Origin of the sequence: Erwinia sp. Eh17-17, from assembly GCF_039675725.1 — a bacterium.
GTDB lineage: Bacteria > Pseudomonadota > Gammaproteobacteria > Enterobacterales > Enterobacteriaceae > Erwinia.
On sequence record NZ_JBDFQT010000011.1, the window covers coordinates 1 to 56,277 of the forward strand.

The 56,277-nt window shown below is 55.4% G+C and carries 54 protein-coding genes, 2 pseudogenes and 1 riboswitch (1 of these 57 only partly in view); of the genes and pseudogenes, 24 read left to right on the plus strand and 32 right to left on the minus strand.

Annotation, left to right across the window (positions count from 1 at the left end; all coding sequences use genetic code 11):
- Window positions 1-672 precede the first annotated feature (672 nt).
- Entirely contained in the window at window positions 673-1,572 is a 900-nt protein-coding gene (locus tag ABEH87_RS19610) for a LysR family transcriptional regulator (RefSeq protein WP_346578837.1), read from the minus strand.
- Between the two features lie 112 nt (window positions 1,573-1,684).
- Between ABEH87_RS19610 and ABEH87_RS19615 the strand changes: the two genes are divergently transcribed.
- Window positions 1,685-3,055: an MFS transporter gene (locus ABEH87_RS19615; RefSeq protein WP_346578839.1), complete on the plus strand. Its 1,371-nt coding sequence runs from the start codon at window positions 1,685-1,687 to the stop codon at window positions 3,053-3,055.
- Here ABEH87_RS19615 and msrA read toward each other — a convergent pair whose 3' ends face one another.
- On the minus strand, window positions 3,056-3,592 hold the full coding sequence (msrA, locus tag ABEH87_RS19620) for a peptide-methionine (S)-S-oxide reductase MsrA (protein WP_346578841.1): 537 nt from the start codon (window positions 3,590-3,592) through the stop codon (window positions 3,056-3,058).
- 297 nt (window positions 3,593-3,889) lie between these two features.
- On the opposite strand from msrA, the gene ABEH87_RS19625 reads away from it, so the two are divergent.
- The 5 genes from ABEH87_RS19625 to ABEH87_RS19645 are packed head-to-tail and all read left to right on the plus strand — an operon-like array spanning window position 3,890 to window position 9,134.
- Window positions 3,890-5,212 (plus strand): MmgE/PrpD family protein, encoded by a 1,323-nt coding sequence (locus ABEH87_RS19625; RefSeq protein ID WP_346578843.1) that lies wholly within the window; start codon window positions 3,890-3,892, stop codon window positions 5,210-5,212.
- Window positions 5,213-5,227: 15 nt separating this feature from the next.
- Window positions 5,228-6,577, plus strand: coding sequence for an LLM class flavin-dependent oxidoreductase (locus tag ABEH87_RS19630; RefSeq protein ID WP_346578845.1), 1,350 nt, complete (start codon window positions 5,228-5,230; stop codon window positions 6,575-6,577).
- Between the two features lie 3 nt (window positions 6,578-6,580).
- Window positions 6,581-7,477, plus strand: coding sequence for an ABC transporter substrate-binding protein (locus ABEH87_RS19635; protein WP_346578847.1), 897 nt, complete (start codon window positions 6,581-6,583; stop codon window positions 7,475-7,477).
- On the plus strand, window positions 7,474-8,376 hold the full coding sequence (locus tag ABEH87_RS19640; RefSeq protein ID WP_346578849.1) for an amino acid ABC transporter permease: 903 nt from the start codon (window positions 7,474-7,476) through the stop codon (window positions 8,374-8,376). The genes ABEH87_RS19635 and ABEH87_RS19640 overlap by 4 nt, the downstream gene beginning before the upstream one ends.
- Window positions 8,373-9,134 (plus strand): amino acid ABC transporter ATP-binding protein, encoded by a 762-nt coding sequence (locus tag ABEH87_RS19645; RefSeq protein WP_346578851.1) that lies wholly within the window; start codon window positions 8,373-8,375, stop codon window positions 9,132-9,134. The genes ABEH87_RS19640 and ABEH87_RS19645 overlap by 4 nt, the downstream gene beginning before the upstream one ends.
- A 41-nt stretch (window positions 9,135-9,175) precedes the next feature.
- Here ABEH87_RS19645 and ABEH87_RS19650 read toward each other — a convergent pair whose 3' ends face one another.
- Complete coding sequence (locus ABEH87_RS19650; RefSeq protein WP_346578853.1) at window positions 9,176-9,835, minus strand: DUF1345 domain-containing protein; 660 nt, start codon at window positions 9,833-9,835, stop codon at window positions 9,176-9,178.
- A 228-nt stretch (window positions 9,836-10,063) separates the two neighbouring features.
- Here ABEH87_RS19650 and ABEH87_RS19655 point away from each other — a divergent pair, with 228 nt between their 5' ends.
- The 6 genes from ABEH87_RS19655 (at window position 10,064) to ABEH87_RS19680 (ending at window position 14,951) form a co-directional block, all read left to right on the plus strand.
- Complete coding sequence (locus ABEH87_RS19655; RefSeq protein ID WP_346578854.1) at window positions 10,064-11,089, plus strand: ATP-binding cassette domain-containing protein; 1,026 nt, start codon at window positions 10,064-10,066, stop codon at window positions 11,087-11,089.
- On the plus strand, window positions 11,082-11,750 hold the full coding sequence (locus tag ABEH87_RS19660) for a methionine ABC transporter permease (protein WP_346578856.1): 669 nt from the start codon (window positions 11,082-11,084) through the stop codon (window positions 11,748-11,750). The genes ABEH87_RS19655 and ABEH87_RS19660 overlap by 8 nt, the downstream gene beginning before the upstream one ends.
- A 16-nt stretch (window positions 11,751-11,766) precedes the next feature.
- On the plus strand, window positions 11,767-12,579 hold the full coding sequence (locus ABEH87_RS19665; protein WP_346578858.1) for a MetQ/NlpA family ABC transporter substrate-binding protein: 813 nt from the start codon (window positions 11,767-11,769) through the stop codon (window positions 12,577-12,579).
- Between the two features lie 132 nt (window positions 12,580-12,711).
- Complete coding sequence (locus ABEH87_RS19670; protein ID WP_346578989.1) at window positions 12,712-13,443, plus strand: amino acid ABC transporter ATP-binding protein; 732 nt, start codon at window positions 12,712-12,714, stop codon at window positions 13,441-13,443.
- A 20-nt stretch (window positions 13,444-13,463) separates the two neighbouring features.
- Window positions 13,464-14,132 (plus strand): amino acid ABC transporter permease, encoded by a 669-nt coding sequence (locus ABEH87_RS19675; protein ID WP_346578860.1) that lies wholly within the window; start codon window positions 13,464-13,466, stop codon window positions 14,130-14,132.
- Between the two features lie 18 nt (window positions 14,133-14,150).
- The gene (locus tag ABEH87_RS19680) at window positions 14,151-14,951 is read left to right on the plus strand and encodes an amino acid ABC transporter substrate-binding protein (RefSeq protein ID WP_346578862.1); all 801 of its coding nucleotides are present in this window, start codon (window positions 14,151-14,153) and stop codon (window positions 14,949-14,951) included.
- Window positions 14,952-14,998: 47 nt separating this feature from the next.
- Here ABEH87_RS19680 and ABEH87_RS19685 read toward each other — a convergent pair whose 3' ends face one another.
- Complete coding sequence (locus ABEH87_RS19685; protein WP_346578864.1) at window positions 14,999-15,640, minus strand: TetR/AcrR family transcriptional regulator; 642 nt, start codon at window positions 15,638-15,640, stop codon at window positions 14,999-15,001.
- 280 nt (window positions 15,641-15,920) lie between these two features.
- Between ABEH87_RS19685 and ABEH87_RS19690 the strand changes: the two genes are divergently transcribed.
- The 4 genes from ABEH87_RS19690 (at window position 15,921) to ABEH87_RS19705 (ending at window position 18,309) form a co-directional block, all read left to right on the plus strand.
- On the plus strand, window positions 15,921-16,178 hold the full coding sequence (locus ABEH87_RS19690) for a YdgH/BhsA/McbA-like domain containing protein (protein WP_346578866.1): 258 nt from the start codon (window positions 15,921-15,923) through the stop codon (window positions 16,176-16,178).
- A gap of 35 nt (window positions 16,179-16,213) precedes the next feature.
- Window positions 16,214-16,471 carry a hypothetical protein gene (locus ABEH87_RS19695; protein WP_346578868.1) on the plus strand — a complete coding sequence of 86 codons (258 nt, stop codon included), beginning with the start codon at window positions 16,214-16,216 and terminating at the stop codon, window positions 16,469-16,471.
- A gap of 151 nt (window positions 16,472-16,622) precedes the next feature.
- Entirely contained in the window at window positions 16,623-16,856 is a 234-nt protein-coding gene (locus tag ABEH87_RS19700) for a hypothetical protein (protein ID WP_346578870.1), read from the plus strand.
- A complete protein-coding gene (locus tag ABEH87_RS19705; RefSeq protein WP_346578871.1) occupies window positions 16,825-18,309 on the plus strand; it encodes an aldehyde dehydrogenase family protein in 1,485 nt (494 codons plus the stop codon). The genes ABEH87_RS19700 and ABEH87_RS19705 overlap by 32 nt, the downstream gene beginning before the upstream one ends.
- A gap of 96 nt (window positions 18,310-18,405) precedes the next feature.
- Here ABEH87_RS19705 and ABEH87_RS19710 read toward each other — a convergent pair whose 3' ends face one another.
- Window positions 18,406-19,161, minus strand: a complete 756-nt coding sequence (locus ABEH87_RS19710; protein WP_346578873.1) for a hypothetical protein — start codon at window positions 19,159-19,161, stop codon at window positions 18,406-18,408.
- Between the two features lie 302 nt (window positions 19,162-19,463).
- A complete protein-coding gene (locus ABEH87_RS19715; protein WP_346578875.1) occupies window positions 19,464-20,324 on the minus strand; it encodes a LysR substrate-binding domain-containing protein in 861 nt (286 codons plus the stop codon).
- Window positions 20,325-20,426: 102 nt separating this feature from the next.
- Between ABEH87_RS19715 and ABEH87_RS19720 the strand changes: the two genes are divergently transcribed.
- Window positions 20,427-21,812 (plus strand): NAD-dependent succinate-semialdehyde dehydrogenase, encoded by a 1,386-nt coding sequence (locus ABEH87_RS19720; protein WP_346578877.1) that lies wholly within the window; start codon window positions 20,427-20,429, stop codon window positions 21,810-21,812.
- Between the two features lie 3 nt (window positions 21,813-21,815).
- On the opposite strand, the gene ABEH87_RS19725 is transcribed toward ABEH87_RS19720, so the two are convergent.
- Window positions 21,816-23,594: an EAL domain-containing protein gene (locus ABEH87_RS19725; protein ID WP_346578878.1), complete on the minus strand. Its 1,779-nt coding sequence runs from the start codon at window positions 23,592-23,594 to the stop codon at window positions 21,816-21,818.
- A 680-nt stretch (window positions 23,595-24,274) separates the two neighbouring features.
- Entirely contained in the window at window positions 24,275-24,964 is a 690-nt protein-coding gene (locus tag ABEH87_RS19730) for a DJ-1/PfpI family protein (RefSeq protein ID WP_346578880.1), read from the minus strand.
- A gap of 449 nt (window positions 24,965-25,413) precedes the next feature.
- On the opposite strand from ABEH87_RS19730, the gene ABEH87_RS19735 reads away from it, so the two are divergent.
- A complete protein-coding gene (locus tag ABEH87_RS19735; protein WP_346578881.1) occupies window positions 25,414-26,298 on the plus strand; it encodes a transposase in 885 nt (294 codons plus the stop codon).
- A gap of 305 nt (window positions 26,299-26,603) precedes the next feature.
- Here ABEH87_RS19735 and ABEH87_RS19740 read toward each other — a convergent pair whose 3' ends face one another.
- From ABEH87_RS19740 to ABEH87_RS19775, 8 genes are all read right to left on the minus strand, one after another.
- Window positions 26,604-27,614, minus strand: a complete 1,011-nt coding sequence (locus ABEH87_RS19740; RefSeq protein ID WP_346578883.1) for a taurine catabolism dioxygenase TauD — start codon at window positions 27,612-27,614, stop codon at window positions 26,604-26,606.
- 166 nt (window positions 27,615-27,780) lie between these two features.
- On the minus strand, window positions 27,781-28,332 hold the full coding sequence (locus tag ABEH87_RS19745) for a 3-isopropylmalate dehydratase (RefSeq protein WP_346578884.1): 552 nt from the start codon (window positions 28,330-28,332) through the stop codon (window positions 27,781-27,783).
- The gene (locus tag ABEH87_RS19750) at window positions 28,329-29,627 is read right to left on the minus strand and encodes an aconitase/3-isopropylmalate dehydratase large subunit family protein (protein WP_346578886.1); all 1,299 of its coding nucleotides are present in this window, start codon (window positions 29,625-29,627) and stop codon (window positions 28,329-28,331) included. The genes ABEH87_RS19745 and ABEH87_RS19750 overlap by 4 nt, the downstream gene beginning before the upstream one ends.
- 137 nt (window positions 29,628-29,764) lie before the next feature.
- Complete coding sequence (locus tag ABEH87_RS19755) at window positions 29,765-31,192, minus strand: TolC family protein (protein WP_346578888.1); 1,428 nt, start codon at window positions 31,190-31,192, stop codon at window positions 29,765-29,767.
- Window positions 31,193-31,235: 43 nt separating this feature from the next.
- The gene (locus ABEH87_RS19760; protein ID WP_346578889.1) at window positions 31,236-32,462 is read right to left on the minus strand and encodes an MFS transporter; all 1,227 of its coding nucleotides are present in this window, start codon (window positions 32,460-32,462) and stop codon (window positions 31,236-31,238) included.
- Window positions 32,462-33,061, minus strand: a complete 600-nt coding sequence (locus ABEH87_RS19765; RefSeq protein WP_346578890.1) for an L-threonylcarbamoyladenylate synthase — start codon at window positions 33,059-33,061, stop codon at window positions 32,462-32,464. Before ABEH87_RS19765 ends, ABEH87_RS19760 begins: the two co-directional genes overlap by 1 nt.
- Window positions 33,062-33,078: 17 nt before the next feature.
- A complete protein-coding gene (locus ABEH87_RS19770; RefSeq protein WP_346578891.1) occupies window positions 33,079-34,311 on the minus strand; it encodes an HlyD family efflux transporter periplasmic adaptor subunit in 1,233 nt (410 codons plus the stop codon).
- 15 nt (window positions 34,312-34,326) lie between these two features.
- Window positions 34,327-34,809 (minus strand): YbhB/YbcL family Raf kinase inhibitor-like protein, encoded by a 483-nt coding sequence (locus ABEH87_RS19775; RefSeq protein WP_346578892.1) that lies wholly within the window; start codon window positions 34,807-34,809, stop codon window positions 34,327-34,329.
- 226 nt (window positions 34,810-35,035) lie between these two features.
- On the opposite strand from ABEH87_RS19775, the gene ABEH87_RS19780 reads away from it, so the two are divergent.
- On the plus strand, window positions 35,036-35,938 hold the full coding sequence (locus ABEH87_RS19780) for a LysR family transcriptional regulator (protein WP_346578894.1): 903 nt from the start codon (window positions 35,036-35,038) through the stop codon (window positions 35,936-35,938).
- Here the strand turns inward: ABEH87_RS19780 and ABEH87_RS19785 are convergent.
- Complete coding sequence (locus ABEH87_RS19785; protein ID WP_346578895.1) at window positions 35,935-36,537, minus strand: Sua5/YciO/YrdC/YwlC family protein; 603 nt, start codon at window positions 36,535-36,537, stop codon at window positions 35,935-35,937. The genes ABEH87_RS19780 and ABEH87_RS19785 overlap by 4 nt on opposite strands.
- A gap of 325 nt (window positions 36,538-36,862) precedes the next feature.
- Between ABEH87_RS19785 and ABEH87_RS19790 the strand changes: the two are divergent.
- Together ABEH87_RS19790 and ABEH87_RS19795 are read left to right on the plus strand one after the other, a co-directional pair.
- A pseudogene (locus ABEH87_RS19790) lies at window positions 36,863-37,456 on the plus strand (SMP-30/gluconolactonase/LRE family protein); the annotation flags it as partial.
- Window positions 37,457-37,613: 157 nt separating this feature from the next.
- Window positions 37,614-40,718: an efflux RND transporter permease subunit gene (locus tag ABEH87_RS19795; RefSeq protein WP_346578897.1), complete on the plus strand. Its 3,105-nt coding sequence runs from the start codon at window positions 37,614-37,616 to the stop codon at window positions 40,716-40,718.
- Window positions 40,719-40,752: 34 nt separating this feature from the next.
- Here the strand turns inward: ABEH87_RS19795 and ABEH87_RS19800 are convergent, their stop codons facing one another.
- The 9 genes from ABEH87_RS19800 to ABEH87_RS19840 all read right to left on the minus strand — a co-directional run bounded on the left by ABEH87_RS19800 (window position 40,753) and on the right by ABEH87_RS19840 (window position 48,575).
- Window positions 40,753-41,382, minus strand: coding sequence for a DUF1109 domain-containing protein (locus ABEH87_RS19800; RefSeq protein ID WP_346578991.1), 630 nt, complete (start codon window positions 41,380-41,382; stop codon window positions 40,753-40,755).
- The gene (locus tag ABEH87_RS19805; protein ID WP_346578899.1) at window positions 41,369-41,923 is read right to left on the minus strand and encodes a sigma-70 family RNA polymerase sigma factor; all 555 of its coding nucleotides are present in this window, start codon (window positions 41,921-41,923) and stop codon (window positions 41,369-41,371) included. The genes ABEH87_RS19800 and ABEH87_RS19805 overlap by 14 nt, the downstream gene beginning before the upstream one ends.
- A 73-nt stretch (window positions 41,924-41,996) precedes the next feature.
- Entirely contained in the window at window positions 41,997-43,235 is a 1,239-nt protein-coding gene (locus tag ABEH87_RS19810) for a thioredoxin family protein (protein ID WP_346578901.1), read from the minus strand.
- A 25-nt stretch (window positions 43,236-43,260) separates the two neighbouring features.
- A complete protein-coding gene (locus tag ABEH87_RS19815) occupies window positions 43,261-43,824 on the minus strand; it encodes a peroxiredoxin (protein ID WP_346578903.1) in 564 nt (187 codons plus the stop codon).
- A gap of 113 nt (window positions 43,825-43,937) precedes the next feature.
- Entirely contained in the window at window positions 43,938-45,203 is a 1,266-nt protein-coding gene (locus tag ABEH87_RS19820; protein ID WP_346578904.1) for a type II toxin-antitoxin system HipA family toxin, read from the minus strand.
- Window positions 45,193-45,510 (minus strand): helix-turn-helix transcriptional regulator, encoded by a 318-nt coding sequence (locus ABEH87_RS19825; RefSeq protein ID WP_346578993.1) that lies wholly within the window; start codon window positions 45,508-45,510, stop codon window positions 45,193-45,195. Before ABEH87_RS19825 ends, ABEH87_RS19820 begins: the two co-directional genes overlap by 11 nt.
- A gap of 158 nt (window positions 45,511-45,668) precedes the next feature.
- The gene (locus ABEH87_RS19830) at window positions 45,669-46,292 is read right to left on the minus strand and encodes a pyridoxamine 5'-phosphate oxidase family protein (protein ID WP_346578906.1); all 624 of its coding nucleotides are present in this window, start codon (window positions 46,290-46,292) and stop codon (window positions 45,669-45,671) included.
- A gap of 52 nt (window positions 46,293-46,344) precedes the next feature.
- Window positions 46,345-46,872 (minus strand): hypothetical protein, encoded by a 528-nt coding sequence (locus ABEH87_RS19835; protein ID WP_346578907.1) that lies wholly within the window; start codon window positions 46,870-46,872, stop codon window positions 46,345-46,347.
- Between the two features lie 86 nt (window positions 46,873-46,958).
- Window positions 46,959-48,575 carry an EAL domain-containing protein gene (locus ABEH87_RS19840; RefSeq protein ID WP_346578908.1) on the minus strand — a complete coding sequence of 539 codons (1,617 nt, stop codon included), beginning with the start codon at window positions 48,573-48,575 and terminating at the stop codon, window positions 46,959-46,961.
- A gap of 133 nt (window positions 48,576-48,708) precedes the next feature.
- On the opposite strand from ABEH87_RS19840, the gene ABEH87_RS19845 reads away from it, so the two are divergent.
- On the plus strand, window positions 48,709-49,509 hold the full coding sequence (locus ABEH87_RS19845) for a glucose 1-dehydrogenase (RefSeq protein WP_346578910.1): 801 nt from the start codon (window positions 48,709-48,711) through the stop codon (window positions 49,507-49,509).
- 235 nt (window positions 49,510-49,744) lie between these two features.
- Here the strand turns inward: ABEH87_RS19845 and ABEH87_RS19850 are convergent, their stop codons facing one another.
- On the minus strand, window positions 49,745-50,056 hold the full coding sequence (locus ABEH87_RS19850; protein WP_346578912.1) for an antibiotic biosynthesis monooxygenase: 312 nt from the start codon (window positions 50,054-50,056) through the stop codon (window positions 49,745-49,747).
- Window positions 50,057-50,322: 266 nt separating this feature from the next.
- Here ABEH87_RS19850 and ABEH87_RS19855 point away from each other — a divergent pair.
- A pseudogene (locus ABEH87_RS19855) lies at window positions 50,323-50,901 on the plus strand (LysR family substrate-binding domain-containing protein); the annotation flags it as partial.
- Window positions 50,902-50,926: 25 nt separating this feature from the next.
- On the opposite strand, the gene ABEH87_RS19860 reads toward ABEH87_RS19855, so the two are convergent.
- The 5 genes from ABEH87_RS19860 to ABEH87_RS19880 all read right to left on the minus strand — a co-directional run bounded on the left by ABEH87_RS19860 (window position 50,927) and on the right by ABEH87_RS19880 (window position 54,293).
- The gene (locus ABEH87_RS19860; RefSeq protein WP_346578914.1) at window positions 50,927-51,199 is read right to left on the minus strand and encodes a VF530 family protein; all 273 of its coding nucleotides are present in this window, start codon (window positions 51,197-51,199) and stop codon (window positions 50,927-50,929) included.
- A 224-nt stretch (window positions 51,200-51,423) separates the two neighbouring features.
- The gene (locus ABEH87_RS19865; protein ID WP_346578916.1) at window positions 51,424-52,389 is read right to left on the minus strand and encodes a HesA/MoeB/ThiF family protein; all 966 of its coding nucleotides are present in this window, start codon (window positions 52,387-52,389) and stop codon (window positions 51,424-51,426) included.
- Between the two features lie 3 nt (window positions 52,390-52,392).
- Window positions 52,393-53,163, minus strand: a complete 771-nt coding sequence (locus ABEH87_RS19870) for a thiazole synthase (RefSeq protein ID WP_346578918.1) — start codon at window positions 53,161-53,163, stop codon at window positions 52,393-52,395.
- 3 nt (window positions 53,164-53,166) lie between these two features.
- Window positions 53,167-53,364, minus strand: a complete 198-nt coding sequence (gene thiS / locus ABEH87_RS19875; protein ID WP_346578919.1) for a sulfur carrier protein ThiS — start codon at window positions 53,362-53,364, stop codon at window positions 53,167-53,169.
- Complete coding sequence (locus tag ABEH87_RS19880) at window positions 53,361-54,293, minus strand: FAD-dependent oxidoreductase (protein ID WP_346578921.1); 933 nt, start codon at window positions 54,291-54,293, stop codon at window positions 53,361-53,363. Before ABEH87_RS19880 ends, thiS begins: the two co-directional genes overlap by 4 nt.
- Before the next feature lie 154 nt (window positions 54,294-54,447).
- Window positions 54,448-54,569, minus strand: a riboswitch (TPP riboswitch).
- A gap of 329 nt (window positions 54,570-54,898) precedes the next feature.
- On the opposite strand from ABEH87_RS19880, the gene ABEH87_RS19885 reads away from it, so the two are divergent.
- Window positions 54,899-56,277 carry the 5' portion of a choline transporter gene (locus ABEH87_RS19885; RefSeq protein ID WP_346578923.1) on the plus strand. 661 nt of this gene lie beyond the right edge of the window, so only the first 1,379 of its 2,040 coding nucleotides appear in the window; the start codon lies at window positions 54,899-54,901; the stop codon falls past the right edge of the window.

Sequence of the window (56,277 nt, forward strand, 5' to 3'; positions counted from 1 at the left end):
TGAATCCCTGAATCCCTGAATCCCTGAATCCCTGAATCCCTGAATCCCTGAATCCCTGAATCCCTGAATCCCTGAATCCCTGAATCCCTGAATCCCTGAATCCCTGAATCCCTGAATCCCTGAATCCATGGGTTGACTGATTTAACAATCCAGTTATCAAGATGAATTAAGTAAGGGCTGAATGTGGAGGTAAAAACAGGAGCAGACATGCTGGCAGGGGAGGGGAGAAATCAGCCGGCACTGCCTCTTGTCCCATAACAGGAGGCAGTGTCCGGCTGACTTTGCCGGGGATTTAATCGCACAGTTCATTCCAGTAACTGAAGCGGATATACCGTTTCAGCGTAAAGAAAAAGATCAACTGCATATTGTCCTCCAGGGTTAACGGTGGGGCTCTGTCGTGAAGTGGTGGAACTACCATCTCGGTGATTTATGCTTCCTCAGCAGTGTTCATCACCAGCCTCAGGATGGCAGCAGGCCAGCGGATCGATGGCTAAAAGCCAGTCGGATAACGCAGGTATCACCGGTGACGACAGTAAGGGCACTGCACGGATTGATTCACAAGACGCTCCTTTTTTTGATGGAATCCCGTGACGTTATCATTCGCGCGAAAAGCAGACGAACGAGATAATCTGCTTAGTATTACCGCCGGACGGCATTACCCCTGCCAGACGTTTATCCTGGGAAGGCGGCAAGCAGGGCGTCAATGGCAAACCTGAGCCGCTTTGGCATGGCCGGGGTTTTCAGCCAGATGGCATAGACAGGCATCCCCCCGCTGCGCGAATCCGGCAGCAGCTCAACCAGTTTCTTTTTCCGAACATCTTCACTGACCAGCCAGCGTGGCAGCTGGGCAATGCCATACCCTGCGAGGGTAGCCGTGTAGACAGCGCTCATGGTGCTGAAGCGATAACGCTCATGCGGCTGCCAGTATGTCAGCGCTTGCTGCGGTGTCTTCAGCAGCCATGACTGCGAACGCCCCTGTTCCAGCAGCGTCAGGTGTGGGTAACCTGTCAGGTCAGCGATGCTGTTGGGAAAAGGCTGTGCTGCCAGCAGGGCAGGCGAGGCGCACAGCAGGAGCTGCTGTTCACCCAGTTGACGTGCCGTCAGGTCGGCATGCTGGCCTGGGTCGCCAATGCGTATTGCCAGATCCACTGCTTCTGCAGCAAGATCTATGCGCGTTGTGGAAAACTGCATGTCCAGCGCCAGAGCACTCCAGCGCTGTGTCAGGGGCAGCAGCACCGGCAGTACCCATTTTTCCCCGAACAGGGGAGGGGCGCTGACCCGAAGTCGTCCTGTGGGTTCCCGTGCATGTTGTGCAACACGATTTTCCGCCTCATCCAGACTGGCAAGTATCTGCAGGCAGTCCTGGTAAAAGCGCTGGCCTTCGCTGGTAAGTGACAGTGAGCGCGTGGTGCGCTGAAACAGTGTTACCTTCAGGCGGGTCTCCAGACGGGCAACGGCTTTCCCCACCGTTGAGCGTGACTGGCCCAGCTGCACTGCTGCCGCGCTGAACCCACCTGCCTCTGCTGCCTGAACGAAGGCGCGAATACTGTTGAGTCTGTCGCTGCTGATCATCTTCGCGCTCCATTGGCGATATATATTCGCCAGTATGACGAAGATATGGCGTAAATAAAGACAGTAAATCGTGTCAGGCTGAGGGTATTCAGATTTAGGGAAAACGTAGGACATGCCAAACCCGCCAGCGTTATACAGACTTCAGGCCGGTATCTGTCTGGCCAGCTTTTTAGGTTGTATTGATTTCACCATCGTCAACACCGCCCTGCCCGCACTACAGAGACAGTTTGCCGTAGGGATTGACGCGGTACAGTGGGCTATGACGCTTTTTGTCATGGCTCTCTGCTGCTGCATGGCCGTCACTGCTCGTCTGGCGGAATCTTACGGGCAGCGCCAGGTGCTGTATGCCGGCATGCTCATTTTTGGCCTCGCTTCAATGGGGGCCGGGCTGTCAACGCAGCTGTGGTTGTTAAACTTTTTCCGCCTGCTTCAGGGGACGGGCTGCGCTGTTCTGTATACCGCGACCGCTGCCATTCTGGTGGATGCGATGCCGGAGTCACGCCGGGGCAGGGCGCTTGGTCTGCTGTTCGCGGCTAACGGTATCGGGCTGGCGCTCGGTCCTGTCGCCGGAGGATGGCTGGTGAGTCAGTTTGGCTGGCGATCGATATTCATGCTTAACGTGCCGCTGATATTGCTCAGTTTCATCCTCTGCCGGGGCAATATTCCGGCGGCTGCCCCACGCGGCCGTCAACGGCTGGATTATCCCGGCTGGCTGCTGATGGTCTGCGGGCTGGTGCCGTTGCTGTTGTGGTCAAGCTATGTAGCGCAGTGGGGCTGGCTGAGCCTGTCCTCACTGGGAATGCTGGGGGTCGCCATCCTGTTCCTGCGGTTTTTTGTGCGCGTGGAGCGGCGTACGCGGCTGCCGCTGATTGATTTTAGCGTGCTGGGTGAAAGGGCCTTTCGCCACGCCTGCGGATTATCGGTCCTGCTGGCTGTTTTTTACTGTGCGGCCTTTATGCTGATGCCGTTCCGTCTGACGGAGCTTTATTCGCTGAGCGCTGCGCAGCTCGGAATGATGCTGCTGCCGGTGACGCTGGTGATGGCGGTAGTCTCTCCGCTGGCGGGTCGGCTGAGCGATCGTTCGGGGCCCTGGCGCGTAATGGCCTGCGGATTTATCCTGCTGGCGGTCTCGGCGCTGTTACAGAGTACGCTCAGCAGTTCGTTTTCGCCTGGCCGGATAGTGATGGCTGGCGTGCTGATGGGGGCCGGATGGGGAGCAATTCTCGGACCTTCTGTGGCCGCCGCGCTGGGGGGATTACCGTCGTCGCAGCATGGGCAGGGGATCGGGATAGCCTGGACGCTGCACAACCTGGGCGGCGCGCTGGGACTGGCAGTCGCAACGCGGGTTTATCAGGCTGGAGGTGCGGTAAACGGTTATCAGTGGGTGATGTGGCTACTGGCGCTGTTGTCAGGACTGGGGGTTGTAATAGCGGCAACCTCCGCACGCAGCGCCAGCCAGAAACGGGCTGACGCTGGAGGATAGTTATCCGGTCACCGTTTTTGCGGCAAAACGCTTGCGCAGCTTTTGCAGCTTGGGGGGGATAACGGCCAGGCAGTAACGATTCTCCTGGCCTTCACCGGCCCAGTAGTCCTGATGGTAGTCTTCCGCCGGATACCAGGTGGCGTCAGCTTCAATGGTAGTGACCACCGGGTCGGCATATTCACTCTGTGCACGGGCTATTGCAGCCTGCGCTTCAGCAAGCTGCTGTGGGCTGGCAGGGAAAATAGCAGAGCGGTATTGTGTGCCAACGTCGTTACCCTGGCGGTTAAGCTGGGTTGGATCGTGCGTGGCAAAGCTGATATCCAGCAGGTCGCCGTAGCTGATTATTTGTGGATCGAAGGCAATACGGATCGCTTCCGCGTGCCCGGTGTCACCGTTACACACCTGCTTATAGGTGGGGTTATCCGTATGACCACCGATATAACCGCTCTCCAGTGACTGTACGCCGTTAATCTGTTTGAAAACGGCTTCGGTACACCAGAAGCAGCCTCCGGCGAGGGTTGCATATTCTGTCGCCATCTTTCACTCCTCATGGGATGCCAGCTGTCTGGCCGTTGATAGGGTTAATAACCTTAGCGCGTTACGTCGTCAGGTCAATGCGTTTTTAATCCGCACCGGCCAGTGACTGCTGTTCTGTCACAGGGCCAGACCCGCAGGCTACTTTATAAAAAGATACCTGCGTCTCAATACTTTCTTAGTTTATTTCAGTCTGAGCTATAACCGTTGGTTATTGGCTGGCAGCGTTCTAAGTGAAGAAAATAGGCATAATTTATAACGTATTGATTTACGTCAATACCTTATTAAAAAAGGTGTCTTTTGAACATTTCGCTTACCGCAAAGCTGGCCCGCACCATTCTCAGTATCAACCCCGGTGAGGATGAGCGCCGCCGTGCCCGCGACGGAGTGACGGATTATTTTGCCTGTCTGTTTCCTGTACTTCACGGCAGCGTACTGGACAGCGGGCTGGACGCGGTATTTCGCGTCTATCCGGCTGAACATTTGGTGGAAAACCTCGCCTTACAGCTCGGCTATATGAGCCACTCTCTGGATTTTGATGATTATCATGCAACTTTCCGCGGCCACCCGACAACAGTGGTGCTCTCCACGCTTCTGGCTCTGAGTAAAGATTGCAGCACCGTCAGCGCGGAGTCATTGCTGGATGCCTATATCGTCGGGGTGGAGCTTGCTGGCCGTCTGGGAAAAGCCATCGGTACCCGTCATTACTCTGCCGGTTTTCACAGCACCGCCACGCTGGGCACTATTGCTGCTGCAGGTGCTGCCTGTCGCCTGCTGGGGCTCAGCGCAGCCGAAACACAGATGGCGATTGGGCTGGCGACCACCCAGGCATCCGGATTGCGTAGCCAGTTTGGTTCAGCGGCAAAGCCGTTACATTCGGGCCTGGCTGCCCGCTGTGCCGTTAGCAGCGTGCTGCTGGCACAGGCAGGCTTTCGCGGCCAGAGCAGCGGTGTGCTGGAAAGCTTCCTGCAGGCCTTTGGCTTTGGGGTGGAGCAGCCGCCGTCGCTGCTGATCGGCTGGGGCCAGCCGTGGCGGATCGCTGAGCCTGGCCTGGAATTTAAACGTTATCCGACCTGCGGCGGGACGCACAGTGCGGCAGAAGCGGCATTTTTCCTGCGTGAGCAGATGCTGAGCGCCGGGCATCACGTTATCCAGGACGCGATTGAGCGTATTGACGTCAGTTTCCCTCCGGGAGCTGACACCGCAGCGAATATTGTCGCGCCTGAGAATGGCGTTGAGGCACGCTTCAGTCTGGAGTATGTAATTGCGGATGCCCTGATAAACGGCAGCGTGGCGCTGGAAAACTACAGTGAAGCCGCAGTGAAACCGGTGATTGCCGCCCTGGCCGCACGGGTCACCCGGCAGCCCGATCCGGCTGCCCCGGCTGACGAACTCGACCCGGACAGGCGTTTTCATCGCGTCACGCTGTGGCTGCATGATGGCAACACCCTGAGCCACTGCATCACACGCCGTGAGACCGCGGCCGCCTTCACCGACGTGCAGGCAAAATTGCAGCGCAGTCTGGCGACACTGCCCGCTGCGCAGGCGCAAAATCTCCTCCGCGATGCCCGTCTGCCGGATACCGCCGCGCTGCACCGTCTTATTTTTCTGATTAGCCAATAACAAAAAGGATTATCCATGTCTGTGCAAAAAACGTCGTCACGTCAGCTGCGCCTCGGCCTGTTTGTTCAGGCGCTGGGCCACCACGTCGGCGGCTGGCGCGCTGAGGGCGCGCAGGGTTCTCCCACCGACGTTGACTGGTTCACCTGGATCGCCAGAAAAGGGGAGGAAGGGAAGTTTGACATGTTCTTCGTCGGCGATGCACTGGCAACCAGCGTACACCGTCTGCCATCCACCATGTCGCGCCTGGAGCCGCTGACGCTGCTGTCAGCTCTGGCCGTGCAAACGAAACATATCGGCCTGGCGGCGACCGCCTCCACCACCTTTGACCAGCCTTTCCACCTGGCGCGCGCACTCTCATCCGTGGATCACATCAGCCGTGGTCGTGGGGCCTGGAATGTGGTGACCTCGTTCTCTGCTGACGCGGCACGCAACTTCAGCCGTGAAGATTTGCCGTCACATGCGGAGCGTTACGACGTGGCGCGTGAATTCCTCGATGTCACTTTCAAGCTGTGGAACGGCTGGGAAGAGAACGCTATCGTGCGTGAAAAAGAGACCGGTCGTTACTCTGATGAAGCGAAAATTCACGCCGCGAACCACAAAGGGAAATATTTCCAGGTACAGGGTCCGCTCAACATCGCCCGCTCCCCTCAGGGACGCCCGGTGATTATTGAAGCCGGTTCTTCCCCGGCAGGGCAGAAGCTAGCGGCAGAAACCGCAGAGGTGGTGTTTACCGCCGCCGCGTCGCTGGAAGAGGGCCAGGCGTTTTACCGCAGCCAGAAACAGTTCGTACGCGACGCCGGACGTCATCCCGATCACCTGCTGATCCTGCCGGGAGTGATGCCGATTGTGGGCCGCACCCGCGCCGAGGCAAGGGAAACCTGGAACCAGCTGAATGAGCTGGTGGATATCGATAACGGCATTGAGCAACTGTCGGCGCGCTTTGGCGTCGATATGACCGCGTATCCGCTGGATGGCCCGGTACCAGAAATTGGTGGCACCGAAGGCGGCCAGAGCCGCGTGAAACTGCTGACCGACCTGGCAGCGCGCGAGAATCTGACTCTGCGTCAGCTGGCTGCCGTGGCCGCGGGCTCACGCGGTCACCGCGTCATTGTCGGTACAGCCGACGATATCGCTGACGACTTCCAGCAGTGGCTGGAACAGGAAGCAGCCGATGGTTTCAACATCATGCCTGCCGTTCTGCCCAACCAGTTGGAGCTGTTTGTTGAACTGGTGGTACCTGAACTGCAGCGCCGCGGTCTGTTCCGTACCGACTATCAGTACCGCACCCTGCGTGAAAATCTGGGGCTGCCGTCTGTTGATGAAAATTTTGCCGCCGTCCCTGCACTGGCGACTGAGAAGGAATAATCGATGAAATTCTCTGCCCTGACCGCTGTTATTCTGGCCATGGTGCCGCTTTCTTCTGCCCTGGCTGCCGATCGGGACGTGGCGTTTGCCAGCAGCGTTAAACCGCAGGCGGACGCAACGCTGCACGCTACGCTGCCAGAAGATATCCTGAAAAAAGGTTATATCGTGGCGGGTACTAACCCGAACACGCCGCCAACCACCTTTTATCAGGCGGATAATAAAACCCTGGCCGGACGCGAGATTGATATTGTCAGCGCCGTCGCCGATCGTCTGGGAATTGCGGTACGCTGGCGTGATACCGGCGGCTTTGACAACATCATTCCGGGCCTGAAATCCGGTCGTTACGATCTGGCAGCATCGAATATTGACGCCAATAAAAAACGTCTGCAGCAGGTGGATTTTGTCGGTTACTACAATGCTTCAAAGCTGGCGCTGATTTCTCGTAAAGATTCCGGGCTGGGGCCGTTTAACACCTTTGCCGATCTGTGCGGAAAAACGGTAGGCGCAGGCGCGGGCACCTCGCAGATCACCCGTCTGCAAACCGCCAGCGACGCCTGCATTGCCGCTAAAAAAGCGGCTATTACGATCCCGGTATTCCCGGATCGTCCGGCGGGCGTTCAGGCAGTGATGAGCGGTCGCGTTCCGATGTTCTTCGGGCCGTATGAAGGCCTGCGCTATCAGGCCAGCCAGGTGAAAGCGCTGGCGCTGGCGGGTGAAATCACCATTGAAGACACCATCGTTTCGATTGCCCTGCCGAAAGGTTCGCCGCTGGAAAAACCGGTCCAGGCGGCACTGAACTCTTTGATCCAGGATGGGACGTATCAGCAGATCCTTGATAAATGGGAAATCGGCTTTGGCGCGGTGAAAACTGCCGGTCTGAATGAAGAGATCGCGAAATGAGTATCAGGCCTGACGACCCCAGCGGCGGGCTACGTATTGTCGGGCATCGTCATTACGGGCGCTGGTTCAGCGCTCTGATCGTGCTGTTGCTGTTGGTGCTGATGGGCTCGTCTGTCGTGAGCAATCCGCGCTTCGAATGGGATGTGGTGGCGCAGAATCTGACCGAAGCTTCGATCCTCAACGGCGTGATGATGACGCTTAAACTCACGGCGATCTCCGTGCTGTTCGGCTTTGCTGGTGGGACGCTGCTGGCGCTGATGCGTCTGTCTGCCAATCCGGTGCTGGTGGGGGTGAGCTGGGCTTACACCTGGTTTTTCCGCGCGGTGCCAATGTTGGTGCAGCTGTTTCTCTGGTACAACATTGCCGCGCTGTATCCTAAGCTGTCGCTCTCTTTGCCGTATTGGGGGGAAATATGGAGTGCCAGCACTAACGAAATTATCAGCCCGTTCAGCGCGGCGGTAATTGCGCTGGTGATGCATCAGTCTGCCTATGCGGCGGAAATTATCCGCGCTGGGATCCAGAGTGTAAATCCGGGACAGCTGGAAGCGGCCAAAGCGCTGGGCTATCGTCCCGGTCAGATATTTCGTCAGACCGTGCTGCCGCAGGCGATGCGCACTATTTTGCCGCCGGCCGGGAATGAGGTGATCGGTCAGTTGAAAACTACGGCCGTCGTCTCGGTGATTGCTCTGCAGGACGTGCTTTATTCGGCACAGATTATTTATCAGCGCACTTACGAGGTGATCCCGCTGCTGCTGGTGGCCACCGCCTGGTATCTGCTGATGACGTCGGTACTTTCAGTGGGCCAGCACTATGTGGAAGTATGGTTCAGCCGCGGCAATATGCCGGTGAAAAAACGCTGGTTCCGTCGGGCGGTAGAACAACAGGAGCATCAGTCATGAGTGAGCCGATCAGCCTGCGCGGCATTCGCAAGCAGTTCTCCGGCCGCACGGTGTTGCAGGATATCAATATGGATATCGCCGCCGGATCGGTGACGGTGATCCTCGGCCCTTCAGGGTCGGGGAAGTCCACGCTGCTGCGCTGCATTAACCATCTGGAAAAACTCGATGCCGGTACCATTCACGTCGGGGAGTCGCTGGTGGGTTACCGGCGTAAAGGGCAGCACCTGGTGGAGCTGCCGGAAAAAAGGGTTGCTGAGCAGCGTCAGCGCATAGGCATGGTTTTCCAGCAGTTTAATCTGTTTCCGCACCGCACCGTGCTGCAAAATATTACCGACGCTCCGCTGCGTATTCGCCGTGAAAAACGGGCTGTGGTGGAGGCGCGAGCGCTGAAACTGCTGGAGCAGGTGGGGCTGGCACACCGTGCGCAGGCCTGGCCGCGAGAGCTATCGGGTGGTCAGCAGCAGCGCGTGGCGATTGCCCGTGCACTGGCAATGGAGCCGGAGGTGATGCTGTTTGATGAACCGACCTCTGCGCTGGATCCTGAACTGGTGGGAGAAGTGTTACAGGTGATGAAACAGCTGGCGCATTCGGGGATCACGATGGTGGTAGTGACGCATGAAATCGGCTTTGCCCGCGAAGTGGCCGACAACATCGTGTTCATGGATAACGGTCGGGTAGTGGAGAGCGGCGATGCGCGCACCCTGCTTGATAGTCCGCAGCATCCGCGCCTGCGCGAGTTCCTTGCCAGCGTGCTTTAAGGGAGCCTGCCTCGTGACGGGGCAGGCCTGGTTTAATTTCATCAATTCAATAACCCCGCCCCGACGTTAACCGACAGTCCCAGGATCGCCAGATTAAACACGAAAGAGATCACCGACTGCAGCAGTGCAATCCGGCGCATATCGGTAGTGCCGGTCGCCACGTCGGCGGTTTGCGCAGCCACGGCAATGGTGAAAGAGAAATAAAGAAAATCCCAGTATCCCGGCTCATCAGGCTTTTCGGGGAAGATCATCGGTATCACGTCTTTTGTCCGGTGCAGATAGTGGTGATGCGCATAGTGCATGGCAAAAGAGGTGGGGAGTAGCGCCCATGACACAATCAGCGTGCTGGCCGTGAGCAACATATGCAACACGCGCGGCGTTCCGCTGAGATCCTTCAGTGTGCCCAGCTCCATCAGGATGGCCAGAATACTGATCAGGCAGCTTAACGTAACCAGACTCAGCACCAGCGTAGCACTCTCATCCTGTGTTCTGGCGATGTGTGGAATATCTTTGGCCTCCGTGCGCAGCATCAGAAACCACAGGAATAACAGATACAGCATGGCCAGCACGTTCCAGCCGATGAGCATCCGCTGCAACAGGCCCAGGTGTGCGGGCAGGGCAAAGAAACACAGGAGTCCGGCTGTCACTGACGCCAGCAGCCTGAGGCGGGTACGTAAGTGAACATTGAGCAAAAGGCGCATGGCGTCAGAGGCTTATAGAAAGAAAACGGGTAGTTTAACTGTAGACGCTGCTGGTATAAAAAACGCGATATTCCGTTTAGTTATAAAACATCTCATTTCAGTCGTTTCCAATAATTCCCGGTCTGATTACTATCGTTTGGCAATTAGTGCTACCAATAATCTTCTAACAATAATCAGTTTAATTAATCAGCGGGTTTCGCTGATCTGACGGCAGAAAACAGGCATCAGATGATAGTTTTGCGCAATGTTTCTAAAATTTTTAACGCTAAATCAGGCCCGGTAACCGCCGTTGATAATGTCAGCCTGCGGGTTGAGCAGGGGCAGATTTACGGCATCATCGGCTACAGCGGAGCGGGAAAGAGCACGCTTATCCGTCTTCTGAACGGCCTGGAAAAACCGACGTCCGGCAGCGTGATGGTCGCCGGGCAGGACATAGCCCAGGCCAGCGGTGAAGCTCTGCGCCAGGCGCGACTGAAAATCAGTATGGTATTCCAGCATTTCAATCTGCTCTGGTCGCGCACCGTCAGCGAGAATATTGCCTTTTCCCTGCAGATAGCCGGTGCGCCCAAAGCCGCAATCCAGCGCCGGGTTCAGGAGCTGATAACGCTGGTTGGCCTGAGCGGTAAAGAGCAGGTTTATCCTGCGCAGCTGAGTGGCGGACAGAAGCAGCGTGTGGGTATTGCGCGCGCGCTGGCCAACAGCCCGGATGTGCTGCTGTGCGACGAAGCGACGTCGGCGCTCGACCCACAGACCACCGACGCCATTCTTGATTTGCTGCTGGATATCAACCGTCAGCTCGGACTGACCATCGTGCTGATCACTCATGAAATGCACGTGGTGCGTAAAATCTGTCACCACGTGGCGGTAATGGAAGACGGTAAAATTGTTGAAGAGGGTGAGGTCCTGTCGGTCTTCACTCATCCGCAGCAGCCGATAACCCGTACGTTTGTGAAACAAACCGCCGGGTACACCAGTTCAGAGACGCCATTTAATGCAGATCTGGTCAACGCGGGTCAGGGCGCGGTAGTGAAGCTGACTTTTATCGGTGACAGCACTCAACAGCCAATCGTCGGTGAGCTGACGCTGAAATATGCCCTACCGTTCAATATTCTGCATGGAAAAATGACCCAGACTACGCACGGCACCTTTGGTGAACTGTGGCTGCAGGTGCCGGCTTCGCCCGCCCAGCTGGCGAATATTCTGGATGATTTACACGCGTATGCTGTTACCACTGAGGTCGTAAGCCATGTTTGAAAATCTGTTTCCGCATTTGAAACTGGATCAGCTCTGGGCCGCTACCGGTGAAACGCTGTATATGACCGCTCTGTCCGGCGTGGCGACGTTTGTCTTCGGCATAGTACTCGGACTGGCGCTGTTTCTGACCGCCCGCGGTGGGCTGTTCCAGAACCGCGCCATTTATTCCGTGATTTCCGTGCTGGTGAACGTGTTCCGCTCGATCCCGTTCATCATTTTAATCGTCCTGCTGATCCCGTTCACCAAAACACTGATCGGCACTATTCTCGGCGCTGATGCCGCCCTGCCTGCGTTGATTGTCGGCGCCGCGCCGTTCTATGCGCGGCTGGTAGAAATTGGCCTGCGTGAAGTCGATAAAGGGGTGATTGAAGCCTCCCGTTCGATGGGGGCGCGACTCAGTACCCTTATTTTCCGCGTCCTGCTGCCGGAATCCTCCCCTGCGCTGGTGTCGGGGATCACGGTGACCCTGATCGCACTGGTCAGCTACAGCGCGATGGCCGGAGTCATTGGTGCCGGGGGACTCGGCAATCTGGCCTATTTGGAAGGTTTTCAACGTAACCACGGCGATGTCACGCTGGTGGCGACGATCATGATTCTGGTGATTGTATTTATCATCCAGTTCTTAGGTGATGTGCTCACGGCACGGCTCGATAAACGTTAACTCTTTAGGAATAAAAATGAAAAAAACACTGACGCTGCTGGCTGCGGCTACTCTGGGTGCGCTGAGTCTCAGCGCATGGGCCGGTACTCTGACGGTGGGCGCTTCCAACGTGCCGCACGCTGAAATTCTGGAGCAGGCGAAGCCGATACTGGCGAAGCAGGGTATCGACCTGGAAATCAAACCGTTCCAGGACTATATCCTGCCGAACACTGCGCTGGCCAGCCGCGATATTGATGCCAACTACTTCCAGCACATCCCTTACCTTAACAGCGTGCTGAAAGATCACGCCGGAGATAAAACCTACGATTTCGTCAGCGCGGGCGCGATCCATATTGAACCGATTGGCATTTATTCCAAGAAATACAAATCACTGAAAGACCTGCCGCAGAACGGCAAAGTGATCATGCGTGATGCGGTGGCCGAAGAGGGGCGTATCCTGTCTATTTTTGAGAAAGAGGGCGTGATCAAACTGAAGCCGGGTGTCAGCAAAATTGATGCACGTATCAGTGACATTGTTGAAAACCCAAAGCACCTGAAATTCCTCGCCAATGTTGAAGGTGCGCTGTTGCCGCAGATGTATAACAACGACGAAGGTGATGCCGTGGTGATTAACGCTAACTACGCGATTGACGCAGGTCTTGATCCGGTAAAAGGGCCGATTGCCGTTGAAAGCGGTGAAAATAACCCGTATGCCAACATCATCACCGTACACCGTGGTGATGAGAACAAGCCTGATGTCAAAGCGCTGGTCACCGTGCTGCATTCGAAAGCTATTCAGGACTGGATCCGCACTAAATACAAAGGGGCTGTGATCCCGGTAAACAACTGATTTTCTCAAGGCCGGGGAACCGGCCTTCTCTTCCTCCGCGTATTACCTGCTAACCTTATAATTTTTAGGCATTCGTTTCCCTTATTCTGCAGCGATACACTGTCCGTGTGTAACCTTTCACCCGGAGCGATGATGATATCGGTTAGTGGATTAAATAAGACCTTCCAGAGTTATCAGGCACTTAATGATATTCACTTCAGCGTCAGTCGCGGCGAGGTGGTGTCGATAATTGGACCTTCAGGTTCCGGAAAATCGACGCTGTTACGCAGCCTGAATCTGCTGGTTAAACCCGACAGCGGGCAGCTGACGATTGGCGATATCACCGTGGATACCCGCCGCATAACTCACCGTGAGACCACGCGCTTTCGCCGCCAAAGTGCGATGGTGTTTCAGCATTACAATCTGTTCCGCAACAAGACCGCCCTGGAGAATATTACAGAGGTGCTGATCTACGGCCGTGGAATTTCGCCTCAGGATGCGCGGGAACAGGCAATGGCGTTGCTGACCAGTGTTGGGCTGGCGCACAAGGCGACGGCTTACCCGGTAACGCTCTCCGGGGGCCAGCAGCAGCGCGTCGGCATTGCGCGGGCGTTAAGTCTGGAACCTGAGGTATTACTGCTGGACGAACCTACTTCCTCCCTCGACCCGGAATTACGCCACGATATTCTTAACCTGATTGGCGACCTTGCCGGGCGTGATCTCACCATGCTGATTGTCACCCATGAGATGCATTTCGCGCGTGATATCTCCAGCCGTTTGTTCTTTATGGATCAGGGGCAGATTATTGAACAGGGGCCACCCGCAGAGCTGTTTGATGTGGCGATCGCCAGCCGCGCCGGGCGTTTTCTTCAACATGTTGCCTGAGCCTGGCGGGGGCGTTACTGATGAATTTTGACGTTGGCTACATGCTGGGGATTATTCCCCAGATCCTGCATTACCTGCCGGTGACGCTCGCCATCTCGCTGTGCTCCATTGTGCTGGCCACCCTGCAGGGTCTGGCTGTGGCGCTGTTGCTGCGAACGGCGCGCCCGCTGGCGGCATTTGCTCATCTGTATATCTCCTTTTTTCGCGGTACGCCGGTACTGGTACAGCTGTTGATCATCTACTTTGGTCTGCCGCAGGTGTTTCCGCTGATGAACAATCTCAGCGCCATCCATGCGGTGATTCTGGGTCTGAGCTTCAACAGCGCGGCCTATCTGGCTGAAGTGTTTCGCGCGGCCATTGACTCCGTGGACAACGGGCAGTGGGAGGCCTCGCTGGCGTCTGGACTCGGGCGTTTTCAGGCCACCCGGCGTATCGTCCTGCCACAGGCGTGCCGCAATGCGATACCGGGGGCGGGCAATATCTGGATCGGATTAATTAAAAACTCCTCTCTCGCTTTCACACTCGGCGTCAGCGAGCTGCTGGCGGGTGGTAAGCTTATCGCCACCGAATCGCTGAAGTTTTTCGAAGCCTATTTCGCCGTCGGGCTGGTCTACTGGGTGCTTACCATTGTGCTGAGTGAATTACAGCGGCAGCTTGAACGCCATATCGGCAAACCCTATCGGATCTGAACTCCCGGAAATAATGACATGAAATGGAAAAAAATCGTGCTGCTGGGCTGCGCCGCCGTGATGCTGAGTGCCTGTGATAAACCCTCTGAATCAGCAGCGGAGCCGCCCGTATTACGTGTGGGCGCAACACCTGACGGCTATCCACACTATTTTATACAGAACGGAAAAGTGGAGGGCTTTAGCGCTGAAATTCTGCAGGCAGTGGCCGAAAAAATTCACTACCGGATTGAATGGGTAACGTCAGACTGGGTCGGCGTACTGGGGTCGCTGGAAACCGGTAAGGTGGATACGGTCGGTAACTTTGCGGACACGCCGGAACGGCGGAAAAAATATGATTTCAGCGTACCCTATTACACCTCGTCTGCGGCGCTGGCGGTGAGCGAAAACAACACCACGATTCATGGTCTCAGTGATATGAAAGGTAAAACCGTGGCGGCGGAGCTGGGTTCCAACTATGCGAAGGTCCTGAAAGCATTTGACCCACAGAACCAGATTAAGCTGGTAACGTTTGAAGGTATGGACGTGATTGTCAGCAGCGTGGCACAGGGGAAAGTGGATGCATTTGTCTCTGGCCAGGTGATCCTGCTGGGGCAGATTAAGCATAAGCACCTGCCGCTGAAAGTGGTGGGGGAACCCTTTGGCGAGAAACTGGTGGCGCTGCCGTTCCGCAAAGACGCGCGGGGGGAAGCGCTAAGGATGAAGGTAGACCGTGCTCTCAGCGAACTGCGTACCGATGGCACGCTGAAAAAGATCTCTGAGAAATGGTTCGGACAGGATCTCAGTATCATTCACCCGGTGGTAACCGCAGCGGCACGGTAGCGCGTGAAGTCAGACCGGAGGAAGGGAAGGGGGTCACCCTTCCGTATTTAACAGCCCAGTCGGCTGAGCACCGGCCACTGCAACATCAGCGTATCAATCAGGGCATCCAGCTCAGCGCGCGTGGCGCCTTCGCGAGCGCGTACCGACATTCCCTGCAACAGACAGCAAAGATAGGTTGCCAGCGTATCAATACGGGTGCGGGCGTCTAACTCGCCTGCCGCCTGACGCGCTTCAAGAAATGCCCGTAAATGCTGTTCCTGGTTGCTGTGGCGGTTGCGCAGCATCTCGGCTACCTCAGCGGAGTCTGCTGACAGGGTGCTGGAGGTACAGATTAAGAAACAGCCGCCCGGCTTTTCACCGTCGGTAAAACACGCTGCGGTGGAGCGAAAATAGTTCTCTACGCCGCTGGCGACGCACATTTCCGGACATGCCAGTGCGGCTTCACTCTTGCTGGCAAATTTTTCCGTGTAGCGATCGACCGCGGCGCGGAACATTCCTTCTTTATTGGTAAATTCCGCGTACAGCGTTGGCGCTTTTGCTCCGGTGGCCTCAACCAGATCTGCCAGAGAAGTGCCTTCATAACCGTGACGCCAGAATAACTCCAGCGCTTTATCCAGCGCGGATTCTCGGTCAAAAGTCTTTGGCCTGCCCCGGCTTTTACGGGTGCCTGCGTCCTGCTCAGTATTCATCAATCCTCACTTATGCAATTCCGCCCGGTCATTTAATTATCAATCAGTATAAAAACAATGAACCCGACTGTCGAGCGGCGTTTTCAGGCGTTGTGACGTGGGGCGTAAAAGAAAAAATATAATTTTATTTGAAATAAATTCAATGTGTTAATTAATAAATTATCGATCATTAATAAATCATTGTTGACGTGAATCAATAACAGGATTAGCATTTACCTATCGATCGTTAATTAATAACGACGGCAATATCTGATAACCGAATTCAACTGAGAGTAAAATCATGAAAACCATTAAAATGACCCTGGCCGCTATCGCTCTGACTTCCGTTTCTTTCGCTGGTTTTGCCGCCGAACTGGTGAATGCTGAACCAGCTCAGCAACAGCAGATTGGTGTGATTTCCGCCAGTGGTGCTTCAAACCTGTCTTCACTGGAATCCCAGCTGTCGGCGAAAGCCGAACAGGCGGGTGCAAAATCATTCCGCATCACCTCTGCATTGGGTGACAATAAACTGAACGGCACCGCGGTGATTTACCAGTAATAGCGATGACCAAGCATGAGCATCAAGGGGGAAAAATGAAACTGACTTATACAGCCCTTGTTGCCGTCATCCTGAGCACGATGTCTGGTGCCAGCCTGGCAGCACTTCCCGAAGGGCATACGAATACGGTTCCGCCGTCAGTGACAACCAGCTATGTGACTGGCAGTACCACGCTGGTTTCGCTGGACGTCCAGTTATCGGGAACGCCTGCAGCGCCAGCGGTCAGACCGCTGGCGCTGTCCACGGTCTCCGGTGCTAACAGCCTGTATGGCACCACGATCAGCTATCACTAGAAACGTGTTTCTGAAGAACCGCCGCTCATCCGGCGGTTTTTTTATGCCAAAAATTCAGACCGGGTTACGCATTACCGTCGTTTTTTGTGAGGCATACTTTTGCACATTTGTCGCTGAGCCTCGTCGTTAAAAAATAATTTAAGCATTAAAAATGAAGCAGCTTGTGCCGGAAGTGATGAAGATGAGCGGCGTAGCGAAATCAGCCGCTACGGTTTTGGCAGGCGATCCGCAGGCCGGCATGGCGGTGGTGGGAGGCAGCATTTATCCGTTCACCACCAACTGGGAGATGATCTCCGGTCGGTTCGTCAAACACTACATGACACAGAGAATATCCGTTCTTGACAGGAGTCTTTATGAGCGAGGTCGCAATTCTACCGGCGGTTAACGCGTTTTTACAGCGCGAGCACGGTCACTATATCAACGGTATCAGCCACCCCGGTCAGGGTGAGTTACGCCCGGTGGTTAATCCCGCCACGGCGCAGCAAATTGCCCAGGTGCACGATGGCGGTGATGAAGAGGTGCAGGCGGCGATGGCCGCTGCCCGACAGGCCTTTACCGGCTGGGCGTCAATGCCGACTCTGTCGCGAGGTGCGCTGTTGCTGAAACTGGCTGATGCGCTGGAGCAGCATCGAGAAGAGCTGGCGCAGCTGGAAACGCTGTGTTCAGGCAAGCTTATCACGCTGTCACGAGGTCTGGAGCTGGATCAGTCGGTGGCTTATCTGCGTTACTTTGCCGGATGGGCCGGGAAAATAACGGGGGAGACGCCCGAACTGTCGCTGCCTTCTTTTCATGGGGAAAAATATCGCGGGTTTACGACGCGTGAGCCTTTAGGCGTAGTGGTCGGTATTATTCCATGGAACTTCTCAATCATGATTGCCGTCTGGAAAATGGCGGCGGCACTGGTCTGCGGCTGTACCGTGGTCTTGAAACCGAGCGAGTTTACCCCGTTCACCATGCTGCGGGTCGCGCAGCTGGCGGGTGAGGTCGGCTTCCCACCCGGAGTGATCAACGTGATTAATGGTAATGGCGGCCTGCTCGGACCGCTGCTGATTAATCATCCTGACTGTGCAAAAGTTACCTTTACCGGTTCAGTGCCGACCGGCAGGGCGGTGGGTAGTGCCGCCAGTGCGCTGGCAAAACCCGTCACGCTGGAGCTGGGCGGAAAAAATGCGGCCCTTTTCCTAAACGATATGTCCACAGAGGAGATTGTCGCGGGTATCATCGAGGCTGGTTATGTCAATCAGGGCCAGATTTGCGCTGCGGCTGAGCGCTTTTATCTACCGGCGGAAAAGTTCGATCGTGTGCTGGAGGTTCTGTGCCAGCGGCTGTCATCGCTTCAGCCCGGCTCGCCGCTGGATGAGCAGTGTCAGCTGGGTCCACTCGCCAACAGAGCGCATCTTGAAAAGGTAAGCAAGCTGGTGGACCAAGCACGCAGTGAAGGAGACGAGGTCCTCTGCGGCGGCGGTTCCCCGGATCTGCCGGGTTATTATTATTTGCCCACCGTGCTGAAAGTGCGCAGCGCCGACTCCACGCTGATGCAGCAGGAAACCTTTGGCCCGGTAGGCTCGTTTCTTGCCTATCAGGATGAAGAGCAGGCGTTAAAGCAGGTCAATGATTCCCCGTTTGGTCTTGCTGCCAGCGTCTGGACCCACGATTTATCCAAAGCCCTGCGCTACAGCGAGCAGATTAAGGCAGGGACTGTCTGGGTCAATATGCATACCTTCCTCGATCCGGCGCTTCCGTTCGGCGGCATCAAAGGCTCCGGCAACGGGCGCGAGTTTGGCAGCGCCTTTATTCAGGATTACACGCGCCTGAAGTCGGTTATGGTGCGCTACTGAGTTAACGGGCGAGGGCATCCTCGCCCGCTTCAGTTCCCCCCCCCTCACTGCCGAAAGCAATCAGACCGGCGATCAGTTCCGTCCGGCTTCTGGCGGCTACGGAGCGTCGGTGCGATAGCGCTGTTGTGCAGGATCAAAACCGTAGTCGACCGTGATATCGGCTTTCTGGCTATAACAGTTGAGCATCACGCGCTGACCTGGGGCCAGTGTTTCGATATTCTGGTAGATGGCCGTCATGTAAAAACCGAATTCGCACTGGTGCAACTGTGGGTCAAGGGTTTGATCGACGTGACCGGTTTTTTTGTTCACCACGCTGACGCGGCCAATGGCGATACCGTCCGGGCCGGTCTGATAGTGGCCAATAAAGCTGTGGCTGGCGGTCTGTCCCCAGAACGGGATATCAACGCCGTCACCGCTGATTTTTCCCTCAGCAGTATTGTTCATAGATGCGGTGTGCCGGAGTGTGACCGGGTAACGTCTGGCCCCCTGCTGCCAGTGCCCACGCAAATCCTCTCCTTCACGCGTCAGGCTGAAAGGGCAGGCGCGGGTATCAAACCCTTGCTTTGTCCCCTCGACCAGCGCGCTATCGTACTCGGCCGGGGTGTGGACTTCGCACAGCTCGAAGGAGGTAGCGGTTCGCTTACCGTATAACGGGATAGGGGCGCGATGCTTGTCGTAGTAGTAACTGCCCTTGATATTTAACCCGCTGCCATAGCTGTCATATTCTTGCAGAGAAAGATGTACCGGCAGAGTGCCGAGCGTTCCCGCGTAGTTATCCACCACATACCATCCGGCGTGGGCACGGGTGACAAAAAGTAACGCGGTGAGCGTCAGAATGGATTTTATTTTCATGATTTCAGGGGCCTTCCCGATGGCTGACGCTGAGGTGGTGTTGCGTCCGGGGTGCTTTTACTGCCCCCGGCGACGATAGCACGCAGGCTACTGAAAAGTGCCTGCGATAGCCAGAAACGTCTGTTCCTGAGTCTGCTTTTCCACGCTTAAATAGCAACATAGTTATAGTGATTTGCAGCTAACCGACGCACACCGCTGGCGATGACAGACCGCTTTCTGCTGGAGGGCAGGCCGCAGGGAAAAGGGCTGGTCTACTTTAAACGGCATTTTCACGCCCTGCCTCACCGGGCGGATACCGGCATTTAACATACCTCTTTCAGCAGGCGGGTCATCGCCTGCAAATTATTCGAACCGGTCCCTTTGCGCCACACCAGCCAGATCGCAATCTGCCCCATGCCTTCACTCAGCGGCCAGGCGCGTACGTTGTCGCGTCCGGGCATATTCTCCAGCATGCTGCGGGGGATCAGCGCTAACCCGGCCCCGGCGCTGACACAGGCCAGAATACCGTGATAGGACTCCATCTCAAAAATTTTGCCCGGTGCGGCATTCTCGCGTGAGAACCAGTTTTCGAACAGTCGACGGTAGGAACAGTTAGCGCGGAAAGCATAAATGGTTGAACCGGAGATGCTGGCGGCATCGGGAACGGGAGGATGATTCAGCGCGGAGATCAATACCATCTCTTCGTCAACGACCGGGACGCCCTCCAGCTGCTGATGTTTTGGCGGGCCGTCGATAAACGCGGCGCTGTACTGCCCGCTCAGTACGCCGTCGATCATATCGCCGGAAGGGCCGGTGGACAGGTCCAGCTCAACCTGCGGCCAGCTCTGATGGTAGCGTGCAATCAGCGGCGGCAGGCGGACAGCGGCAAAGCTTTCAATTGCGCCGAGGGTGAACACTCCGCCCGGCTGCTGGCCTGAGACGCTCTGGCGTGCTTCCTCTGCCAGCGCAAGAATACGCCGGGTATAATCGAGAAAAGTTCTGCCGCTGTCGGTGATATGCAGGCGCAGCTTCTCTCGCCGGAACAGCGAACATTCAAGCTCTTCCTCCAGCTGTTTCAGCCGGGTTGAGATATTGGACGGTACACGATGCAGCTTTTCGGCCGCGGCCGTGACGCTACCCTCTTCTGCAATGGCGCGAAAAACTTCCAGCTGAGTGAGATCCATATCATTCTCGTGGTGAGTAAATAATTTTCTTTATTATTCATTTTCAAAGAATAAACCACAAGCCTATGATGGTTTCCATTGTGAACAACTAAGGTGGTCATCATGACAAACATTTCTTCTGCGGTAGCCGTTTCACGTAACCCCACGACGGGCGAGGTCATTGCCCGCTATCCTTTTGCCAGCAGTGCAGACGTCAGTGAGGCGCTGGCACAGACTCATACGGCATTTCAGGCATGGCGCAGCAGCGCCATGAGCCAACGCGTCACGCAGTTACACCACATCGCTGCGGGGTTGCGCCAGCAGGCACAGGCACTGGCAGAGATGATGACCCGCGAGATGGGGAAACCCGTTGACCAGGGGCTGGCTGAAGTCGAGAAAAGTGCCAAACTGTGCGAGTGGTATGGCGAGCATGGGCCGGCCTTTCTTGAGCGTGAACCGACGCTGGTGGAGGGCAACAAAGCTTTTGTCGACTATCTGCCACTGGGACCGGTGCTGTCAGTGATGCCGTGGAACTTCCCGGTCTGGCAGGTACTGCGCGGTGCCATTCCCATCATGCTGGCGGGGAACAGCTATCTGCTGAAACCTGCACCAAACGTCATGGGCTGCGCGCTGTTGCTACAGGAGATCCTTACGGCAGCGGGCGTTCCTCAGGGGCTGTTTGCCGTCGTCAATGCGGATAATGACGGCGTGGCGCAGGCGATTAACGATAAGCGTATTGCCGCCGTTACCGTGACCGGCAGTGTGCGCGCCGGTGGGGCGATTGCGGCGCTGTCCGGAGCCGCGATTAAAAAATGTGTGCTGGAGCTGGGCGGCTCCGATGCGTTTATCGTGCTGGCCGATGCGGATATTGATGCGGCCGTGAAGGGCGCTATTGCCGGGCGTTTTATGAATAACGGCCAGCTCTGCATCTCCGCCAAACGCATTATTGTGGAGGCCGCCGTCTTTGAGCAGTTCAGCGAGAAGTTTGTCAGTGCCGTGAAAGCGATGAAGATCGGCGACCCGCGCGAGTCCGGTACCTGGATTGGCCCGATGGCGCGTTACGACCTGCGCGACGAGCTGGATGCACAGGTGCAGGCCACGCTGAAAGAGGGAGCCACGCTGCTGGTGGGCGGGCATGTTCTGCCGGGAGAGGGTAACTACTACGCGCCAACGGTGCTCAGCGATGTCAAACCTGGCATGACCAGCTTTGTGCAGGAGCTGTTTGGTCCGGTAGCGTCACTGATTGTGGCGGACGATGCTGACCATGCGGTGTCAATGGCCAATGATTCCGAGTTTGGCCTCGGCGGCAGCCTGTGGAGCCGCGATGTCGCCAGAGCCCGGCAGCTGGCATCGCGGATTGAAACCGGCGGTGTGTTTATCAACTCTCCGAGTTTCTCCGACCCACGCGTGCCAATCGGTGGCGTGAAAAAAAGCGGCTTTGGTCGCGAGCTGTCACACTTCGGCCTGCGTGAGTTTACCAACGCGCAGACGGTGTGGACTGAGTCCTGATCGTCAGATGTGTGGGTAGTGACGGCGGAGCCAGCGCTCCAGACCTTCAGGAATAAGCGGCCGTGAGTAATAAAAACCCTGGATTTCATCGCAGCCCAGACGCTGCAGTGACGCCAGGGTTTTTTGATCCTCCACGCCTTCGGCCAGCACCACATAATGCAGTTCTTTAAGCATGGTGATGACATGGCGGGCGATGACTTCACTGGCCGGGTCATGTGAGAGCTGCTGGATCAGTGAACGGTCCAGTTTGATCACATCCACCGGAATGCGGCAAAGGGTATTGATATTGCTGTATCCGGAGCCAAAATCATCCAGCGCAATGCGGAAGCCGCGCAGCTTCAGCTTATCCAGCCCGCGCCGGGCATCGGCATTCTCCAGTACCTGCTCGTTCTCCAGACATTCAATACACAGGTCGCCGGGGTTTAATCCGGCGCTGAGTATTTTCGCTTCCAGCTTATCGGCAAAATCGGTTCGCGAAAAATCGCTGACGCACAGGTTCACCGACGCCGGCAGGTTAAGGCCCCGGCTGCGCCACTGGCGCAGCTGTGCCAGGGTATTATCGATCACCCAGTCGGTCAGCTCTTCCATCAGGCTGGTTTGTGCTACCAGCGGAATAAATTCATCCGGGGGAATATTGCCAAACAGCGGATGATCCCAGCGCAGCAGCGCCTCCAACCCGACGGGCTTACCGTGGCGCAGGGACATCTGTGGCTGATAAACCAGGTACAGGCCCGGTGCACCGCGCACCGCCGCCGCCAGATCGTGCAGCAGCCGGAAATTCTGGCTTCTGCGGCCGTCGCTCTCGGCATTATAGGCCATGTAATTTTGTTTCAGGCTGATGGCCTCATGCAGCGCGCTGACGGCACGCCGTAATACCTCCGTTACCTGAGACTCTGCCGGAATGAAGTTCACCTCCCCAACGTGGGGTTTCGCATCAATGGTAATGTTGTCGAAGAGATGGGCGCGTATCTCACCCAGCCGCTCGCTCAGTTCATGCCCCCCGGCACGATCCTGACTGTTGCTCAGCAGCGCAAAGCGGCCGACGGCGACGGTATACAGGACGTCATCGTCCTGCAGCCGCAGACGCGTGCGCAGAATAGTGGTCAGTTCCTGCAGCAAGGTTTCCACGGCGTTCATGCCGACTGAACGGGCAATCTCATAGGCGCGCGGCATATCGATGCAGTCGATCAGCGTCAGGTGGTGGCATTCCCGGTTACCGGCCTGCTGCAACAGTTCAATATCTTTTAACAGGCGCTGGCGGTTAGGTAACCGGGTGACCACGTCCTGATAACCGGCTATATACCAGGCGTCAAGATAGCCAATAACCAAGCCGGCCAGCAGCTCCAGCAGCAGCACCTGTTCCTGAGAAAATGTCTGAGGCTGGACGTCAGTGACGCACAGGGTGCCGATGGTAATACCGTCGCGGTTGCGTAGCGGCGCACCAACATAAAAACGGATAAAAGGTTCACCGAGTGTCAGTGGATGCTGGCTGAAACGCGCATCCAGATGGGTGTCCTGGCAGACCAGCACTTTTCCCAGCTCCAGCGTGTGGCGGCAAAACGCATGCTGAAGTGACGTCTGTTTCAGATCAAAATTACACGAGGCCTTAATAAACTGATGCTCATCATCGAGAACAGAGACAAAGCTGCCGGGGATGCCCAGCAGTTCGCTGGTCAGTTGGGTAAATTTTTGTAGAATCTCATCACGATCTGCATCATCAGCCTTCAGCATTTCCAGTGCTGCCAGGCGTTTTGCTTCATCGCTACAGAAAGTGCCGCTCATATTCAGTTTCTTATTTTCAGGTTCAACGGCCGTAAAGCGGGGCCAGGCTAGGATCGGTATCGGCGCCGCCCGGCGAAACTTGATTGATTACGTCATGAAATTAGTTCATCAGGAAAAAAGGTAGAAAGGGGGTAGGCGTTCCATTTAACATAACAGTGCTTGCCCGCACCCCCTGAGAGGTCCTCAGCGCGATTCTACCGCGCCCGGGCCGTTTCCGGCACTTTTCCACGACTCAAACCCTGAAAAGCGCCCCTGATGATTTCTGCGCGCCTGCATGGCTATGCACGCAGGTGAATAGCAGAGAGTTTCGGGCGTATGTTGTCACTAAGCGGGGATTTCCGGCACAAAACTCATCGGATAACGGTGAACGGGCGCGCAGTTTACTGTGCGGCCGTGAGGCGTTGGCCAAGCCGCCAGGCGCGGCAGTCTACTTGCTGACGCTGTTCTATCCTGCGTTCGTGGGGTCCGCTTGGAAAAGGGAAAATATCCTACGCCAAGGCTATTTATTAACCAGTAAGGTGTCTGCAACTACGTTAATTGCAGCTGCTGTGGTGTTTCTGCGTCCGAAACCGAACGTTTTCGTACATCATCTAAAAACAGCCATGATAGTCCGCTGTGTGCCAGAAGCGGACGTTGAAAAATGAAGATGGAAATAACCTTCTTCCGCTATGTCCTTATTTCTAAAGTCTGGCTGCTGCTTTCAAAGTAGCCTGCCGCCTCTTTTCAATAAATGGCGCAGCCTGTTCCTGTGCTTTTTTTAGCTGTTCCTCAGATGCTGTACGGGGTGAGCCACAGGTAAAGGGAGGTGCGGGGTCGTATTCCATATGCAGCTGAATATTCTGAGCGATATCACTACCGTACATTTCTGACACGACGTTGAGAGCAAAATCTATACCTGAAGTCACACCTGCGCCAGTTATACGGTTGCGGTCACGAACTACGCGCTCACTTACTGGCTCTGCACCTAACAAAGCTAGCTGATCCAGAGAAGCCCAGTGTGTAGTTGCTTTGTATCCCCTCAGAAGCCCTGCTGCGCCCAAAACAAGCGACCCAGTGCATACCGAAGTCACAAGCTTTGCTTGTTTACTTTGAGTACGGATAAACGAAAGAACTTCTTCGTCCTCCATCAGGTTTATCTGCCCTGGACCACCCGGAACACAAATTACATCCAGTTCGGGACATGCGTTGAATGTGGTTGTTGGCTGTATAGCCATACCACGATCAGAAAACACGAGGTCCAGGTTTTTCCAGATGAGGTGAACCTTGGTGTGTGGTGCTCTTACGAAAACTTCATAAGGGCCGGTAAGATCAAGCTGAGTAAGAGCCGGAAACAGGAGCAGCCCGATGGATGTGCATGAAGAATTGCTCATAAAAAACCCCTTTAACTTAAAAGGATATACTGTCTTTTCCTTCAGCAAAGGCAACCATTTGTTTAGCGAATAGAAGTGCGCCTAATGAAGACCATGCTTGATCCAGCTGTATTTCAGTAGCGTTAAAAAATTTATTACCAGCCCGAACCAAAATGACTAATGGTAAAACGTCCGCTCCTCGCTCAGAGCTGCCTGTCATGTCTGCTTAAGAAACGGCCTTAACGTAGGATATTTTCCGTTTTCCAAGCGGACCCCTTCGTCAAAGGGCGAAAGAAAATTTCGACGCGTCGAAATTTATCAGGGTGTCGGGCGTAGCCTGACCAGGAGGATTTGGCGTGCCGGCGGTACTCCAAAGACACATCTTGTCCCGCTGTTTTGTCATTGGGGTTCGAAGGCCAACCGTGCGAAAAACCACGTTAAGGAACTAACAGTTTGAAATATCGAGACTTATGAGACTGCATATTGCGGGCAAAAAAACGGTACCAAATATCTTTTTTGGTCACTTTGAGACAGGGTTGTTTCAAAATCGATTTCTGAGACCGCTTAGCGTGGTTTTTTACATCACTGGACGTCAAACCCCGCACCCGCATATCCACGTTTCCGTCACCCGCGGTGGGCTTTACGTAAAGCACGGCGTCTGGCGCAGCCTTTTCTTCAAAAAGAAGGCCGTTGAGGAAATCTGGCGGGGAGCCGTTATCCGCCTGCTGCGCGGCAGCTATGAGCGGGTCAGCCCTGGCACCCTGCCGGGACTGGGACACATTCTCGATGAGCACCAGTGGCGGCGTTACCTGAAGGCACAGTATGGCCAGCACTGGAAGGTACACTTCGCGAAGAAAACACGGGGAGCCTGGCACAGCGTGAAATACCTCGGCCGGTACCTGAAGCGCCCGCCGGTGTCGGCTTCCCGCCTGCGACACTACGCCGGTGGAGCGGTGGTACACCATTACCTCGATCACCGCACGGGAAAGCATAAGCGCCAGACGCTGAGCCAGGAAGAGATGATCGGGCGCTATATCAGCCACGTTCCGCCGCGGCATTTTAAGATGGTGCGCTACTCTGGCTTTCTGGCCAACGGCATGCGGGGCTCGCTGCTGCCGAAGGTTTACAAAGCGCTGGAAATGACGGTACGGGAGAAACCGAAACGCCCCGGGTTCGCGGTGCTGATGAAAGGCTTCCTGGGCACGGATCCGTACCAGTGCATCCTCTGCAAAGGTCGACTGCGTTTTGCCGGCGCCATGGCGGGTGAGCACGCCACAAAAATGCTCTCTGACAGGCTGCATCAGATGGCGAAAAAACGATGGTTGCGGATGTCTGAGCTGGATCGGTGCGCCTGAAAAATGGGTTCAGGTTAGAAATACGGCGAAGATGGCATTTTTATCACAAAACTCATGTTGATCCGCACCGTAACAGGTATGGGTCGTGTCGCCTTCCATGGTCAGGTGATCCGAAAAAGAAGCGATTCAGATTCCTAACCATGGAAAATAGCTGAATTTCTTATGTTTATCACGGATTACCAGTTTTACTTAAGATAGGAAAAGTAAATGGCAGGTGCAGGAGTGCCTGCCATTAAAATAGCATACTTTAATTAATTTTTTACCCGGTATAATTAACCGTAGACTACTACCGCATGAATTTTACTTTAAATCTCGGCAACAAACCCCGGTAAAATAGGATCGAAGTATTGTGAATGATTATTCATCGCATCTTCATTACGGAAGCTATAAGTTTTTAAAAGCCATCTTTTTTCTGCCGCATCTTTATCCATGATCTTAACAATATCACGATTATGAAGGGAATCTTGATTAGCAAATGAGAATAAATCGCCTGTGTTAATAGCCACACGTTCTTTTTTAGCTTTAGTCATGGCAGTCTTGAGTTCAAGCAGAGCCTTGATCGCTGACTGTGGTGCATCATGAGCAAACGTGGTACGTGTATCGTAATAGCGGAAAGTATTCTGATTTTCTAAAATAATATGTTTGTCTGAGTCAATTTGATTAGCGTTAGAATCGCGGGAAACTTCATCATAAGGCGTAATATAGTGCGGCTGGCGTAACCAGTATTGCGACTCTTCTGAAAGCCCAGATAGAATGTTTTTACCGTCCAGATAACCAGTGTAGATCAGGTTATGTTCATTGCAACGCATGCCCAGTAGGCTCAGAAAGTCAGCGCGTACAGGATGTGCCGTGCGGTCATTATGGAAGTAGAGTTCTCCGTCAGTTTTCTGGGTTTGCGTGTTGGTGTATTTTTTATCTGCGTACACATCGTGGAAGAAGTCCCCATTATTACGGGTGCGATAAGCTAACAGAGGCGAACCGGTTAATTGTGAGAACAATTCCAGCAAAGTCTCACCGATAAAGGTGGTCTTTTTAAGATATTTATCATTAACAGGATCTAATTGATCAAATTCGGGGATAACTTCATCGATCGGTAGATTCCGTAGTAGCTGCGCATTTATTCCTAGTAGTCGGCGCTCATCTTTGATTTTAGCGCAGACTTCTAAAAATTTTGCTGGGACTTTAGATTCTAAAATAAGAATATTTACCTCTCGTTTAAAACTGGCATATTCCCTGTAGGGGTTAGCATTAACGCTATTCAAAACATCAAAAAGAGACTTCTTCTCTTCATCAGAAAATTCATAAGTGCTGATCATGTTTACTCTCCATTTTAAATACTTCATCTTTGACAGGCGTCATAATACCTGAGCCGAATGACTCAAATAATTCTTATCCCTGAAACAGAAAGAAACTGAAGCTGAGATTAATTAATCTCACAGTTTATTTTATAAAAAAAGCCATCGATTGATGGCTAAAAAATTTTTATCTAATACGTCCGGTTGAACGAGCATAAGAAAATAGTCCGCCAGCAGCGACAATATTGGCCAATTCCCCCACAGGTTCAATGGCGACTCTACGATCGTGTTTCAACACGGTGACGGTTTGCTGTTCGATATCAATAGTGATTTCATCGCCTGTCTGCAGTTCATCGCATAAACGCTCTGCGGTGGCGACCGGCAATACCTGCCCTGTAGACACGCAATTGCGGAAAAAAATGCGTGCATAGGACTGGGCAAGTACCGCTTTTACTCCGGAAGCGCCTAATGCTACAACGGCGTGCTCGCGCGAGGAACCACAGCCGAAATTCTTACCGGCAACAATAATTGGATACTTCGATTTCCCACCCTGCTCGTCAATGAAGGGTAAAGCACCCTCAGGCAATCCGCACATTGCTAGAGTTGCCAATTGTGCATACCCCTCAGGGGTAGAGGGATTGACCTTAAGGTATTCGGCGGTCAGGATCTGATCGGTGTCGATATTATCCTGCAACACGTAAACAATGCCGCTGATGGTGCCTGTTGTTGATGCACTCATAAGTAAACCTCCGGGTGAGTGATATAACCATTCACGGCTGCAGCGGCCACGGAATAAGGCGAGCCCAAGTAAATGCTGGCGCGTTTATGTCCCATACGACCAATAAAATTGCGATTTGTAGTAGAAATAACCGAGATCGGATCATTTATACGGCCAAAGGTATCCGCCGGTCCGCCACAGCAGGCGGCGCAGCCCGCCTCTCCCGACAACTTGACCCCGGCATCACTCAAAATTTGGTAGACAGAAATGCCGTCAATTTTTGTGGTGATAATATTATGAAACACCTCCTTGGTGGCCGGAACAGCATAGGTCGGGATTTTCACCTTATTGCCTTTGATCACCCTTGCCGCCGCAATAAAATCTTCCAGCTTGCCGCCTGTGCAGGAGCCAATATAAGCCTGAGAAATTGCTACGTTGATCACCCGCTCTATGGAGACAACGTTATCAGGCGAATGCGGTCGGGCAATTCTCGGCTGCATTCCGGTGACGTCAATGTTCACTACCCGGCTGTAGACAGCATCTTCATCCGGCCTGACCACGCTAAAAGGTACATCCGTACGCTTTGCCAGATAGTCCAGTGTGGCCTGATTCGGCACCATGATTCCATTTTTAGCACCACACTCGACTACCATATTGCAAAGTGTCATCCGCTCTTCGACAGAGAGCTCATCAGTTGCATTACCGCCAAACTCAATAGTTTCATAAGTGGCACCGTCCACCGTTAACTCGGCCAGCAGCGCCAGAATCATATCTTTGGCTAATAGGCTGGCTGGACGAATGCCGGTGAAATTCACCCGGATACTGGAAGGCACTTTCAGTGGAATTTCCCCGGTGCCGAGCGCATAGGCAGCATCTGTGATTCCCAGACCGATGGCGAAAGCGCCGAATGCGCCAGAGGTCACAGTATGTGAGTCCGTGCCGAGTAATACTTCGCCTGGACGTGCATGGCCGCCTTCGGCCAAGCCAATATGACAGACGCCTTTATATTCCGGCGTGCCAACATCATAGAAGTAGTGAATTTTCTGCTCGGAGGCGAACTCACGCATCACGCGAATATTCTGGTTGGCCTGCGGGTCGGCAGAATAGACAAAATGATCCGGGATCATAATAAAGCGACGTGGGTCCCATACGCGGGCATCAGCACCAAACTCTTTTTTAAATACGCTGGCAACACCGGGGGTGCAGGGATCATGTGACATTAGAATATCTACCTTTGCCCAAACCACTTCACCCGGCGTCACACTTTCACGCCCACAGGCGCGTGCTAGAATTTTTTGTGTAATGGTTTGTCCCATCTTTTCGGCCTCTTACTCATTACTAAAATCAGGGTTGAAGATTAACATGGGCAGATACCTTCCCGACGCCAGGCCGCATTTAATCCCCTATGGCGTCTTATTGTTCCAGAATGGCAACAGTGATCTTTTAGCGCGTGTTAATTCAGTCGGGACAGGACGCCAAACGTCAGCCCCTTTGGCTGGTCTCGCCACTGCGTGTGACTGCTTTCGCCACCATACTGTCCTGCCGTGAAAGCATCAATGGCAGCCAGCTCATGGGCATCAAGCTGACCAGTTAACTGCTTAAGAAGCATCCAGTTAAGCAGATATTTCACTGACTCCTGTTGCAGGCGATTGCGCACCTCATCCTGTTGACGATGTGCAGACAAAACATCAGCATTGATGCGGTCTCCCAATGAGTATCCCAGAGTGACCGAAGCGGAGACGGCTGCCGATGACGCTGCGGCCTGTTGAAGCGCGCGCAAACGTTTTTCCCCAATCAGAAGCGCGCTGTACAGTTGCCGCGTATGCATGTCCGCCTGATTCTGTTCGCTACGCCACTGATATTTCGCCTGTTCTGCCAGCGCAACTGTTTCACGTTCTCGCGCCAAGGTGCCACCGCCGTTGTACAGCGGCACCGTTAACTGCACACCAACCACAGCGGAGTCCCCGGCCCCCTGCGCCGTAGTAATGCCATCAACGCTGGTAAAACCGCGCGCGTGCTGGTAATCCGAAGCCGAATGATTGCTGTGATTCCAACTGGCAACCATGTCCACACGTGGCAGCCATTCGGCTTTAGCCTGCTCTAAACGTCGCGCAGTAATTTCCATACCCAACGCGGCAACGGCAATGCGGTCATTATGCTGTTGCGCCTGCGCCAGCCACCATGCCAGCGGTCGTGCGCGCACTGAAGGCAGCGCCAGTTGCTGCGGTAACGCAGCAACTGGCTGGGCTTCGCTGCCGGTAAACTGGCGTAGCGTCTCCTGTGCCTGAACTGCTTCTGAGCGGGCCTCCGCTGCATCGGCGCTGGCCATATCAAAAGCAGCACGCACCTCGTCCACATCCACTGCCGTGACTTCTCCGGCCTGGAAACGTGCCGTCATCCGCTGAAGATACTCCTGCAACTGGGCGACTCGATGTACAGCAACGCTCTGCTTAACCCCGGCGCTCTGCACTGTGAACCATGCCTGTGCCAGCTGTACCATCAGCTGACGCTGCTGTGCCTGCCAGCGCCAGCTGGCGACCTGCTCCTGTAGTTGCGCAATATCCAGCTGCCGCCAGGCAGCGACATCAATCAATGGCACCGTCAGCGCTATGGCGTAGCCATTACTGCCAATCTGCTGCCCTCCGCGATCGCTGAGCTGCTGACTGGTCCAGCTGCTCCCAACTCCCGCAGTAAGCGACGGGAGCAATGCAGCCTGCGCCTGAGCACCGGCCTGTTGGCTGGCAACATAGCCCATACGGGCGGCATTTAAATCCGGGTTGTCCTGCTGCATTTGCAGCCACAGCGCGTTCAGGCCCGGCGCACTCAATGCCGGGCAACTACAGAGCAGGGTCAGGCTTAATACGAAGATAATTCGTTTCATGATATTCTCAACCAGTAAAAGAGGGATCGGTGCCCGGCGAACCTCAACATGTTAAGGGCGGCCCGGACTGGCGTTGGCGCAGCGCCAGCACTGCAAACATACTGAGCAGATACAACCCACTAAAGGTCAGCATCAGGGCTTCGACTCCCCAGTTCACCAACAGTACCGCTCCCAGCATCAGCAGCAGTCCATTTACCAGCCCGAAATCACGCTCCATGCGGCCGAAAATACGCATTTGTTCACTTGGGGAATTATCAGAAACGTCAAGGTTAGCCATCGTCACCGGCCTGATCGCACCGGAACCTAAACCCAGCAGACCAATCCCCAGCAGCCCGGTGATAAAGTAATCTATACCGCTGACAGCCAGTTCACTGCTGAAGCTAAACAACAGCAGTGCGCTCAGCATCAACGCTACGGTGATCGTCAACAGCAAAACGACGCCGTAGCGTTGAATAATGACGTTGCCAGCTTTGGCGGCGGCAAAGGCCGACAATGTAAAAAAGCTGAGTACCGCCCCGAAAAGCAAAGGCTCCACGTTAACCATAATGAAATAGAAGGGAATAAAGCCGATAAAAGGAGCCAGCGTAAACGCGCGGGATAGCGAATAAAACAGCATCCAGAACTGCTGCTGCGGTCGCAGATGTAACTTCGCATCTGTTCTGGTAGCAGCTGATTTCGGGCGCTGAGCAGGGTCGTGGATCTGCAGAAGCACCCATACAGAGAGCAGGCTGGCGAACAAAGAGGCAAAAAACGGCCATTGCACGTTATAGTCAAACAGCAGGCTCCCGGCTGTTCCGGCCAGCAGCGTGGCAATAAACATCTGGCTTTGCGTGCGCGTCTGCACACGCATAAACAGATGCGGATCATCACCGGAAGCGATTTGGCGCAGCAAACCGGCATCGGTGGACAGAGCGATGCTGAAACCTGCTCCACCCACAACCTGCGCCACCACCAATAGTGCCACGCTCACCTCAGTCTGGCGCGTCCCCCACAGAATCAGCCCCAGTCCCAGTGCCTTCGCCAGCTCCCCAATCGCTACTACCTGTTTTTGACTCAGGGAATGCAACAGCCAGCGACTAAGGTTGGCACAGAACGTACTGCTCAAGCCATAGATTGCCAGCAGAGTGATGATGCGATACATGCCAATCTCAATCACCCAGAAGTAAAACAGCAGAACCGGCAGGTGAAAGTAACAGCGTGAGATCACCCGATATGCGACAAAAATGCGAATATTGTGCTGCGTCGATCCGGTGGCGATTGAGCCGTTCATCAGGCGAAGATTTCTCCGATCTCAATATCTCCCTGCCGAATCACCGACAGTCGGTCATTGATCAGGGAAACAATAGTGCTTGAGGTGGTTGTAGCATTGGCTTCTACTCCAGGCAGCACATAATCTACCTGCTGACCAAATGTGGATGCCGCCAGCTGATGGTCGATCAGCCCCTTATGCTCTACGCCGGAGAGATTGGCGGAGGTCAGCGCTAGAGGCTTGCCCCAGTCGCGTAACAAAGTCTGCAAAGCAGGCTGGCGGTTGCACACCAACGAAATAGAGTCCTCTTTGATATAGCGATGGTTTGGCGCCAAAGTAGATTTTGGTAACACCAGGTTGAGCGGGCCGGGTAAAAATGCCATCAGTTGCTCTAACGTGGTTTGCTGCCATCGGCTCAGCTCGACGTAACGCCATATATCTTCCGGCTCGGCCACAAACAGCGTTAACGGTTTTTTGGCATCACGCTGTTTGATGGCATACACTTTTTCACAGGCGCTGACGCTCCACGGATCTACTGCCAGCGCATAGTTTGTATCGGTCGGGACCAGTAACACGCCTTCTTGTTGTAGCAGAACAACGGCTTTTTCTGTTGGTGACATAACACTCTCTCCTTGGTCTAAAGGGTAACTCTGACGCTACGTCCGGCCAGACAGAACCGATTGGCCTTGATAGCCGCAGGCCATTCAATACGGATACGTGCGGTGACAACTTTGACAGGAAGCTGACGACGGGCAATTTCGGGAGGTGGCATTACGATGGACTCCCCGACGGCTACACGGCCGCTACCGGCCCTTACCGCCTCGATGGAGCCTTGCCATGTGCCGTAACGACTGTCAGTTGGAGAAAGGCTGACCTTTACCAGTGTACCAGGCTGTAACTTTCCAGCTACTGACTCATCAAAAAATGCCTCTACCCAGCTATTCTGACAGTCAATCACCTCTATCAAGCTAGTATTACTGCCGATGCTGTCACCTTCGCGGGCGTTGACCGACCAGATCATGCCGTCGAGCGTGGAACGGATCTCTGCCCGCTGCTGCTGTGCTAACTGCTGATTGATTTCGCTGAGGTTGCGTCGAGCAATAGCAAGCTCGGTCTGCAGCTGTGCCCGCGCCTGTTGCAGATCGTCCAGTGTAAGTTGCAGATCGCGCTGGCTCTGCTCCGGGCCAGTGAGCGTACGTGCACCACTGAGCTGTAACCCCAGACGTGCCGCTTCGCTATCCAGCGTTTTCTGACGGCTTTCTGCCTGGCTGGCCTGAGCCCTAGCCAGCAGCCCTGCGGCCTCGCTGCGCTGCCGCTCAAATCCTGCATCGCTGAGATAACCCTGCCGGTGCAGTTCGGCGGCCCTTTTCAACTGCGCGCGGGCAAAAAATGCCTGTTGAGTGGCCGCCGCTTCCTGCGCTTTCGCCTGTTGATAGCCAGCACGAGTGTAATCGCGTTGCAATTGCTGCTGTTGCTGGCTTTCCTGCTGATATTGTTGCCACTGTTTTAGCCGGACAGCGATTTTTAACTGATTGCTGTTCAGCTGTTGTGACAAGTCGGCAATGTTGTATTCGGTGGTTTGCTGTACGGTTTTCAACTGACTGATTTGTGCGTTAGAAGCGTTACCCGTCACCGTGCCCAGCAGCTGGGATTTGATCACCCCGGCACCGGGATATTGTCCCGGTCGCCAGGCCAGCGTGCCCGGAATTGGGGAGGCAATTTGTGTGACGCTGGCATTAATAAACGCCTCTTTACTAGTCACTTTTCGGGTAAATAACCACAGTAAAACCAGTAACAACACCGCGATTAACAGATATTTTCCGGCTTTACGGTAATTACCTATAGCCCGGCGAGTAAAAAGACGTTTCACAATAGTGTTACCCAATTAGCGCTGATAAAAACCCGTTAAAGATGCACTTGCCAGACTATTAGCGTGAATCAAAAAACGTGCCACGGCATTGGGTATGTCCTTATCAATGCCTAATTTATCCACACCCAGTGCATGAACGGTAAAAATATAGGGGTGGGCCTTATCTCCTTCTGGCGGGCAAGCTCCACCGTAACCCGGCAGACCAAAATCATTATGACTTTGCGTAAATGTAAATGGGGTTTCTTCTGCTGGATTTCCGATGTTTTCAGCAAGTGAATTAACTTCGACAGGAATATCAAATGCTACCCAGTGCCAGAAACCACTACCGGTTGGCGCATCAGGATCGTAAGCAGTAACGGCAAAACTTTTGGTACCTTCCGGAATGTTTTCCCAGCTCAGCTGGGGAGATACATTATCACCACTGCCGCCGAATCCATTAAATTCTTGTTTCTTGTTCAGTGTCTCTTGATGATTAAAATCGCTGGAAATTAACTTCATACTTTAACCTCTTGTTGGGAGAAGACATCCTAACAGAGAGATATTTTCTTCCTAGCTTATCAGACAACCGTTTAGCATTGTTTCAATAATGGAACAATCGGAAGCTATCAGCTAACGATCAAAAGACAGTAAGAAACTCTGTTTACATCTGTAAAAACGCACAGATTGAAGGGACATTTTGTGGTATTGTACCTTTACAATCCCGTAACAATAATTATCGTTTCCGATGAATAATGTTGAAAACCTAGTTTCTATGGCTGCCTTTGCTCACGTCGTCGAGACATTAAGTTTTACAGAAGCAGCCCGCCTTCTACAGGTATCTAAATCATCTGTTAGTCGTGAAATCGCTCAACTGGAGGTACGACTGGGCGCGCAATTGCTTAACCGCACCACACGGAGCATTGAAGTCACTGAATTAGGTATGAGTTATTATCAATATTGCTATCGCATACTTAATGAGCTGAATAGTGCGGAACGGTTTATTCGAAACTTTCATGAAGAGCCGATTGGTAACCTTCATATCATTGCCCCATTTACCTTTGGCTATCAGTACATAGTCCCTGCATTGAATCATTTTATTATCGGCAACATCCATGTCAGTACTGATTTAGATTTAACCGATCGCCCATTAAACATTACTGAAGATCAATATGATATTGGTATTATTATCAGCCGAAAGCCACCCAACCATCCATTTATTAAGTTATTAGTTGATATAAGCTGGGGGTTATATGCCACACCGGAATATATTAGCCAGTATAGTGCAATTGAAAACCCTGAAGATCTTCCACGCTACGACTATATTTTATTTCGGGGGGCGGCGCATACAATTTCGCTTCCTTTTCGCAGAGAAAAACAAAAAATAGATATTGAGGTAAGGAGTCGTTTTCGAGCCAATAATAGTATGGCGCTAATGAGCTGTGCGCTTGCAGGCACCGGGATTGTGTATCTTCCTGACTATATGGCACGTGAGTCGGTCAGCAGCGGCAAATTAGTACGCCTGCTGCCCGGCTGGCGCATGGATAAGTACCAGGCGTGGATGGTTTTCAAATCAGAAAAAACGCTCTCTTCACGGGTAAGACATTTTGCCAACGATTTGCAGTCCCGCCTGCAACGCGAACTGGCTTAAGTCATCGACATTTCAGGTTCGATAATCACATCACCATGGCGTAACAGCTCGACCCAATCGTCGAGCAAGCTGACAAAGGTCGTTGCGTGGGAACATTGGTTGCGATTATTGGACGGTAACACCATATCCACTTGCGTACCAAAATTGTCACGTGCGGCCGTCATGCTGACCAACCCGCCAGAGGCAGTTGCCGCAATTGCGGGAAGCACCATTAGCGGATGTTCCAGCGCAGCGATGGTTGTGTTCAGCAAGCAGTTACGATTGCACAAAACAGCCACAGATTCTCCCGGCATTAGCGGATTCTCAGGCACCTGATCAGACTTTGGTAGCAAGAATTTTAATGGACCAGGCCAGTAGCGCTGAGCGAAAAAGTGTAGCTGTTCGTGTTGCCAGCTACTCAGCGCCACCCACGGCAACAGATTTTGGATGCTGGTTACGCACAGGGTAGCCTGTTCCATCTTTTGTGTCTTCATCTTACTTAAACGCTGTGCAGCTGACTGGCTGAAGGGACTTGCAGCCAGTGCATAATGAGTATCCGTGGGTACGAGGATCACGCCATCCTGCTTCAGGCACTCTACGGCTAAATCAATAAAAGACATAAGTCGAATTTCCTGTTCCCTGGTAATCATCGGCGAAAGCTATAAGTAGAAGGCAGGGAGACCACCGGCCAATACTCTTACACACTATCCTGCAGGATAATCAACGTACTAACAATAGAGTTGATAAGAGTGGGGCTATTGTTCGCCTGCTGCAACAGCTCGCTGCAAAGTCACCAGCGTAATTTTTATGCGTTCTCTTTCCCGGTCAATCCAGACCCTCACCGCGATCCGCTGATGCTACAGGATATAGCTGCTCACAGGCTCACAGGTATGTCGAATTCAGGCGCTGTATCGGCGGTGACCCGCTCCCCACGCGCAGCCAGGTTATCGCCTCAACGATGCCTGTTTTGACGTCGCCGGTCGTCTCTGGGTCGGGCTGATCAACGAAGAGCTGAAAGCAGGTTCCGGCTATCTGTATTGCCTGACGCCGGACGGACGGTGGCAGACAATCGACACCGGTTTTACCCTGATCAACGGCCTTGCATGGCGCGATGACCACAGAATGTTGTATGTCACTGACTCCCTCTCCGGGACGATTTATGCCTTTCCCTGCGATCCACTCAGCGGGCAGATGGGTATCCGCAAGCTGCTGCTCACCCTGGCCCCTCACTACGGCAAACCGGACGGGCTGGTGGTCGATCGCCAGGGTTATCTGCTCAGCGTGCTTTTTGACGGCGCGGCGATCGCCCGTATCTCGCCCGATGGCAAAACCGTTCGTCGGTTTCACCTTCCTGTGCCTCGTCCGACCAGCTGTACCCTTGATGGCAGCGGAACGACCTTATTCATTACTTCAGCCCGGCTGGGCCTGTCAGCACGCCAGCTGGCTGCCGCGCCCTGGTCGGGTTCTTTGCTGAAAGTGGACTACGCTGCAGGGCATTTTCTGGAAAACAACGATGATGTTGTTACCCAAAACCGTTAATTTCACCTACTATATCGTCTTAATTTTTAGCCTTTATTTTCTGTCAGGCGTCACTCCCTGACAGATTTACTCTGGTCAGAACATTCGTTTTTCATCTGCACACGCCGCCGATGCTACGGGCGACGTGTCAGGCTGGAAAACAACGGGGCATACGCTGATGTTTTCTCGCTTTTTTATCTACCGCCCGGTTTTTGCGTGGGTCATTTCCATTCTTATCATGCTGCTCGGTGCCCTGGCCATCTCGCAGCTCCCCGTGGAACAGTATCCTGACGTTGCGCCACCGTCCGTCAGCATCAGCGCCACCTACACCGGTGCCTCCGCCGAAACGCTGGAAAACAGCGTCACCCAGATCCTCGAGCAGCAGCTGACCGGGCTGGATAATCTGCTCTACTTCACGTCCAGCAGCAGCTCACAGGGTAACGTCAGCGTTAACGTCACCTTCAGTCAGGGAACCGACCCGGATACCGCACAGGTGCAGGTGCAGAATAAAGTGCAGCAGGCGCTGTCGCGGCTGCCGACCGAGGTTCAGCAGCTGGGCGTTACCGTCACCAAGTCCCAGTCGAACTTCCTGCTGGTGCTGGGCCTGTATGATACAACCGATAAAAGCAGCAGTTCAGATATTGGCGACTGGCTGGTCAGCAATATGCAGGAACCTCTGGCGCGCGCAGAGGGCGTCGGCGATATTCAGGTGTTTGGCGGCCAGTACGCGATGCGCATCTGGCTGGACCCGGACAAACTCTACTCTTATGCCTTACAGCCCTCGGATGTGGCCGCGGCCATCCGGGCACAGAACGTCCAGATATCGGCGGGCAAGATCGGCGGACTGCCGTCACCGGAAAATCAACAGCTGACGGCCACGGTACGCGCGCAGTCGCGACTGCAGAGCCCGGAGCAGTTCCGCAATATCATCATTAAAAGCGATCGCAGCGGTGCCATCGTGCGCGTGGGCGATGTGGCCCGTGTCGAGCTCGGCAGCGAATCCTACGATATGAGCACCCGCCTGAACGGCCATCCTGCGGCCGGGGTGGGGGTGATGCTGGCGCCGGGTGCGAACGCGCTGGACACGGCGAAACGGGTTAAAGCTACCATCGCGGAGTACCGTCACTCGATGCCTGACGGTTATGAAGTTTCCTACGCGCTCGACAGTACGGACTTTATCAAAATTTCGATTGAGGATGTGGTGATCACCCTGATCGAGGCGATTGCGCTGGTCGTGGTGGTGATGTACCTCTTTTTGCAGAATATACGCGCCACGATCATCCCGGCGCTGGCGGTACCCGTGGTGCTGCTGGGCACCTTCGGGGTGCTGGCGGTGATGGGCTATACCATCAACACGCTGACGCTGTTTGCCATGGTGCTGGCCATCGGCCTGCTGGTGGATGATGCCATCGTCGTCGTGGAAAACGTTGAACGCATCATGCACGACGAGGGTTTGCCTGCCCGTGAAGCCACAGAGAAATCCATGAAGGAAATTTCCGGTGCCTTAGTGGCCATTGCCCTCGTACTGTCAGCGGTGTTCCTGCCGATGGCCTTCTTTGCCGGGTCAACGGGCGTCATTTACCGCCAGTTCTCCGTCACCATCATCGCCGCCATGACCTTTTCCGTGGTGGTGGCGCTGACCCTGACGCCCGCACTGTGTGGCATGCTGCTGCGCCCGGTTGCCCCTCACCGTCGCGGCTTCTTCGGCGGCTTTAACCGTCTGTATGCCTCCACCGAGCGAAAATACCGCCACAAAGTGCTGGGCACGCTGCGCCGTCCGGTGATGATGGTGACGCTGTACGGCGCAATGGGGCTGATCCTCTTTGTGGTGTTCACCCGCCTGCCGGGCAGTTTTTTACCCAATGAGGATCAGGGCAGCATCATGCTGCAGGCGACCCTCCCTGCCGGGGCGACCACCGGACGCACGGAGGCGGTTAACCAGCAAATTGTTGACTGGTTCCTGACCGAGGAAAAAGACAATATCGAGGTGGTGTTTACCATCAATGGCTTTAACTTCAGCGGGGCAGCACAAAACGCCGGGATGGCGTTTATCAAGCTGAAAAACTGGGATGAGCGTCAGGGTGCGGAGAACTCCGCTGAAGCCATTGCCGCACGTGCAACAGCCGCGCTGTCAGGCATTCGCGATGCCCAGATCTTCGCCCTCACGCCGCCATCGGTGCCCGGCCTCGGGCAGAACAGCGGCTTTACCTATGAGCTGCTGGCCAGCGGGGGAACGCCGCGCAGCCTGCTGGAAACCCTGCGGGATACCCTGCTGGATAAAGCCAGTCACCGTCCGGAGATGGCGGCAGTGAGAAGTAACGTTCTGCCGCAGATGCCTCAGCTGCAGGTGGATATTGACATCAACAAAGCCGTCGCGCTGGGGCTGGAGCCGGCAGATATTACCGATACGCTCACGGGCGCCTGGGGGGGAGCCTATATCAATGACTTTATCGACCGCGATCGGGTGAAACGCGTTTATATGCAGGGTGATGCACCATACCGATCTGCACCGGGCGACCTGAATAAATGGTTCATCCGCAATGCCGATAACGGCATGACCCCCTTTTCCGCTTTTACCACCACGCGCTGGACGGTCGGACCGGAAAGTCTTAACCGCTACAACGGTTCCGCTGCCTTTGAGATTCAGGGGCAGAACGCTGAAGGTTACAGCTCCGGCGAAGCGATGGCCGCGCTGGAAGCCCTGCAGGAACAGCTTCCGCCCGGCACAACGGGCGCATGGAGCGGGCTTTCACTGCAGGAAAAACAGGCCGGAGGACAGGCTACCGCTCTTTATGCCATTTCTGTTCTGATCGTCTTCCTGTGCCTGGCGGCACTGTACGAAAGCTGGGCGGTACCGTTCTCCGTCCTGCTGACGGTTCCACTGGGCGTGCTCGGCACCGTGCTGGCGGTCTCGCTGCGCGGACTGAACAACGACATTTACTTCCAGGTCGCGCTGCTGACCACGGTCGGTCTGACCTCGAAAAACGCCATTCTGATTATTGAGTTTGCAGAAGAAGCGGTCAGGCAGGGGCGGTCACTGAGCGCTGCGGCACTGCAGGCCGCACGATCGCGTCTCAGGCCAATCATGATGACCTCGCTTGCCTTTATGGCCGGCGTTGTGCCGCTGGCCATCGCCACCGGCGCCGGGGCCAACAGCCGTATTGCCATAGGCACCGGAATTATCGGGGGAACGCTGGCCGGGACCGTGCTGGCGCTGTTCTTTGTTCCGTTGTTCTTTGTGCTGGTGAAACGTTATCTCACCTCACACCGCTCATCGACCTGACGGGACGCAGTCGGTCAGCATTAAGCCGCCGCGATTAGCGGCTTAATGCGATCCAACGCCGTCCGCACAGCACCGTAAGCACAACGATGGTCACGCCCGCCGCCAGGTGCATTGCGAAATCGAGCCGGTGCAGATGAACTTCATGGCACAGCGACAGCAGCATCGACGACATAAAGGCAATCCCCGCCCCGGCCAGTGCCAGACTCTGACCGGGATAGAGTGAACGCGTGCGGTGCAGGCAGGCAATGGAGATGACAATCATCGGCAGGCTGGCCGTGAGCATAAAAAGATAGCAGTGTATCCCTTCCCCAGGATGCCAGGCAGGAGAAGCTGAGCTGTTCAGCAGGTTAATGGCCAGCCAGACGATGCCCGGCAGCGCGGCCCACTTCAGCCTGAGCGGCGGGCGGCCAGCAAGGCTGAGCGTAAAGGCACCGGCCATTGCGCCGGTGCCAATCCCCAGCGACAGCAGCAGAGTCACCAGCGCCAGCCACGAGCCCGGCTGTGACCAGTCAGTAAACCGGCTGTGTAATGCCCAGCTGGTAAGCATACCGCAGGGCAGCACGGCGGCGGCCCATGCGGCCACGCGCCAGCCTGTCGGCCAGGTCCGTTTTACCGGCCTGATCGTCTGGCTGAGTTCGTCGATCAGTTGGTCATGATTTTTCATCATTCCCCCGTCCATATTTACGCAGGTTGAGCATGGCGCGATGTAACAGTGATTTCACTGCAGAAACTGACAGATGGCTGGCCGCCGCCGTCTGTGCCAGGCTCTGCTCGCGCAGGTGCACCGACTCCACCATCTCGCGCTGGCGCGGCGGCAGCGTACCCAGATACCCGCTGAGTTCATCATTGAGGCTTTCCATCACGTCGCTATCTGTCGCGTGACGGAACAGGGCATCCTCGTCCTGCACCTCCGGGCGGCGGCCGCGCTGACGCAGGGCGTCGATCGCCCGCGCTGAGGTGATCGCCGCCACCCAGGGCAGGATAGGGCGCTGCGGGTCATAGGTATGACGCACGCGATGGATCGCCAGCAGTGCCTCCTGCACCACATCCTCCAGCAGGACTTCATCGCGAATTTTTTGGCGCGCGAAAGCCCTGATGGCAGGCACCATCGCTTTCAGCAGCTGGTTATAGGCTTCACTGTCCCCCGCCTGCGCAAGGGCCATAAGACGGGGCCATCCCTGCGTGCGTGCGTCAGCGTCCGCCATGCAATACCCTGACGGGATGGGCCTTCAGGGCGCGGTCAGGGTGCATCGCAATAGCGTTGACTCATCGGTGTACTCACGTTTTTTTCCCATTTTCTGTTGCTTTATCGAGCGCGGAGATCACAATGCGCGGCGTCAGCACCTGCGGCAATACCACCGGTTTACCGCCGTCAGCAGGGTAGACCACGTAAAGCGGCAGGCCGCCACGGCCAAAATCACTGAGCGCCTGTTCCACATCCGGATTGTACTTAGTCGAGTCCGCTACCATGTAGATGGTGTTGGTGCGCGCCATCGCTGCTTTCACCGCCTGAGTGGACAGCGAGGTCCGGTCGTTCACCTGACAGGTGATGCACCATGAGGCGGTAAAGTTGACCAGAACGGGTTTCCCCTGACCTTTGATCGCCTCAACATTTTGCGGTGACCAGGCTACTGCTGCTGCCGCGTCCGACGCCTCAGCCGCCTCCGGCTGAGCGGAAAACGACGTCAGGCTGGCCAGCGGGGGCACCATGATCAGCACAAACAGCGCCGTAGCCAGATGCTGCGGCCAGTGGCGACGCCCCATCATACGGCGTTTCTGCGCGATACCATACAGCCAGGCGGCAAAGCTCAGTACGATGCAGCAGGCGAGGATCAGGGCCAGCGCTTCAGATCCGGCCTGGCGTTCCAGCACCCAGATCAACCAGGCGACTGCGCCCAGCATCGGAAATGCCAGCGCGTGTTTCAGCGTGACCATCCACGCACCGGGGGCGGGTAAGATACGCGCCAGCAGCGGGAAGAAGGAGATCAGGGTAAAAGGCGCCGCGAAACCGAGCGCCAGCGCGACAAAAATCACCAGGCTGACCAGCGGCGGCTGAGTCAGCGCGTAGCCGACGGCACTGGCCATAAACGGCGCGCTGCAGGGAGTCGCCACGATAATCGCCAGCGCACCGGTAAGGGCAGAGCCCGTCAGACCGCCGCGTCCGCCACCCACTTCCCCCACGCGCTGAACAGAAAGTCCGACTTCAAACAGCCCAAAAAGGTTGAGAGCCGAGGCCAGCATTACCAGGATCAGCAGGGCGATCACCAGCGGCGACTGCAGCTGAAAACCCCACCCCACGGCCGAACCTCCGGCGCGGGCCAGCAACAGTGCCCCCACCAGCAGCAGCATGGTGACCACCACGCCGCCAAGAAAAGCCAGCCCCTCTGCACGCGCCTGAGCAGGGCTGTCATGATGGCGGATCAGGCTCAGCGCTTTGAGGGAAATCACCGGGAATACGCACGGCATCAGATTGAGAATAATGCCGCCGAGGAAGGCGGCAGCGATAGCAGTCAGCATAACAATACCTGCTTAAAGTGAGACGTTACGCCGGATTGGCCTGACGGTATTTTTTCACGGCATCCATCGCTTTCTGGATATGCGCATCCGGGTTCTTATCCGTATAGCTCAGCAGGATCTTGCCGTCGGGCGCGATCACATATGATGTGCGGTCAGACAGGGTTTGCCCCTTCATCTGCATGGTGCTCTGATATTCTGCAGCCACTTTGGCTCCCGGATCGGCGGCGACCGTGAACTTATCGCGGCACTCAAGCTGGGAGAATTTGGCAATCTGATCAACGTTCCCGGCGGTGACACCAATCACGGTGGCCCCCTGCTTGCTGAACTCATCGGTGGCTTCCGCAAAGTCGTGAGCTTCAAGCGTACAGCCTGCGCTGAAGGCGGCCGGGAAGAAGTACAGGACCACCGGCCCTTTCTTTAAGGCCTGCTGGAGGGAGAAAGTCGTCGGCTTACCGGCCAGCGCCGCCTGCAGTTGGAAATCAGGAGCTTTCTCGCCCACCGGCAGGGCGGCAAAGGCCGAAGTGACGGGCAGTGTCAGGCCGAGTAGGGCGGTCACAGCCAGCGCGCTCAGGGTTCTTTTCATATGCATAATATTTTCTCCGATGTGAGGCAGGCAAAGATGCCTGATGACCTTTATCCTAGGTTCGCCTGAGGGAGGGCAAAGGTTGCGGTCGGGAGAAAATATTTTTTGCCGCCCCTGCGCTACTTTCGCATTCGTTTGATATTGTCATCAATGCGCGCCTGAATAGTACGCAGCGTCTCACCGGTGATCTGCCCCGGAAACATCTCACCAGCCAGCCGGGTAAACCCGGACGCCACATCACAGTAACGCTGTATCACGCCGTCGGCCTGCGACGCGGTCAGTTCAGCCTCCTGCTGACCGAGGGAAAGGAGATGTTTCCGGCCAATATCCAGCGCCTCGCCCGTCACGTCCATCTGGTGATAGCCCCCCGGTCCTTCACAGTAGGTGACGTCATACGCCGGTGCCAGCTGCCACTCTCCCATGGCGGACATGAGATAGGCAAAGTTTTTCGGGTGATCGTCACGGTTGTTAAACACCACGTTGAACACCACCCGTTCAAACGCCAGCGCTTTCTGACGGACATCATTGGTGCACAGCCGGGTGGCACGGAGAAAACTGGTGTAGTCCAGTGCGCCCGGCGTCTGATAGTTTGCCCCGGTGAATGCCGCCAGGCTCTGCATCGGTACGCGCATCCCGTTCTGCCGGTCAAAGCGCCGGGAGGCAAAAGCCGCCTGACCACCGGGCAGGGAAAACCAGGCGGTTTCAGGCGTGCTGATATCACAGGCGCGCAGGCACTGCGCATAGACGGCCTCGATGGCACAGACTTCAGGATGTTCCTGCCGGGCGGGGAATTTAATCAGCCAAGCTTCGTACTCTGCCGGAGCGGCGGTAGTAAAGACCCCGCTCGCGGCATCGCGGTAGAGCAGCGCTTTCGGCCTCGCCCCCTGAGGAGACCCACCCATCTGCAGCAGCCGCTGTAAGAATTCGCCACCTTCACCATCCAGCACCTCCTGAACTTCAGCGGAAAGCTGTGCCAGCGCAATATCTTCCGCCTGGCTGGCCTCTTCCTGCTGCGAGGGGACAAACGACATCGCCCCCATGGCGCTGTCACCGATCCAGGTCAGCCGCTCAAGAGGCCCGATGCGCGCCGCGTTCAGCCCGCGCTGTCGGAACAGCCTGTCCATCAGCAGCATACCCCAGCCATCGGGCAGGGCATCATATACCGGGCCAGGCAGGCCCATCTGATGAGACGGGAAGTCTCTGCGCAGGCGCGGACCTTTCAGCGGCAGGGTCAGAGAGGCCAGCTCCAGCCCCCGGCGGGTAGCCTCTTCACTGTATTCAAACAGAATGACCGGGCGACCGGTCAGCGCAGTTGAAGAAACCAGACTTCCCCACAGCCAGCGCTCACCCCATCCCTCGTACCAGACATCGACTTTACTCACCATCGTGAATACTCCGCTTGACGCGCTGCCGCTGGGTATTTTTTTCATAGCGCAGCAGGTCATCGAGGCTGTCGATCTTCGGTGCGAACAGCGCCTCCAGCTCTTTTGCACGCCCCAGGACCATCGCCACTCTGACCAGATTTTCAAACCCGACATTGCGACCAGACTCCAGATTGGACACCGTGTTCACTCCGACACCCGCTCTGGCCGCGACATCAGCCTGCGTCATCTGCTGCGACAGGCGCTCTTTACGCAGTCGTCCGCACAGCAACTTAACGATTTCATCGGGCTTACTGAGGGTTAAATCCAACATAGCGGGCCTTACCTTCTTTAATCAGGTTTAATACCCAATATGATAGAGTTAACCAGCGAGAAGGGAAAGCAATAACACCACTCTTTTGTGGCTTAACGAATTAAAAAAGGGTTAAGCCACATAAAAACGGGGTTAAAAGTCAAAGCGACGGCCGTTCAGTAAAGCGTCGTTTTCAATCGCTCTGGCAGAGCCTGATCGTACGCCTCACCGTCAATCTCAGCATGTGAAATTTGCTTCAGGATAGTCCCGGTGCTCGGCAAACTGTTACGCGGGATTTGGCTCGCGGCATCCCACAGTCGGGAGCGGATAACCGCCCGACTGCACTGGAAGAATACGCGCTGCACAGTGATCTTCAGCACACACTGGGGAAGGTGGCGGTCAACCGCGAAACGCGCAAGCAACAGGGGATCAATGCTGATTTCGGCGGTCCCGTTGACGCGCAGAGTTTCACCGATTCCAGGGGTTAAAAAAAGCAGGGCCACGCGGTTGTCCTGCAAAATGTTGCGCAGGCTGTCTATGCGGTTATTACCACGTCTGTCAGGCAGTAACAGGGTGGTGTCATCTTCGATGTGGATAAATCCCGCCGCGTCGCCTCTGGGGGAGATATCCATCCCTTCGCATCCCGATGTGGCGAGCGCAACAAAGGGGGAGGATTCAATAAAGGGCCGATAGGCCGGATGAATATGATCGGTGACTTTAGTCAGCGATGGTTTTGCCACCGGACCATACAGACACTCCAGCTCCTCCACCCCGGTAATCGTTGTCTTGCCGTTTGTCATAGTCGTCCCCCGTGTCATTTAAGGTTAAATTCAATAGATTATTCCGGGTCAGTTAGGCTTTTTTGTTACAGGTAAGCGGTGCGTGCCCGGGCCGCAGGCTGATCCAGGACGTCGGGCCAGTGATGTTACTTTCGCTGAACGCAGACCACTCATCCCCGGAAACAAAGCGGGCACGTAATCCACTGGCCACGCTGGCTTCTTCATCCGGCGAGCGAGGCATTGAAACGGTCAGGCTGTCGGGGTCGATGTGCATCCACAGTCCCGACGTCCCGGTAAACGCAGTCATATGATAGCCGAGCATCATGTCAGGCAGCTTACGTTTATTCGTTACGACCATGACGCGAACGTCATAACCTGTCCGCGTAGCATCCTTGTCGGTGACGATGGCACGGACGATGGTCTGCACAGGAAGCCGCTGTTTGCCATCACCTTTCACCTGCGACAGACAGACGATCACGCTGCCTGCCGGCAGTGCGGCATCAAGCGCCTGTATCTCTTCTCGCGTTGCAGCAGGCGCGCTGGCGCAGAACTGCGTCAGACAGAAAAAGAGCGGGAAAAGCGCATGTTTCATTACGGACATTGAAGCATCTTTTGTGCATCCTGACGGTATCAGATATTTTAGCGCCAAACCCGGCAGCGATTAAAAACCGCACAGGGCGAGACGGGTCAGGCCCCCCCGAAACGAATCGTTAACCCTTCTTTCATCACATCACTAAACTCACGGAGAGCGGCAGAATCGAACAGCTGTGGCACCGATTCTGCAGGAACTGGCTTGCCAAAGAAGTATCCCTGAGCAAAATCGCAGCCGTGTATAGTCAGCCACTGCGCCACATCCATTTTTTCTATGCCTTCAGCGGTCACCTGCATCTCAAGACTTTTCCCCATGGCAAGGATCGCATCCACCATCTGGTTTTTATTCGGCGATTCCAGGGCGATAAATGAACGGTCAATTTTAATCTTATCGATGGAAAGCTGCGTCAGATGATACAGACCTGAGTACCCCGTTCCGAAGTCATCCAGCGATACGGATATGCCCATTGCTCTGAACTTACTGAGGTTAGCTTTGGCATTATTCAGGTTGGCAATCAGTGCATCTTCGGTGATTTCAATTTCCAGACGCGAACAGGGGAAGCCCTCCTCCTGTAGCTGACGACGTATCCTGTCGGGGAAATCCAAATCGTCAATCATCGATGCAGACACGTTGATGGCCAGCGTCAGCTCCGGGCTCCAGTTTACGGCAATTCGGCATGACTGACGCAGCATCATTTCGGTCAGTTCCGGCATAACGCCAGTGCGTTCCACTGCGGCGATAAAATCGGCGGGCATCAGCAGGCCGCGGCTGGGATGTTGCCAGCGAGCAAGGATTTCAAAGCCCGATATCACCTGGCGGTGCAGGTCTACTATCGGCTGGAAGTACGGAACAAACTGTTCCTTTCGGACCGCTTCCACAATTTCCCGCTCAAAACGTTCTCTGGCATGCACAGCCTCGCCATAGGCGGGATCGTAGAAGCGGTACGCCCCGCGTGCGGTATTTTTGCTGTGATACATCGCCGTGTCGGCACATTTCAGCAAAAGATCGGGTTCATTGGCATCCTGCGGTGCCAGGGCAATACCGATACTGACACCGGCTGAGGTTTGTTGCGGTGTGGCAGCCAGCGGCAGGGAAAGCGCAGCACAGATATCCGATGCCAGCAGGGCCAGTTCATCCTGTGTCAGGGTGATGGCGATCAGAACAGCAAACTCGTCGCCACCGATACGTGCCACGCTGATCCCCTCGCGGCGGAACTGTCTGAGGCGGTCAGCCAGCTCACACAGCACATCATCACCCGTTGCATGTCCGTACGTATCGTTAATCGGCTTGAATTTATCGAGATCGATGATCATGACGGCAGCGCATGTCTGATTCACCCTGAGCGCCTGAGTGAGTTGCTCCATGAAGACACGACGGTTATGAAGCCCGGTCAGTTCATCATGCCGCGCCAGCCGGAGTGTTTCCCGGCGGGCCTGAACAATTTCAGCGTAGCTCTGGCTGAGTGAAACCAGTAATTTTCGAATAATCCAGCCTGGGATCATAATCGACAGTATGGCAAAGGCGGTGGACGTCAGGACGAAGCGCCAGCGCTCGGCCGTTTCAAAATCAGCATCATAGGCGATGCCCAGCCACGGGAGAACAATGCTCTCGAGCTTAAATTCCCACAGCGTGGCCAGCGCAGCAACGCTCAGCAGAGAGATAAACAACCAGAAAGCCAGTCGCCATTGTAGTTTAGAAGACCGATCTTCCACGTCATAAATCCTGATAATAAGGGGATAGTGATCACTATCGGCCAGGACCCTCTAAACTTGAACGAATGCCTGAAGGCCCGGCCTTCCGGTACTGCAACATCAATCACACTCCGTTATAAGATGAGGACAACCTATGATTTTATCACTCAGGGAACAGGTGGCGCTGGTGACCGGCGCCAGCTCCGGCATTGGCTACGCCTGCGCTGAAGCGCTGGCTGAGGCCGGGGCCAGCGTGGCGATCAACTTTCACAGCCAGGCCGAACCTGCAGAGGCGCTGGCCGACAAAATCCGGGCAGCCGGAGGCCGTGCAATAACGGTTCAGGGAGATGTATCGAAAGAGGCAGACGTGAAGCGGATTTTTGCCCGTACGCTGGCCGAGTTTGGTGTGCTGGATATTCTGGTCGCTAACTCCGGCCTGCAAAAAGACGCCCCCGTGAGTAAGATGACGCTCGCTGACTGGAATGCGGTACTGGAAGTCAACCTTACCGGGCAGTTCCTGTGCGCACAGGCAGCCGTGCAGCAGTTCCGTCAGCAGGATCGCCGGCCAGAGGTGAGCAGGGCTGCGGGAAAAATTATCCATATGAGTTCGGTCCATCAGCTTATCCCGTGGGCCGGCCATATTAATTATGCTGCGTCTAAAGGTGGGGTGGACATGCTGATGCGATCGCTCGCTCAGGAGGTCGGCGAGGAGCGCATCCGTATCAACGCCATTGCGCCAGGGGCCATTGCCACCGCCATTAATCAGGAGAGCACTCAGGGAGAGGCGGCAGATAAGCTGCTGAAGCTCATTCCTTACGGCCGCATCGGTGCCGCAGAGGACGTGGCCAACGCGGTAGTCTGGCTGGCAAGCGATCTGTCTGACTATGTTCACGGCACCACGCTCTTCATTGATGGCGGCATGAGTCTGTATCCGGGATTTCGCGATAACGGCTGACGGCCAGCGCGCAGGTCCGGCCGCAAGACTGCAGATTATTACTTTTCTACAGTGAGACTCTGCGGTGTCGCGGCCTGCCGTGATTGAAAACGCCACCAGTCTGAATCATAATCACTTTATTAAATGTATTTAAAATCAACTAGTTATATTCGTATAATCATTGTTATGTTAAATGTGAGTGCTGGGCAGACTCAGAAGAGGAAGAGGCCGCCTCATGGGTGCGGCCAGCAAATAACTACAGAGATGATACGGCTTGCACGTCGTGCTGGAAGACGTAAGGATCGGATAGCAGCTCAAATTGCTCATCGTCCGGATAGGTGACTGCAACCTGATGCTGTTCGCCTGCGAATGCTTTTACGGCCGCAATATCTTTCCAGTAAGTAGCCAGGAAGAAATGCTCCCATTCACCCTGCGTTTCTCTGCGTACATATGCCCCCAGATTTCCTGGCGTCCTCTCTGAATGTTCAACGCCGGTTTTTTGCAGATGGTTTGCAAAGCCTTCTGCATGCTTGAGCGGGACGCATCCGTGCCATGTTCTTACGATCACTTTTCTATCCTCATGTTCTGGAAGGGATTTAAACATAACATTATGTAGAAGGGGTTTGACGTCCAGTGATGTAAAAAACCACGCTAAGCGGTCTCAGAAATCGATTTTGAAACAACCCTGTCTCAAAGTGACCAAAAAAAGATATTTGGTACCGTTTTTTTGCCCGCAATATGCAGTCTCATAAGTCTCGATATTTCAAACTGTTAGTTCCTTAACGTGGTTTTTCGCACGGTTGGCCTTCGAACCCCGGTTATGTTGGCAGTGCGCTTTACGGACGTTTACCCGACGTAATAAGGCAGTTTCGCCTCGCACATCCGCAGGTGCGTCTGGAGCTGCGGGAAGCCACAACGGCGGCACAAATTACCGCCCTGCGCGAGGGCCAGCTGGATGTGGGGGTGTTGATCCCCCCGGTGGCCAGCGCTGAGGATATCAGCCTGACATCCTTCGATACAGATGCCCTGTGCATCGCCGTGCCACAGGATCATCCTCTCGGTAAACGGCCCGACCTGACGCTGGCGGCACTGGCCGATGAGCCTTTTATTTTATGGCCGCGCCTGGAGGGCCGGGGGTTTCATCTGCAGGCGATCCGCCTGTGCGCCAACGCGGGATTTGTTCCCGAAGTGGCGCAGGAGGCCTTCGGCATGCACGCCGTTCTTTCTCTGGTGGCGGTCGGTGCCGGTGTCACTCTCGCCCCGCAAAGCATGAGCCACTTTCTGGCTGACAGGATCCGCTATTACCCTCTTCCGGACGAGGATGCCCACTTTAATGTTGTCATGGGTCATCGGGACTTATCGCCCGCAGCCGGTGTTTTTGTCCGTCTTGCTTTGCAGGATATGGAAAAATAATGCCGATAAACCAGCGCGGGTGGGATTACTTTTTCCCCTGCCAGTTGCCCCAGGGGCTGTCGGCCGGAGGTGCTGCGACCTCATCCAGGGAAGCAAGGTAGAGGTCTTCGACTTCTTTACGCGCCCAGGGCGTACGGCGCAGGAATTTCAAACTGGATTTGATGCTGGGATCGCTTTTGAAGCAGTTAATATTGACGCGCTTTGCCAGCTCTTCCCAGCCATAACGCGCTTCCAGCTTAATCAACAGCGCTTCAAGGGTAAGTCCATGCAAAGGATCTTTGTCAGAGTGAGAGGTCATTGCGCGCTCCGGCGAGTCTGAGGAAATTGCGCACACGATACTGAGCGATAACGGGTTATGCAATCGGGATCTGTATCATTGAGGTCGCATAAGTCCTCAGCGGTTTTTGACGACAGGTCACGCTTCACCGCTATCCTGACGTCTGCACCCGCCAGGTACGCTGCATAAAATGTACCCGTTGCTTGCGGCCCTGCTGCCATCCCTGGCCTCTTCCAGTGAGTTTTTTACCGGTTCGCGGCGACGATCGCCAGCCGGGTAATCCCCCTCTGCTCCAGCTGCATCGCCGCTTTGGCGGCGCGGATACCGCTGGCGCAGACCAGCACAATCCGGCGGTCGGCTGGCGGCTGCCAGTGTTCAATCTGTTCCGGGCATACCCTGACCGCGCAATCGCTGATGCTGTACGGGGCTTCTTCCAGGCTGCGCAGCTCGACAATGCAGTCGCCGCTGGCCAGCAACTTCCGGTCAATAAACGGTACGCCGGGCCGATCCGGCTCGTCTGCACCGTCAAAGCGAAACTGCCGGAAATGCCACGAGGTAAAATCGCAGTTGATCAGGCAGCCGAGCGGTGAGGGAGAAAATCCGAGCAGGATGCTGAGCGCCATCTGCGCCTGAAGTGCACCGAGCGCCGCCACCGCCGGGCCCATCACCCCGGCGGTATTACAGTTGGCTGCACTGCCCGGCAGCTGCGGGAAAATCGCGCGGTAGCTGGGAGCCCCGCCGCAGAACCCGCCGACATAGCCCTGTCGCCCGAGTACGGAGGCGCTGACCAGCGGCAGGCGGCGCGGCAGGCAGGTATCGGAGAGCAGATAAGTCGCGGCGAAATTGTCGGCGGCATCAATGACCAGATCGATGCTCTCCAGCGCGTCGTCGAGTGTACTGGCGCTCAGCGTTTGCGCGCGAGCCTCCACCACACAGTCAGGGTTGCGCGCATTCAGCGCCAGCCTTGCGCAGGCGGCTTTTAGCTCGCCGGTGTCCTGCAGGGTGTACAGCGTCTGGCGGTGCAGGTTGTGTTCCTCCACCCGATCGCCGTCGTAAATCCGCAGGTAGCCGATACCGGCTCCGGCCAGTTGCGGCAGCAGCGTAGCGCCAAGGCCACCGGCACCCACCACCAGCACCCGTGCCTGTTGCAGGGCCCGCTGCCCGGCATCGCCGATTTCCGGTAGCATCGATTGTCGTTGATAGCGGCTCATGAGTTACCACTCCTGCGAATCAAACTGCGCCATGCCGAAGACAGGCGTCGAGGCGCTGGCCATATCGCGGCGTTCTACCAGACCGGCCTGACAGGCATCCCGCCCGGCACGGATAGCGGCGGAAAATGCCCCGGCCATAAGCACCGGATCCTGTGCTTTGGCGACCGCGGTATTGAGCAGAATACCGTCGAACCCCATTTCCATCGCCTGAGCGGCCTGGCTGGGTGCGCCGATCCCGGCATCGATGATCAGCGGAATATCCTTGAACCAGGCGCGCATGGAGCGCAGCCCCTCAATATTGCGCAGTCCCTGCCCGGAGCCAATCGGTGCGCCCCACGGCATCAGCAGCTCACAGCCGGCCTCGATCAGCTTCTCGCCGAGGATCAGGTCTTCAGTGGTGTAGGGAAAGACCTGAAATCCCTCGGCGCAGAGAATGCGTGCCGCTTCCACCAGTGCAAAGGGATCGGGCTGCAGCGTGTCGGCGTGGCCAATCACCTCCAGTTTGATCCAGGGCGTGTTAAACAGTTCGCGGGCCATATGTGCGGTGGTCACCGCCTCTTTCACGCTGTGACAGCCTGCGGTATTAGGCAGTATGCGTTTATTCAGCCCGGTCAGCACTTCACGGAACACCGCGCCGTGGCTGCCTTCACGCCGCAGGCTGACAGTAATAATCTCACTGCCGGAACGTTCAACGGCCTGCTGCAGAATATGCGGAGAGGGATACCCGGCGGTGCCGAGCAGGAACCGTGACTGTGGAACGAAATCGTAGAACATCTCTTATCCTCCCTGCATCGGTGATAGCACTTCGAGCTCGCAGTCTGCACTCAGCAACTGGGTCTCATAACGGGAACGCGGCACAAACTGACCGTTAAGGGCACTGGCGACACAGCCCGCGTCAATCTGTTGTTCGCGCAGTAGTTCCGCCAGCGTGGTGGCGGTGGTGTCGATCGCTATGCCGTTGAGTTGTATGTTCATATCAGGTTTTCCTGCATCAGTTGCTGCATCAGTTTTTCCGCCATCACGGGGGCGAGAAGAAAACCGTGGCGGTACATGCCGTTAACGGACCAGACGCCGTTGCGGTGGTGAATAGCGGGGACGTTATTGCGCCAGGCAGGACGCAGCCCGCTGCCGCTTTCAAGTACTCTGGCCTCGGCCAGCGCCGGATGGATAGCGTAAGCGGCGCTTAACAACTCCATCATGGCGCGTGCGCTGACCGGGCTGCTGTCATGACTTTCCACCATCGTGGCACCCAGCATGAAGCGCCCTTCCGCCCGCGGTACCAGATAACAGGGAAAGCGGGGGTGTAGCAGGCGAATCGGCCGGGAGAAGGCGACATCATGACTTTGCAGGATCAGCATTTCGCCACGCACGGCGCGCAACGCTGGCTGATCGGGTGCGGCGTGGATCCCTCGGCAGTCGATCACCGTGCCGCCGGGTTTATCCTGATGGAAGGGAACGCCTCCAAGTTGCAGGGCGGCCCGCAGCTGCAGCAACGCGCTGCGCGGGTCGAGGTGGGCTTCTCCGGCAAAAAACAGTCCCCTGGCAAAGCGCCCTTCGAGCGCGGGTTCCAGCGAATCGGGTTCGACCCACTGATGGGCGTGAGTCATGCGGGAGAAGCGGGTAAGTTCAGGCGCGTCGCGCGGCGGGGCGACGACCAGCGTGCCCTGATGTGCCACGCCTTTCACGCGGGCAGACCACCAGGGTGCAGAGCGTTGCCCCAGTTCGACTACTTCTGCCGGCGCGCTTTCACCTTCGCACCAGGGGGCCAGCATACCGCCAGCCAGGTGGGATGCTGCTGCGTGCTGAGGCGATGTGATGACCTCTACGGTATGACCACGTTCAGCAAGCAGCGTGGCGACACACAGCCCGGTGACGCCGTCACCAATCACCGACCAGCGGCTCATGAGCTGTGGTTTCCGCAGAAGGGAAAGAGTATTGCAGATAGTGTCACGTTAGCCTCTCAAACATGCTGAGACCCGTGATAAGGATAAGGAAAAAGGCGGAGACGAGGTGAAGCAGTGCCCACGCAGCAGGTATCCTGTGAAGCCTCAATACAGCTTATCAGGAGACGAGTCTTCCTACGCCAGTATCAACTGGGTCAGGTTCTAAGGGTCGCTAAGCCGCGAAAAATCGCTCATTAGCCTCTCAGTCTCTCTGGCGAGACTCCCCTGACAGGAACTAGTTGTATTTTACCCGGTGGAAATCGTCAAGTTGTAAGCGCGGTTTATCGTGGAAACGGCGGCAGTTTGCGCCACAGAGATTTTTTTTAATTGAATGCTCAATCAATAAAAACTATCATTCTTGCTCTCGTTTACACAAAATTTACTTTTTGGGGGTGATCTGGATCAAGATTTATAGCAATTAATCAATAAATTACACCAATTTCATCCTGATGGTTCTCCCAGTGTAATTAGCGGATATACGGCGGATTTTACCCAGTATGCGCTAATGCGCGCTTCGCAGAGCGGACTTCAGGTTATTTCCCTGATCATTTTTTTGCGGAGACATTATGCCGACGACTGAAATACCAGGAAAGACTCAAAAAGATCGTATCAACCCCGTGGTTTTCTATACCTCAGCAGCGCTTATCCTGCTGTTCTCCCTGACCACCATCCTGTTTACTGATTTTTCCGACCGCTGGATTAATCGCACTCTCGACTGGGTATCTAACACTTTTGGCTGGTATTACCTGCTGGCGGCCACGCTGTACATCGTCTTCGTGCTGTTTATGGCCTGCTCCCGCTTCGGTTCCATCAAGCTGGGGCCTGAGCAGTCAAAGCCGGAGTTCAGCCTGATGAGCTGGGCGGCAATGCTGTTTGCCGCCGGTATCGGGATTGATCTGATGTTCTTCTCGGTGGCCGAACCGGTTACCCAGTACATGATGCCGCCGGAAGGCCAGGGTCAGACGATGGAGGCGGCGCGCCAGGCGATGGTCTGGACACTGTTCCACTACGGTCTGACCGGCTGGTCGATGTACGCCCTGATGGGCATCGCGCTCGGCTACTTTAGCTACCGCTACGGTCTGCCGCTGACCATTCGCTCGGCGCTCTACCCGATTTTCGGCAAGCGTATTAATGGCCCGATTGGTCACACCGTGGATATTGCGGCAGTGCTCGGGACTATTTTTGGTATTGCCACCACGCTCGGGATCGGCGTGGTGCAGCTGAACTACGGCCTGAAGGTACTGTTTGACGTGCCGGAAGGACTGACGGCGCAGGCCGGACTGATTGTTCTGTCGGTGATTATGGCCACCATCTCTGTGACTTCCGGCGTCAATAAAGGCATTCGCTTTCTGTCGGAGCTGAACGTGCTGCTGGCTTTTGGTCTGATCCTGTTTGTACTGTTTGTCGGCGATACCAGCTTCCTGCTGAATGCGCTGGTGCTCAACGTCGGGGATTACATCAATCGCTTTATGGGCATGACGCTGAACAGCTTCGCTTTTGACCGCCCGACAGAATGGATGAACAACTGGACGCTGTTCTTCTGGGCCTGGTGGGTTGCCTGGTCGCCGTTTGTTGGCCTGTTCCTGGCGCGTATTTCACGTGGCCGTACCATCCGCCAGTTCGTGGTGGGCACGCTGACCATTCCGTTTATCTTCACCCTGCTGTGGCTGTCGATTTTTGGCAACAGTGCACTGTACGAAATTATTCACGGCAACATGGCCTTCGCTGAGGAGACCATGGCGCACCCGGAACGCGGCTTCTACAGCCTTCTGGCGCAGTACCCTGGCTTCACCTTCAGCGCCTCGGTGGCGACAATTACCGGTCTGTTATTTTATGTAACGTCTGCGGACTCCGGTTCCCTGGTGCTGGGGAACTTCACCTCGCGCCTGGCTGACATCAACAACGATGCGCCGAACTGGCTGCGTATCTTCTGGTCTGTCGCGAT

Coding starts and splice junctions, on each gene's coding strand:
- ABEH87_RS19610 (WP_346578837.1), bottom strand. CDS start 1,572: ATGATCAGCAGCGACAGACTCAACAGTATTCGCGCCTTCGTTCAGGCA.
- ABEH87_RS19615 (WP_346578839.1), top strand. CDS start 1,685: ATGCCAAACCCGCCAGCGTTATACAGACTTCAGGCCGGTATCTGTCTG.
- msrA (WP_346578841.1), bottom strand. CDS start 3,592: ATGGCGACAGAATATGCAACCCTCGCCGGAGGCTGCTTCTGGTGTACC.
- ABEH87_RS19630 (WP_346578845.1), top strand. CDS start 5,228: ATGTCTGTGCAAAAAACGTCGTCACGTCAGCTGCGCCTCGGCCTGTTT.
- ABEH87_RS19635 (WP_346578847.1), top strand. CDS start 6,581: ATGAAATTCTCTGCCCTGACCGCTGTTATTCTGGCCATGGTGCCGCTT.
- ABEH87_RS19640 (WP_346578849.1), top strand. CDS start 7,474: ATGAGTATCAGGCCTGACGACCCCAGCGGCGGGCTACGTATTGTCGGG.
- ABEH87_RS19645 (WP_346578851.1), top strand. CDS start 8,373: ATGAGTGAGCCGATCAGCCTGCGCGGCATTCGCAAGCAGTTCTCCGGC.
- ABEH87_RS19650 (WP_346578853.1), bottom strand. CDS start 9,835: ATGCGCCTTTTGCTCAATGTTCACTTACGTACCCGCCTCAGGCTGCTG.
- ABEH87_RS19655 (WP_346578854.1), top strand. CDS start 10,064: ATGATAGTTTTGCGCAATGTTTCTAAAATTTTTAACGCTAAATCAGGC.
- ABEH87_RS19660 (WP_346578856.1), top strand. CDS start 11,082: ATGTTTGAAAATCTGTTTCCGCATTTGAAACTGGATCAGCTCTGGGCC.
- ABEH87_RS19665 (WP_346578858.1), top strand. CDS start 11,767: ATGAAAAAAACACTGACGCTGCTGGCTGCGGCTACTCTGGGTGCGCTG.
- ABEH87_RS19670 (WP_346578989.1), top strand. CDS start 12,712: ATGATATCGGTTAGTGGATTAAATAAGACCTTCCAGAGTTATCAGGCA.
- ABEH87_RS19675 (WP_346578860.1), top strand. CDS start 13,464: ATGAATTTTGACGTTGGCTACATGCTGGGGATTATTCCCCAGATCCTG.
- ABEH87_RS19680 (WP_346578862.1), top strand. CDS start 14,151: ATGAAATGGAAAAAAATCGTGCTGCTGGGCTGCGCCGCCGTGATGCTG.
- ABEH87_RS19685 (WP_346578864.1), bottom strand. CDS start 15,640: ATGAATACTGAGCAGGACGCAGGCACCCGTAAAAGCCGGGGCAGGCCA.
- ABEH87_RS19690 (WP_346578866.1), top strand. CDS start 15,921: ATGAAAACCATTAAAATGACCCTGGCCGCTATCGCTCTGACTTCCGTT.
- ABEH87_RS19695 (WP_346578868.1), top strand. CDS start 16,214: ATGAAACTGACTTATACAGCCCTTGTTGCCGTCATCCTGAGCACGATG.
- ABEH87_RS19700 (WP_346578870.1), top strand. CDS start 16,623: ATGAAGCAGCTTGTGCCGGAAGTGATGAAGATGAGCGGCGTAGCGAAA.
- ABEH87_RS19705 (WP_346578871.1), top strand. CDS start 16,825: ATGAGCGAGGTCGCAATTCTACCGGCGGTTAACGCGTTTTTACAGCGC.
- ABEH87_RS19710 (WP_346578873.1), bottom strand. CDS start 19,161: ATGAAAATAAAATCCATTCTGACGCTCACCGCGTTACTTTTTGTCACC.
- ABEH87_RS19715 (WP_346578875.1), bottom strand. CDS start 20,324: ATGGATCTCACTCAGCTGGAAGTTTTTCGCGCCATTGCAGAAGAGGGT.
- ABEH87_RS19720 (WP_346578877.1), top strand. CDS start 20,427: ATGACAAACATTTCTTCTGCGGTAGCCGTTTCACGTAACCCCACGACG.
- ABEH87_RS19725 (WP_346578878.1), bottom strand. CDS start 23,594: ATGAGCGGCACTTTCTGTAGCGATGAAGCAAAACGCCTGGCAGCACTG.
- ABEH87_RS19730 (WP_346578880.1), bottom strand. CDS start 24,964: ATGAGCAATTCTTCATGCACATCCATCGGGCTGCTCCTGTTTCCGGCT.
- ABEH87_RS19735 (WP_346578881.1), top strand. CDS start 25,414: ATGAGACTGCATATTGCGGGCAAAAAAACGGTACCAAATATCTTTTTT.
- ABEH87_RS19740 (WP_346578883.1), bottom strand. CDS start 27,614: ATGATCAGCACTTATGAATTTTCTGATGAAGAGAAGAAGTCTCTTTTT.
- ABEH87_RS19745 (WP_346578884.1), bottom strand. CDS start 28,332: ATGAGTGCATCAACAACAGGCACCATCAGCGGCATTGTTTACGTGTTG.
- ABEH87_RS19750 (WP_346578886.1), bottom strand. CDS start 29,627: ATGGGACAAACCATTACACAAAAAATTCTAGCACGCGCCTGTGGGCGT.
- ABEH87_RS19755 (WP_346578888.1), bottom strand. CDS start 31,192: ATGAAACGAATTATCTTCGTATTAAGCCTGACCCTGCTCTGTAGTTGC.
- ABEH87_RS19760 (WP_346578889.1), bottom strand. CDS start 32,462: ATGAACGGCTCAATCGCCACCGGATCGACGCAGCACAATATTCGCATT.
- ABEH87_RS19765 (WP_346578890.1), bottom strand. CDS start 33,061: ATGTCACCAACAGAAAAAGCCGTTGTTCTGCTACAACAAGAAGGCGTG.
- ABEH87_RS19775 (WP_346578892.1), bottom strand. CDS start 34,809: ATGAAGTTAATTTCCAGCGATTTTAATCATCAAGAGACACTGAACAAG.
- ABEH87_RS19780 (WP_346578894.1), top strand. CDS start 35,036: ATGAATAATGTTGAAAACCTAGTTTCTATGGCTGCCTTTGCTCACGTC.
- ABEH87_RS19785 (WP_346578895.1), bottom strand. CDS start 36,537: ATGTCTTTTATTGATTTAGCCGTAGAGTGCCTGAAGCAGGATGGCGTG.
- ABEH87_RS19795 (WP_346578897.1), top strand. CDS start 37,614: ATGTTTTCTCGCTTTTTTATCTACCGCCCGGTTTTTGCGTGGGTCATT.
- ABEH87_RS19800 (WP_346578991.1), bottom strand. CDS start 41,382: ATGAAAAATCATGACCAACTGATCGACGAACTCAGCCAGACGATCAGG.
- ABEH87_RS19805 (WP_346578899.1), bottom strand. CDS start 41,923: ATGGCGGACGCTGACGCACGCACGCAGGGATGGCCCCGTCTTATGGCC.
- ABEH87_RS19810 (WP_346578901.1), bottom strand. CDS start 43,235: ATGCTGACTGCTATCGCTGCCGCCTTCCTCGGCGGCATTATTCTCAAT.
- ABEH87_RS19815 (WP_346578903.1), bottom strand. CDS start 43,824: ATGCATATGAAAAGAACCCTGAGCGCGCTGGCTGTGACCGCCCTACTC.
- ABEH87_RS19820 (WP_346578904.1), bottom strand. CDS start 45,203: ATGGTGAGTAAAGTCGATGTCTGGTACGAGGGATGGGGTGAGCGCTGG.
- ABEH87_RS19830 (WP_346578906.1), bottom strand. CDS start 46,292: ATGACAAACGGCAAGACAACGATTACCGGGGTGGAGGAGCTGGAGTGT.
- ABEH87_RS19835 (WP_346578907.1), bottom strand. CDS start 46,872: ATGTCCGTAATGAAACATGCGCTTTTCCCGCTCTTTTTCTGTCTGACG.
- ABEH87_RS19845 (WP_346578910.1), top strand. CDS start 48,709: ATGATTTTATCACTCAGGGAACAGGTGGCGCTGGTGACCGGCGCCAGC.
- ABEH87_RS19860 (WP_346578914.1), bottom strand. CDS start 51,199: ATGACCTCTCACTCTGACAAAGATCCTTTGCATGGACTTACCCTTGAA.
- ABEH87_RS19865 (WP_346578916.1), bottom strand. CDS start 52,389: ATGAGCCGCTATCAACGACAATCGATGCTACCGGAAATCGGCGATGCC.
- ABEH87_RS19870 (WP_346578918.1), bottom strand. CDS start 53,163: ATGTTCTACGATTTCGTTCCACAGTCACGGTTCCTGCTCGGCACCGCC.
- thiS (WP_346578919.1), bottom strand. CDS start 53,364: ATGAACATACAACTCAACGGCATAGCGATCGACACCACCGCCACCACG.
- ABEH87_RS19880 (WP_346578921.1), bottom strand. CDS start 54,293: ATGAGCCGCTGGTCGGTGATTGGTGACGGCGTCACCGGGCTGTGTGTC.